Origin of the sequence: Cypionkella sp. (assembly GCF_034376685.1) — a bacterium.
In the GTDB taxonomy this organism is placed as follows: Bacteria; Pseudomonadota; Alphaproteobacteria; order Rhodobacterales; family Rhodobacteraceae; genus Cypionkella.
In genome coordinates this window covers 1-41,752 of sequence record NZ_JAXMJJ010000062.1, presented here as the reverse complement: position 1 = coordinate 41,752, position 41,752 = coordinate 1, and the positions used below count along the sequence as shown (strand labels likewise).

Below are 41,752 nucleotides of genomic sequence, written 5' to 3'. Positions count from 1 at the left end.
AAGCCTGCGGTCGAGACGCCTACGGAAGACCCGCAGGTGGCGCTGGATGCGCAGGCCGAGGCGGATGCCAAGGCCAAAGCTGATGCGCAAGCCAAGGCGGATGCGAAGGCGGCTCAGGAAGCCAAGGCGAAAGCCGACGCGCAAGCGGCCGCCGATCAGGCCGCGATTGACGCCGCATTGGCCGATGCAACCTCGGATGCGCCAGAGCAGGAGGGTGGTCAGGCTGATATTCCTGAAGGCCCGCCGATGACGGCGGGTGAGAAGGAAGGCTTGCGGGTTTCGATCAACCAATGCTGGAACATCGGCACGCTTTCGACCGCAGCTCAACGCATCAAGCTGACGCTGCGGGTCGAGATGAAGGAAGACGGCACGCCGAACGGCGATGGCATCACCATGACCACCTTCTCGGGCGGCGATGATGGTGCTGCAGCCCAAGCCTTTGAAGCCGCCCGTCGCGCGGTGATCCGGGGTGTCAAAGGCTGCGGTGGCAAGCCGGGCTATGACCTTGATCCCGCGAAATATGCGGAATGGAACGTGATGAACCTGAATTTCGACGCCAGCGGAATGAGGCTGAGATGATTTCCTTAACTTTCCCCTGCAAACTCCGCGCGAAACCCGCACAGTCACAAGGCCAGAGCAGGCCCGATAAATCGCCCGTGCCAAACGAGGACAAGATGAGCCCATTCAAATCTCTGACGGCCGCCCTGTTGATCGGGTTTTCCAGCCTGACCACAGCCGCGCATGCCGAAATCACCATCGACATCGACAGCCCGGTGATCGAACCGATGCCCTTCGCGGTGCCGGATTTCATCGACGAAGGCGGTGCGGGGGATCTGGCGACGGATATCGCGCGGGTTGTCGCGGCAGATCTGGCCGGGACCGGGCTTTTCGTGGAAACCCCGCGCGATGCCTATATCAGCCGCGTCACCTCGTTTGACGCGCCGATTTCCTACCCGGATTGGCAGGCGATCAACACCCAGGCGCTGATCACCGGGGCGGTGCAGGCGGCGGGCGACCGGATTGTGGTGAAGTTCCGCCTGTTCGACGTGGCCTCGGGCCAGCCGTTGGGCGAGGGGCTGCAATTCGCCGGCACGCCAGCCAGCTGGCGGCGGATGGCGCATAAGGTGGCGGATGCGGTCTATAGCCGGATCACCGGCGAAGGCCCGTATTTCGACAGCCGTGTGGTTTATGTCGCGGAAAGTGGCCCGAAAAATCAACGCCAGAAACGTCTGGGCGTGATGGATTATGACGGCGCGAATGTGAAATACCTGACCGATAGCAGCAGCATCGTGCTGGCGCCGCGGTTTTCGCCGAATGGCGACCGGATCCTGTTTACCTCTTACGCCTCGGGCTTTCCGGCGATTTATCTGATGGATGTGGGATCGTTGAAAACCCGCAATCTAGGCGAAGTGCCCGGCACGATGACCTTCGCGCCGCGCTTCAGCCCGAATGGCACCACGGTGGTGTTCAGCCTTGAGAAGGGCGGCAACAGCGATATTTACTCGATGGATATCAACTCGGGCCAGATGAGCCAGCTGACCGACGCGCCGTCGATTGAAACTTCGCCCAGCTTCAGCCCGGATGGCAGCCAGATCGTGTTTGAAAGCGACCGCTCGGGCACCCAGCAGATCTATATGATGAGCGCGGGCGGTGGTGAAGCGGTGCGGATTTCGGCGGGCAAGGGCCGCTATTCCACCCCGGTCTGGAGCCCACGCGGCGATATGATCGCCTTCACCAAGCAGAACGAGGGCCGTTTCCACATTGGCGCGATGCTGACCGATGGCACCGAAGAGCGTCTGCTGACCGCGTCGTTCCTGGATGAAGGCCCGACCTGGGCCCCGAATGGCCGGGTGATCATGTTCACCCGCGAAGGCGCGGGCGCGGGCGGTCAGGCGGGGCTGATGTCGGTGGATGTCTCGGGGCGGAACCTGAAGGCGATCCCGACCGAAGGCCCGGCCTCGGACCCGTCGTGGTCGCCGATGCTGCCGTAAGGGGTGGGCGTAATTCTTGAAGCGCTGCGGTTGGGGCAGATTCCCTTGGCGGCGCAAAGCTGATATAACGGGCCAAATCGAGCCCATAAGAAAAGGATAGAACCCTGATGACCCTGCTTCCGAAAGCCCTTTTGCTGGTCGCCGCCCTTGGTCTGGCTGCCTGTAACAACCCCGACCGTTACAAAGGTGCCGATGGTGCCGGTGGCATGAACAACGGCGCAGGCACCGGGGGTATCAACACCAACGGTTTGGGCGACCCGAGCAACCCGCGCTCGATCGCCTATTTCAACCAATCGGTCGGTGACCGCGTGTTGTTCCCGGTGGACCAATCGACGCTGACGCCGGAAGCGCGCGGCGTGCTGGCGGGGCAGGCCTCTTGGCTGGCGACCAACGGGGATTACGCGATCATTATCGAAGGTCATGCCGATGAAAAGGGCACCCGCGAGTATAACCTTGCGCTTGGGGCGCGTCGTGCCGCTTCGGTGCAGGATTTCCTGATCAGCCAAGGCGTGGCCCCCAGCCGGATGCGGACGATCTCTTACGGCAAAGAGCGCCCGATTGAGGTCTGCTCGGACGAGGGCTGCTATTCCAAGAACCGTCGCGCTGTGACGGTCTTGTCGATGGGCGCTGGTGCTTGATGTAAAGCGGGGCCTGCGGTGATGCAGGCCCCGATCTGAAACGGAGACTGATCTGATGCGTTGGCTGGTTCTGTGTCTTGCTCTGCTGCCCCTGCCTGCCTTGGCGCAGGACAAGGCGCAGACCCTTGCCGATCTTCAGGGCGAACTGGCCCGGTTGTCGGCCGATTTCAACAGTTTGAAAGCCGAGTTGGTGCAAACGGGCGCGGCCTCCAGCGGGGCTGCGGGCGGGGATGCCTTGCAGCGGATGGATGCGATCGAGGCGGCTTTGTCGCGGATCACCGCCAAGACCGAGGAAATCGAGCTGAAGGTGAACCGGGTGGTCAGCGATGGCACCAACCGGATCGGCGATATCGAGTTCCGGCTGTGCGAGCAGACCACGGGCTGCGATCCGTCGAATATCCCCGAGACACCGCTGTTGGGCGGCGATACGGCAGCGGCCCCGGTGGCTGACCCGGCGCCGGTGGCAGGCACGGATACTACAGCAGCTGCGGATGCGCCGGAATTGGCGATGGGTGAAAAGAACGATTTTGACCGGGCCAAGGGGGTGCTCGGTCAAGGTGACTTTCGTGCCGCCGCGGACCTCTTTGCGACCTTTACGCAATCCTATCCTGGCAGCCCGCTGAGCGAGGAAGCCAACTTCAACCGCGGTGAGGCTTTGTCGCAGTTGAACGATACCGCCAACGCCGCGCGGGCCTATCTGGAAGCGTTTTCGGGCAAACCCGACGGGCCGTTCGCCGCCGAGTCGCTGTTGAAACTGGGGCAGGCTTTGGGCACGCTGGGCCAGATCCCGGATGCTTGCGTGACCTTGGCCGAAGTGGGCAACCGCTTTCCGGGCAGCATTCACGCGACGAACGCGCAGGTCTCGATGCAGGGGCTGGGGTGTCCGTAGGCGTTTCCTCGCCCGATCCTGACGCGCATCTGCTGAACATCGTTGCGCGCTGTTATGCCGAGGGTGCTGCCCTCGGCGTTATGGTTTCTGGCGGTGGCGATTCGATGGCGCTGCTGCACCTGCTGCATCGGCTGGCGGCGCCGCAGGGCCTGCGGATTGAGGCGACCACCATTGACCACGGTTTGCGCGCGGGGGCGCGCGCCGAAGCCGAGATGGTGGCGGCGTTTTGCAGCACACGGGGCATTCCGCACCAGATCAGCCTGTGGCAGCACGGCAAGATTGCGGGCAATCTGATGGATGAGGCGCGCCGCGCGCGGTATCAGATGGCGGAGGCTTGGGCGGTTGCGCGCGGGCTTACCCAGATCGCGGTCGGCCATACTGCCGATGATCAGGCCGAGACCTTTCTGATCGGTCTGTCCCGGCAGGCGGGGATTGATGGGTTGTCGGGGATGCGCAAGGTCTGGGGGCAGGGCGGCCTCACCTTCACCCGCCCGTTGTTGAGCATCCCGCGCGAAGATCTGCGCGATTACCTGCGCCGCCACGGCATCCAATGGGCGGATGATCCAAGCAATGCCGACTCGCAATACACCCGCGTCAAAGCCCGCAACGCGTTGGCGACATTGGCTCCTTTGGGCATCACGGCGACGGTTCTGGCGGCGGTCAGCGACAATTTGGAAACCGCGCGCCAAGCCCTTGTGCAGCAGGTTCAGACGGCAGCGCAAAGCGTCAGCCAGACCGGGGCCGGAACGCTGCGCATCCCGCGCGCGGGGTTTCTGCACCAGCCGCAGGAAATCCAACGCCGCCTGCTGATCACGGCCCTGCGGTGGATCAGCGGGGCGGGCTATCCACCGCGTGAGTCTGGTCTGATGGCGGTTCAAACGGCGATTGCGGCGCAGAAAGACGCAACCCTTGGCGGCGTGCGCTTCAAAACCAAAGCCGATACGATCTATATTCTGCGTGAGGCGAAGGCGGTGCAAAGCCTTGCCTGCCCGACCACGCAATTGTGGGACAATCGCTGGCAAATGAGCGGGCCGCACGCCGCCAATCTGACCATCCGGGCGCTGGGAGCCGATGGCCTGAGCCTGTGCGGCGACTGGCGCAGCCTTGGAATCCCCCGCGATGCGCTGCTGGTCACCCCGGCGGTGTGGCAGGATCAGACGCTTATTGCCGCACCCATCGCCGGATTTTCCAATGGATGGCAGGCATTTCCCGCCGTAAGCTTCGGTTCCTTTGTCTTATCGCATTGAACCCGGCAGACTTATCTCTATCTTAAGAACAACCGCCGAAACTGGCCCCATTCGGGCCTCCCGGCCAATCATACGGAGAAGTTCGTGGGTAACGCACGAAATATTGCATTCTGGGTCGTCCTCTTTCTGCTGATCCTTGCCCTTTTTCAGATGTTCAACACGGGGGCGGGCACCTCGGCGTCTTCCACCGTGGCTTATTCTGAATTTATTCAGCGGGTTGACGCGGGCGAGGTCACCTCGGCAACGCTGGATGGCGAAAGCGTGATCGTCAAGGGCAAGGATGGCAGCACCTATTCCACCATCGCGCCGAACGATCCGATGCTGACCGAGCGGTTGTTGGCCAAAGGCGTTGAAGTCAAAGCAAAAAGCCAGCAGCAATCCGGTATCCTGTCGCTGATGTCGGTGTGGTTGCCGTTCATCGTGCTGATCGGCGTGTGGATTTTCTTCATGAACCGGATGCAGGGCGGCGGTAAGGGCGGGGCGATGGGCTTTGGCAAATCGCGCGCCAAACTGCTGACCGAAAAGCAGGGCCGGGTGACGTTTGACGACGTGGCGGGCATTGACGAGGCGAAGGAAGAGCTGGAAGAAATCGTTGAATTCCTGCGCAACCCGCAGAAATTCTCGCGCCTTGGCGGCAAAATCCCGAAAGGCGCTTTGCTTGTTGGCCCTCCGGGTACTGGTAAAACCCTGCTGGCGCGGGCGATTGCAGGCGAAGCGGGCGTGCCGTTCTTCAGCATCTCTGGTTCGGATTTCGTTGAGATGTTCGTTGGCGTGGGTGCCTCCCGTGTCCGCGACATGTTTGAACAAGCCAAGAAAAACGCACCTTGCATCGTGTTCATCGACGAGATCGACGCCGTGGGCCGTGCCCGTGGTGTCGGCGTCGGCGGTGGCAATGATGAACGTGAGCAGACCTTGAACCAGTTGCTGGTTGAGATGGACGGTTTTGACGCCAATGAAGGTGTGATCATCGTCGCGGCCACCAACCGCAAAGACGTGCTGGACCCGGCTTTGCTGCGCCCCGGCCGGTTTGACCGCACCATCCATGTGCCGAACCCGGATATCAAAGGCCGTGAGAAGATCCTGTCGGTGCATGCGCGTAAAGTGCCCTCGGGCCCAGACGTTGACCTGCGGGTGATCGCGCGCGGCACGCCCGGTTTCTCGGGTGCCGACCTTGCGAACCTTGTGAACGAGGCCGCACTTTTGGCCGCCCGCGTAGGCCGCCGTTTTGTCACCATGTCGGATTTCGAATCTGCCAAAGACAAGGTGATGATGGGGGCAGAGCGCCGCTCGATGGTGCTGACGGATGAGCAGAAAGAGCATACCGCTTACCATGAGGCAGGCCATGCGATTGTTGGTATGGCCTTGCCGAAATGCGATCCGGTCTACAAAGCCACGATCATCCCGCGCGGTGGCGCTTTGGGGATGGTGGTATCTCTGCCCGAGATTGATCGGCTGAACTGGCACAAGGATGAGTGCAAGCAGAAGATCGCGATGACGATGGCTGGCAAGGCCGCCGAGATCATGAAATGGGGCGAAGATACCGTGTCGAACGGACCGTCGGGCGACATTCAGCAAGCCTCGGCTTTGGCGCGCGCGATGGTGCTGCGCTGGGGCATGTCGGATGCGGTGGGCAATATCGACTATGCCGAAGCGCATGAAGGCTATCAGGGCAAAACCGCGGGGCTTTCTGTTTCGGCTGAGACGAAAATGTTGATCGAGCATGAAGTGAAGTATCTAATCGACGAAGGCTACGAAACCGCGCGCCGCATCCTGACCGAACAGGCCGAAGGATTTGAGCGGCTGGCCAAGGGCTTGCTGGAATATGAAACGCTGACCGGCGAAGAGATCCGCAAGGTGGTCGCGGGTGATGTACCAAGCGCGGTGGATGACGGCATGGGCGATGGGCCAAGCGGCGGGTCGGGGGTGATTGCGATCCCGAAAACCCGAGCGCGCAAACCCAAGGTTGTGCCGCCGGTAGCCCCGGAGCCCTCTGCGTGAGCGCAAGCGAAAAAGACTGGAACCCCGATACCTACGCAAGGTTTCGGGGTTTGCGTTTGCGCCCTGCACTGGACCTGCTGGCACAGGTGGGCGATTTGCCGGAAGGTGAGGTGGTTGACCTTGGCTGCGGCGAGGGCGGGGTGGCAAAGGCACTGGCGGCGCGATTTTCGGAGCGGCGCTTGCTGGGTGTGGACAGCTCGCAAACCATGCTGGCGCAGGCGCGCAGCTTGGGGATTTATGCCCGCCTTGACGCCGTGGATATTGCGGTCTGGCGGCCTGAGACGCCGCCTGCGCTGATCTTCTCAAACGCAGCGTTGCAGTGGGTCGCCGACCATCCCAAACTGTTGCCCCGGCTGGCGGGTTATCTTGCGCCCGGTGGCGTGCTGGCGGTGCAGATGCCCCGGCAGTTCAAGGCCGCCTCGCACCGCTTTCTGCGCGACATTGCGGGGTCGATGTTTCCCGACCGCTTTGATTTCTCACGCGAAACCTCGCCCTGCGCCAAGGCCGGGGAATATCACGCGCTGCTGTCGCCGTTGGGTGCGGTAGAGGCTTGGGAAACCGAATATATCCAACGGTTGGAACCCGTCGCTGCGATGCATCCGGTGCGCGCGTTCACTCAGGCGACCGCGATGCGGCCGATTGCGGAAAAGCTGTCGGCGGCGGAATTTGCCATCTTTTGCGCCGCCTATGAAGCCAGCCTTTCTGCCGCCTATCCCTTGCTGCCAGATGGCGCGGCGCTGTTCCCGTTCAAGCGGGTGTTTTTCACGTTAAAGGTCTGAGATGCCCGCACTGATCCCTACCGAATTTTACGGCATCATCACTTGGCTGGGCCGCGTGGCGGACCGCGAGGCGGCGCTGGAAAGTGCCGCGCTGACCGAGATTTTCGCAGGCTTCGATGGCCCGGAAGGAGAGGCGCATGGCGGCATTAACCGCCCCGCCTGCAGCCGGGTGGCAGCCCTCTACAAGCGCAACCATCCCATCCGCAACACCCGGCAATTCGCGGTGATGGCGGCGGAGGATCTGGCGCAGATCGCGGCGAAGATGGGGCTCGACCGCCTTGACCCTGCGCTGCTGGGCACCTCGCTGGTGATCGAAGGCATCCCGGATTTCAGCCATTTGCCGCCCTCCAGCCGCTTGCAGGCCGAAGGTGGCGCGACGCTGGTGGTTGATATGGAAAACCGGCCCTGCACCTTGCCCGCCCGTCCGATTGAGAACAATCACCCCGGCTTCGGCAAACATTTCAAACCCGCCGCCCAAGGTCTGCGCGGCCTCACCGCTTGGGTCGAGGCGGAAGGCATACTGCGGCTGGGCGCCAAGGTGCGTCTGTTCGTCCCCGATCAGCCGGTTTGGGCGCAGCTGGAGGCAGCCCGAGGCATAAGCGGCTAAAGCAGGAAGTCGCTCGCGACCATAGTGTTGATGCCCTGCACCAGAATCGAGAAATCGGCCACTTTATCGCCATCCAGATCTGCCTGCACCAGCGTGTTCGCGCCGTAGTTGACCACCCGCAACGCGCCATGCACGCCGTTGAACGCCAGCGCGCCGCGCCAGACAAAGCTTTGATCCAGCGCCACCGAGGCATCTGCGTCAATGGCTGTCAGGTTGATCTTGTCGCCCTCGGCCCGACTGAAATCCTGGATAATATCGCGCCCGGCTATCCCCGCGGTGCTTTCGGCGACCGAGGTGTAAATGAACTGATCCGCCCCGGCATCGCCGTTCAAACGGTCCAGACCCAAACCACCGGTCAGCAGATCTGCACCGTCATTGCCGTCCAGCGTGTCATTGCCGATCCCACCATACAGCGTATCATTGCCAGTGCCGCCCAGACCGCGATCCGCGCCGCCACCGAGGTTCAGCACATCATTGCCCGCGCCACCATTGAAGATATTGGCGTTATAGCCAAAGCCAACGGTGCCGCTGTTGGTATCGGTCAGAATGTCGTTGAACCGAGAGCCGACCACATCGGCAAAGCCGCGAATGGTGTCACCCTGCGCATGACCGCCAATGCCGGTGGTGGCAGAGCCATAGGTGATGTTCACCGTAACAGCGGCATTCGATGCGGCGTAATTCACCTGATCGCGGGCCTGCGAGCCACCCGTCAGAACATCTGCACCCGCGCCGCCGCTGATCGTGTCATTGCCATCGCCGCCGCTGATGTCGTCATTGCCGTTGTCGCCGTAAAGCACATCATTGCCGCTGGCCCCCTCGATGATGTCGTGACCCGCGCCGCCATAGATCTTATCATGGCCGCCGTAGCCATAGAGAGAATCCGCGCCGCCCGGCCCACTGGCGGCATTGTCGCCGTAGAGGATGTTGTTCTGCTCGTTGCCTTGGATGTAGTCGAGGCCATTGCTGCCGCGCACATTCTCGATCAGACCGTTGACCACCAGACGATGCCCTATTCCGGTCGGGTTGTAGTAGAACCCCATCGCGTCGGTCGACGCACCTGCGCCCGAGGTCCATGTCAACCGGATGTCAGTGGGGCTGCCGTAAACGCCGGAAAAAACCAGCCAATCCATGCCTGTGCCATCATCAGTGACGGTCACCGTCGCGGTGCCGGTTGCCAGCACGTCAATCACATAAATATCGTTTGCCATCTTTCATTCCTTGGTAAATTCGGCCAGAGCCATGAAAATCTGCTGTAGAACGGGCTAAATATCGCGAGCTTAGGAGCGCAGCGCGCTTTGCTCAAGCCTGCAAAGCCGCGCGCAGATGACAACTGCGGTCATTCGCTGATATGGAATATGCGTTCCATCAGTGGAATTTTTCCTCCACCCGCCCCACACTTTCCGATCGGAAACCTCGGCTGGCGATTTTGCATGGGAAGAAGTCGGAAAAGCGCGTTTGAATCGCCATTTTCTCCGGTATCACGTCGCCAACGGGACAGTCCGTGCCCCTTGGGAGATAGAAATGGCCTTCAAAACCGACATTGAGATTGCACGCGAAGCCAAGAAAAAGCCGATCATGGAGATCGGTGCAAAGCTTGGCATCCCGTCCGAGCATCTGCTGCCTTACGGCCATGACAAGGCCAAGGTGAGCCAGGAGTTCATCAAATCCCTGGCAGATCGCCCGGATGGCAAGCTGATCCTTGTCACCGCGATCAACCCGACGCCGGCTGGCGAAGGCAAGACCACCACCACCGTTGGCTTGGGCGATGGCCTGAACCGCATCGGCAAAAAGGCCGTGGTCTGTATCCGTGAAGCGTCCTTGGGCCCGAACTTTGGCATGAAGGGCGGCGCTGCGGGCGGCGGCTATTCCCAAGTCGTGCCGATGGAAGAGATGAACCTGCATTTCACCGGCGACTTCCACGCCATCACCTCCGCGCATAACCTGCTGTCGGCGATGATCGACAACCACATCTACTGGGGCAACAGCCTTGAGATCGACGCCCGCCGCATCGTCTGGCGTCGCGTCATGGACATGAACGACCGCGCCTTGCGTGACATCGTGGTGAACCTGGGCGGCGTGTCGAACGGCTTCCCGCGTCAGACCGGCTTTGACATCACCGTGGCGTCCGAAGTCATGGCGATCTTGTGCCTTTCCAATGACTTGGAAGATCTGCAAAAGCGTCTGGGTGGCATTGTTGTCGCCTACACCCGTGCGAAAACCCCGATCTACTGCCGCGACATCAAGGCCGACGGCGCGATGACCGTTCTGCTGAAGGACGCGATGCAGCCGAACATCGTGCAAACGCTGGAAAACAACCCGGCCTTCGTGCATGGCGGCCCGTTTGCCAACATCGCGCACGGCTGTAACTCGGTGATCGCCACCAAAACCGCGCTGAAACTCGGCGAGTATGTGGTGACCGAAGCTGGTTTCGGCGCTGACCTCGGCGCTGAGAAATTCTTCGACATCAAATGCCGCAAGGCTGGCCTGAAGCCTTCGGCGGCTGTGATCGTGGCCACCGTGCGCGCGATGAAGATGAACGGCGGCGTGGCGAAAGCTGACTTGGGTGCGGAAAACGTGGAAGCGGTGAAAAAAGGCTGCCCCAATTTGGGCCGGCACATCGGCAACGTCAAAGGCTTCGGCGTGCCGGTTGTGGTCGCGATCAACCACTTCTTCAGCGATACCGATGCCGAGATTGCAGCCGTGAAAGCCTATGTCGCCGAGCAAGGCGCAGAAGCGATCCTGTGCAAGCACTGGGCCTTGGGTTCGGAAGGCATTGAAGAGCTTGCGAAAAAGGTTGTTCAGATGGCAGAATCCGGTGCGGCCAACTTCGCCCCGCTCTACCCCGATGAGATGCCCTTGTTCCAAAAGCTGGAAACCATCGCCAAGCGGATTTATCACGCTGATGCGGTGATCGCTGACAAGTCGATCCGCGATCAGCTGAAAACCTGGGAAGCGGCGGGCTACGGCCATCTGCCGATCTGCGTGGCGAAGACGCAATACAGCTTCACCACCGATCCGACCGTGCGCGGCGCGCCGACCGGCCACACCGTTCCGGTGCGTGAAGTGCGCTTGTCGGCAGGTGCTGGTTTCATCGTCGCCATCTGCGGGGAGATCATGACCATGCCGGGTCTGCCGAAAGTGCCGTCCGCCGAAGTGATCCGCCTGAACGCGGATGGCAACGTCGAAGGGCTGTTCTAAGACGCTGGGGCCATTCGTCGCCTTGCCTTTGGGCGGTATCGGAATTAACTCCATGCCAGCCCAAAGGAGAGCGTGATGAAGGCCCCCGCTGATTGCCAGACGATGCAGGATCTGCGTGTGCAGATTGATCTTCTGGACGCCGAAATCGTGGCAAAACTGGCGGCGCGGGCGGGTTATATCGACCGCGCCATCCAGTTGAAGCAGATCGAACAGCTGCCAGCCCGGATCGAAGACCGGGTCGAGCAAGTGGTCGAACGGGTGCGGGCGCGGGCCTTGATCGAAGGGTTGGACCCCGCATTGACAGAAGACCTCTGGCGGCGGCTGATCGAATGGTCGATTGCCCGAGAGGAACAGGTTCTGGGGCAGGGGTAGGCCATTTGGGCACACATCACGGCAGGGCAGGCGGTAGGCCAGCAGAACTTGTCGTTATGCTTTGCCTTCTGGTGTTCTCAATCGGTCTGCTTGCCGCAGATTTCTACGTTTGGGCGTTCATTGTCGCTCCTTGGGTGCTGCAATTCGTCGGTGCGAGTGTGCTCGTCGCATGCAGCGGTGTCCTGTTTGCGGTGTCGATGTGGGTTTTGCGGCGGGTCTGGCTGTTTGTGCTGAACTACTACAAATATGAGGCGCACACGCTGCGTCCGGTTACGGGTAAGGAAAGCCGGTATGACGGCGACGCTGATTGACGGAAAAGCCATTGCGGCGCGGATGCGGGGCGAGACCTTGCTGGAAGCGCAGGCTTTGACGGAGGCGGGCTGGACGCCGAAGCTGGTGTCAATCTCGGTCGGGGATGTGGCGGCGGCGGAGTTGTATGTGCGCAACCAGCAGCGGCAGGCCAATGATGCCGGTGTTGGGTTTGAGGCGCGGAATTACCCGGAAAGCATTTCGCTGGAACAGCTTACCGGCGTGTTGGCGGGACTGAACGCGGATCCCCGCGTCAATGGCATCATCATCCAGCGGCCCTTGCCAGCGCATATCCCGGTGAAGGCGCTGCAAAAGGCGGTGCATCCGTTGAAGGATGTTGAGGGGATGCACCCGGCCTCGATTGGCAATATCGTCTACAATGATCTCGCGCTTGGCCCCTGCACGGCGGTCGCGGCGGTGGAGATTCTGAAAACCCTGCCGTTGAAGTTGGAGGGTTTGGACGTTTGCGTCATTGGCCATTCCGAAATCGTCGGCAAACCGATTGCCTTTCTGATGATGGGGCTGGGGGCGACCGTGACTGTTTGCCATCACATGACACGGCAAGTCGCGGTGCACAGCCGTGCCGCCGATGCGGTGTTCGTCGCGGTGGGCAAGCCGGGGCTGGTGACAGGCGCGATGCTGAAACCCGGCTCGGCCTTGATCGACATTGGCATCAACCGCGTCGATGGCAAAACGGTCGGCGATGCGGATTTTGAAAGCTGCTCAAAGGTTGCTGGCTGGATCACCCCGGTTCCCGGTGGGGTTGGCCCGGTGACCGTTGCCACATTGATGAAAAACGCCGTTCTGGCGACCCGGATGCAAATGGACCATTATCGCAGCGCCTTCGCGGCCGCGAGTTAAGGGAGACACAAGATGACCGCTACAGTGATCGACGGCAAAGTTTTCGCGGCCAAAGTGCGTGCGCAAGTGCAGGCGCATGTCGCCAAGCTGCGCGAAAGCCATGGCATCCAGCCGGGGTTGGCGGTGGTTCTGGTGGGGGAAGACCCGGCATCGCAGGTCTATGTCCGCAACAAACACGCCTCGACCATCGAAGTAGGTATGGCATCTTTCGAACATCGCCTGCCCGCGGACACGTCCGAGGCTGATCTGCTGGCCTTGGTCAACAGCCTGAACGCCGATCCGAAAGTCCACGCCATTCTCGTACAGTTGCCGCTGCCAGCTCATCTGAATTCTGAACTGATCATCAACACGATTGATCCGGCAAAGGATGTCGATGGCTTTCACATTTCCAACGTTGGCCTTCTGGGCACCGGGCAAAAGAGCATGGTGCCCTGCACCCCACTGGGCTGCCTGATGATGCTGCGCGACCATCACGGCAGCCTCGCCGGGCTGAACGCCGTGGTGGTGGGTCGTTCCAACATTGTCGGCAAACCGATGGCGCAACTGCTGCTGGGCGACAGCTGCACCGTCACCATCGCGCACAGCCGCACCAAGGATCTCGCGGCGGTTTGCCGAGGGGCTGATATCCTTGTCGCCGCCGTTGGTCGCCCTGAAATGATCACCGGAGATTTCGTTAAACCCGGTGCCACGGTGATCGACGTCGGCATCAACCGCATCGAACGCGACGGCAAGAACAAGCTGGTCGGCGATGTGCACTACGAATCAGCCGCGAAAGTCGCGGGCGCCATCACTCCGGTTCCGGGCGGCGTTGGCCCGATGACCATCGCTTGTCTGCTGGCCAATGCCCTTACGGCATGTTGCCGCGCCAATGGCCTGCCGGAACCCGAAGGTTTGACCGCCTGAAACCCGCAGAGCGTTGTTAAAACGCAGCAACTATCCATTTGAATAATTGAAGTGATTGCCACAACCATAACCAGTCGCTAAGCACCGCCGATGTAACCAGTAACGCGCCAGAGGCCCATGTCGGCGTTTGCCCATAGATTTAAGCAAGAAATAAGCTCACGCGTGTCCCTTAGTTTTTGGGCGGGCCTGATCCTTTTCGTTGCCATGACAGGGCCGTTCGGCACCTACGCCAGCTATAGTTTTGGACAGCGTTTGCTGGCGGTGGCACCATTGTTGCTGGCGATCATGCTGGTGGGGGTGTTGATCCGCGCTCTGGTGTTCAGCACCCTGCCGCCTTGGCGGTTTCGCTCGGCCAGTGTGCTGAACGCGGGCCTTGCCAGCCTGATCATCGCCCCGGTGCTGGATCAGTTTTTGCAACAGATCCCGCCGACTGACACCGTCAGCTATCCGAGTATGGGAGAGCTGCTGCTGCTGGTGTTCTCGCTGTCACTGGGGTTTTCTTCGCTGCGCAGCACGATTGCGCCAGAGCTTTACCGCCGGTCCGCAACCTCTGAAGCCGTACCAGAGCCCGAACCGCAGCCTGAACCCGAGGCCCCCCGGATGCCGCGGCTGTTGCAACGGCTGGATGTGGCCGCGCCCGGTGATCTTTGGTCGATCTCGGTGCGCGATCACTATGTCGATGTGCAGACCAGTTGCGGCGTCACCAGCCTGCTGATGCGGCTCAGCGATGCGATGGCCGAGACCGATCCGGTAGAGGGTGCGCAAATTCATCGGTCGCATTGGGTGGCTTGGGCCGCGCTGCACCGCGTCGAGCGCGAGGGCGCCAAGCTGTTCGTGGTGCTTGCAGGCGGCAACCGGCTGCCGGTCTCAAAGAACCATCGCGACAAGCTTGCAGCACGGGGGCTGCTGTAGGCTCAGCGCGGCATTGGCAGCGGCAGGGCGGTTTTGCCAATCGCCACCGCCCGCGCCTGCGGCTGCATCAAAGTGGTCAGCGCCGGATCATGGCTCCACAGCCCGCCGGTGTAGCTGCCATAAGCGGGCAGGATCACCCGCGCGGCGTCGATCAGAAAACAGCGCCGCACTTGGCCTGCCAGCCGCAGCTTTGGATGGTAATGTCCTGATATCTCCGGCGTTTCCGCAGTCCCAATATGGCGAAACGCCAGCGGGCCGACGTGAAGTTCGGCGCGATGACTGCCGCCCAAAGCAAACGGGCCCGCATCGTGGTTGCCCTCGATCCAGATCCAATCGCGCCCCGCCATCAGCCGGGTCAGCCACAACTGATCAGCAGGATCCATCGCTTCGGCAGCGTGCAGGTCATCGAAACTGTCGCCCAGACAGATCACCACCCGCGCGCCCGTCGCCTCCAGATCATCATCCAGCCGTTGCAGGGTGTCGCGGGTCTCAAACGGCGGCAGCAGCGTGCCTCCGCGCCGTGCGAGGCGTTCCGATTTGCCAAAATGCAGATCAGACACCACCAGAAGCCGTTCGGCAGGCCAGTGCAACGCGCCAGAGCGCAGGGCGATCAGATCAGCCGAGGCAAGGGAAAACCGATACATGGTCAGCAGCTTTGCCTTGCGCTGGCAAACTTGACAAGGCCTGCCCGCCTTCCGTGGCAACGCCAGCGCGCGGGCTCGATGCCCGCCAAGCTGGCAGCTGTTTCAGGTCAATCCGGCATCCCGCATCAGCTGCGCCGCCGCATCCTCGGCCAGACGCTCGCGGCCTTTGCCGTCGACGGGAACCTTGCCCATCTCCAGAAACAACGGTGCGGCCAGTGGCGAGGGCCGCTCCAGTCGGAGATGGTCAATCCGGTCGCCGATCCGCTCCAGCATCGCCTCCAGCCGCCCGAAATCGACTAAACCGCGCATAGCCTCGTCCTTGGTGATCGCCAGCATCAGGTGGCCCGCGTCATATTTGCGCAGCGTGTCGTAGAGGATATCGCTGGAGAACGTCGCCTGCCGCCCGGATTTGCGCCGGCCCTGATGGCTGCGCTCGATCAGCCCCGCAATGATCGCCACATTGCGGAAGGTGCGCTTCATCACCGCATTGCCGCCCAGCCAGCCCTCCAGATCCGCCCGCAAGGTTGCACGGTCCAGCAAAGTCGACGGATCACGCACCGCATCCAGCCCCCAGATCATCGTGGCGTAATCGGTGGCGACAAAGCCCAACGGATGCAGGCCCTGATCCTCCATGCGTTTGGTCAGCAAAAGCCCCAAGGTCTGCTGCGCATTGCGCCCGGCAAAGCCATACAGCACCAGATGGTGCCGGGCTTCATAGCCAAAGGTTTCCACCAACAGCCGCCCCGGTTCGGGCAGTTTCGAGACCTCGCGCTGCAATTCTAGCCAATGCGCGGTGTGGCTTGGCAGATCGGGCCATTCCCCCTGCTGGAAAATCTGCAAGATCCGCTCGGACAGTTGCGTCGAGGTGGCAAATTTCGTCCCCGAAAACACCGCCACTTTCGGGTCACGCCCTGGTTGTCGCGTCACCTCTACCGTCATCTCGCGCAGGCCATCATAGCGCACCACCTGACCGCCGATCAGAAAGGTATCGCCGGGGGTCAGCGTGCTGGCGAAGCTTTCCTCAATCTCACCCAAAGGTGTGCCGCCCATCCGCCCCTTCAGCCGCACTTTCAGGGTTTCGGTGTCGATGATCGTGCCCAAATTCTGCCGGATCACCACCGCCGCGCGCGGATCGCGCAGCGACCATTTGCCGTCGCGGATCATCAGCCGCTGCCATTTGTCATAGGCGCGCAGCGCGTAGCCGCCGGTGGCGACAAAGTCCAGACAGCCGTCGAAATCGGCCCGCGTCAGCCCGGCATAAGGCCCCGCCGTGATCACCTCGGCATATAAAGCATCCGCGTCGAACGGGGCCGCGCACGCGGTCGCCAAAATATGCTGGCACAACACATCCAGCGGCCCAGGCCCGCGCGGATCGCCATCCAACTGATGCGCCGCCACCGCCTGCAACGCCGCCTGACATTCCACCACCTCAAAGCGGTTGGCGGGCACCAGCAACGCCTTCGACGGCGCGTTATAGCGGTGATTGGCCCGCCCGATCCGCTGCACCAGACGTTTGACGTTTTTGGGTGCGCCAACCTGAATAACCAGATCAACATCGCCCCAGTCGATGCCCAGATCGAGGCTCCCGGTGCAGACAATCGCCCGCAACCGACCGTCGACCATCGCCTGTTCCACCCGGTCGCGCTGTTCCCGCGACAGACTGCCGTGATGGATGCCAATCGGCAAATCTTCGGTGTTCAGCAGCCACAGCCGATGGAAAAAGATCTCAGCCTGCGCGCGGGTGTTGTGAAAGATCAGCGTGGTTTTATGCAGCCTGACCTGCTCTAAAATCGCCGGAATCGCGTAATGCGCGCCATTGCCCGCCCAAGGCGGTGCCGCAGGGGTCAGAAGCATGGAAATATCCGGGTCTGGCCCCGGATCGGCCTGCAAGACCTGCGTCTCAGCCCCCAGAAACGCCGCCAGCGCTGGCGGGTCTTCCACCGTTGCCGACAGCCCGACCCGGCGCAATCCTGGCGCTAAACTCTCCAGACGCGCCAGTTGCAGCATCAACTGATCGCCGCGTTTGCTTTCGGCAAGCGCATGAATTTCATCGACAATCACCCGGGACAGCCCGGCGAAAATCCGCGGCGCATCCTCGTAACTCAACAGCAGCGCAAGGCTTTCCGGCGTGGTCAACAGGATATGCGGCGGATCGGCGCGCTGCCTGCGGCGCTGGGTGTAGGTGGTATCGCCAGTGCGGTCCTCGATCCGAATGGGCAGCCCCGCGCCCTCCACTGGCCTGCGCAAATTGCGCCGGATATCCGCCGTCAGGGCTTTCAGCGGTGAGATATACAGCGTGTGCAACCCCTTGTGCCGCCCATCCGCCAACTCACTCAGGCTCGGCAAAAAACCCGCGAGCGTCTTGCCACCGCCGGTGGGCGCGATCAGCAAGGTTGAGGCATCTCCCGCCCGCCCCAGCATCGCAAGCTGGTGCGGATGCAGCGCCCAACCTTGGGCGGCAAACCAATCGGCAAGGGCTGCGGGCAATTCCATCTCCGCAAGCTAGGGCGCGCAGGCGTGAAGGAAAACCCCCGTGCAATTTCATCTTGGTCTAAATATCCCCGCCGGAGGCTTCCACCGCCGTCACGTATGTCGCGGATGGGCTTGCTGCCGCCGCGATCACAGCCTAAGCAAATCTGCATGAAAATACTGTTTTTAGGCGATGTGATGGGGCGGGCAGGGCGGGCGGCGATTGTAGATCGCCTGCCAAGCCTGCGCCGCGATTGGGGCCTCGATTTTGTCGTGGTCAATGGCGAGAATGCAAGCCAAGGCGCGGGCCTTACGGCGGAACATGCGCGGGTGCTGCTGGGTGCGGGGGCGGATTGCCTGACTTTGGGCGATCATGCTTTCGACCAAAAAGACATGCTGCAATATATCGAACAAGAACCCCGCATCATCCGGCCCTTGAACTTCTCCAAGGTAGCGCCGGGGCGGGGCGTGAAGATTTTTGACGCCACGCAGGGCCGCAAGGTTCTGGTGACGCAGGTGCTGGGGCAGGTGTTCATGAAACGCCCGTTCGATGATCCGTTCAGCGCCGTGGAAACCATCCTGAAAACCCACCGCATTGGCGGATCGGTGCAGGCGGCGGTGGTCGATGTCCATGCCGAGGCGACGTCTGAGAAGATGGCGATGGGGCATTGGTGCGACGGGCAGGCCAGCCTTGTCGTCGGCACCCATACCCATGTGCCGACCGGCGATGCGCAAATCCTGCCGGGCGGCACCGGCTATATGACCGATGCGGGGATGTGCGGCGACTATAACTCGGTGATCGGGATGGAAAAGCTGGAGCCTTTGCGCCGTTTCATCACCGGCATGGCCAGTGCGCGGTTTACCCCCGCCGAAGGCCCGGCCACCCTGTCGGGCGCTTATGTCGAAACCGATGACCGCACCGGCAAGGCGTTGAAAATCAAGATGATCCGCAATGGCGGCACGTTAGAGCACTCCAGCCCATGACCGCCGCACCCCTGCACCACATCCCGACGCAGACCAGCCCGAAACGCTGGCATCTGCTGCTGATCCTGCTGTGCCTCGGGCTTGGCTGGGGTTTGACGCAGCCTTTGGGCAAGATCGCAGCCTCCAGCGGGCACAAGCCGTTTGGGCTGATCTTCTGGCAGTTGGTGGTCTGCACGCTGGTGCTGGGCGCGCTGACCTTCCTGCGCGGCAAAACCCTGTCGCGCAAACCCGAGGCGCTGCGGTTCTACCTCGTCGTCGCTGTGCTCGGCACGCTGGTGCCGAATGCCACGTTCTACATCTCGGTGGCGCGTCTGCCGTCGGGGATCATGTCGATCCTGATTTCGATGGTGCCGCTGTTGGCTTTTCCGATGGCGATGGCCTTGGGGATGGATCACTTCTCGCGCCGCCGTCTGGCGGGCCTCGGCCTTGGTCTGGCGGGCGTGCTGCTGATCGCTTTGCCCAACGCCAGCCTGCCCGATCCCGCAATGGCCGCCTTCCTGCCGATCGCGATGATTGGCCCGCTGTTCTATGCGATGGAAAGCACCTATGTCGCCAAAACCGGCACCGCCGGGATGGATGCGCTGCAAGCGATGTTCGGGGCCTCGCTGGTGGGTTTGATCCTGTGCACGCCGATCATGCTGGTACTGGGTCACGGCTTTGCGATGCCCTTGCCGCCCGGAAAAGCCGAATGGGCGCTGATCGCCTCATCAGCGCTGCACGCGCTGCTTTATTCCGCCTTCGTCTGGCTGGCCGCCAAGGCGGGCGCGGTGTTCGCGTCGCAAGCCAGCTATATCGTCACCGCTTCCGGGGTGATCTGGGCGATGCTGCTGCTGGGCGAGCGTTTCAGTCCGTGGGTCTGGGCGGCAGCTGTGGTGATGCTGTTGGGCCTGAGCCTTGTGCAGCCGAAACTGAAGCACCAAACCCTGCAACCGTTGAACGAATAGCGGCCAAATCCAAGCCGGGGTTGCAGCCGCACCCTTGGCTGGTGTAAGGCAACCCAACACCGGAATTAGGCATCGGAGACGGGTCATGGCAGGCCATTCAAAATGGGCGAACATCCAGCACCGCAAGGGCAAGCAGGATAAAGCCCGTTCAAAAGTGTTCTCAAAGCTGGCGAAGGAAATCACCGTCGCCGCCAAAATGGGCATGCCCGATGTGGACATGAACCCGCGTCTGCGTCTGGCCGTGAAGGCCGCCAAAGCGGTGTCGATGCCTAAGGATGTGATCGACCGCGCCATCAAGAAATCGCAGATGGGCGATGGCGCCGATTACACCGAAATCCGCTACGAAGGTTATGGCGTAAACGGTATCGCGATCATGGTTGAGGCGATGACCGACAACCTGAACCGCACCGCCAGCAACGTGCGCAGCTATTTCAGCAAATGCGGCGGCAATCTGGGGCAGACTGGTTCCGTCAGCCACGGCTTTGACCGGATGGGCGAAATTTCCTACCCCGCCTCGGCTGGCTCGGCCGATGACGTGATGATGGCAGCCCTTGATGCGGGCGCGGATGATGTGGAATCCGATGAAGACGGCCACTGGATCTATTGCTCGGTTGAAGCCTTGAATGAGGTTTCCGACGCGCTGGAGAAAGCCTTGGGCGAGTCGCTGGAATCCAAACTGATCTGGAAGGCGCAAGTGCTGACCGATGTGGATCTCGACACCGCCACCAAACTGATGCGCCTGATCGACATGCTGGAAGAGGATGACGATGTGCAAACCGTCACCCATAACTTCGATATGTCCGAGGAAGTGGCTGCCCAGTTGGAGTGATCCTGCCCGCAAATCCCACCAAAAAGCCGCGCCACCAGCGCGGCTTTTTGCATTTCCAGACCACACAGGGCGGCTGAGGCCGGGCCGGGGAGCATTCTGCGCAGCGCATCAGATCACGGCTTGCAGCCCCCGCAGTAGCTTGATACGTTATATTATAACATAACGGAATCAACCCATGCCCCAGCTTCCCGTCACCGTCCTGTCCGGCTTTCTCGGCGCGGGCAAAACCACCTTGCTGAACCATATCCTGAACAACCGCGAGGGCCGCCGCGTCGCCGTCATCGTCAACGATATGTCCGAGGTCAACATTGATGCCGACCTGATCCGCGACGGCGCTACCCTGTCGCGATCCGAGGAAAAACTGGTCGAGATGACCAACGGCTGCATCTGCTGCACCCTGCGCGATGATTTGTTGATCGAGGTGCGCAAACTGGCGTCCGAGGGCCGCTTTGATTATCTGCTGATCGAATCCACCGGCATTGCCGAGCCGCTGCCCGTCGCCGCCACCTTCGATTTCCGCGATGAGAACGGCGATAGCCTGTCGGATGTGGCGCGGCTGGATACCATGGTGACGGTGGTCGATGCGCTCAATCTGCTGCGCGATTTCTCCAGCCATGATTTCCTGTCCGACCGCGGCGAAAGTCTGGGCGAAGGCGATCAACGCAGCCTCGTCAACCTGCTGACCGAGCAGATCGAATTCGCCAATGTGATCATCCTGAACAAGATCAGCGATGCCGGACCCGCCCGCGCCGATGCCGCCCGCAAGATCATCCGCGCGCTGAACCCCGATGCGCGGCTGATCGAAACCGACCACAGCATGGTCAGTGCCGATGCGATCTTTGACACCAATCTGTTCGATTTCGACCGCGCGCAAGAGCATCCGCTCTGGGCGAAAGAGCTTTACGGCTTTGCGCATCATGTGCCCGAGACCGAGGAATATGGCATCACCTCTTTCGTCTACCGCGCCCGCGCGCCGTTTGATCCCGCCCGCATCCATGCGGTGCTGAACGGCGAGTTGCCCGGCGTGATCCGCGCCAAGGGGCATTTCTGGGTCGCCAGCCGTCCGAAGATGGCGCTGGAGTTCAGCCTTGCCGGGGCCCTGTCCAGCGTCACCCCGTTGGGCGGCTGGTGGGCCAGCGTGCCGCAGACGCGCTGGCCCACCCACCCCGAGGCACTGGCCGAAATGGCTGCGAAATGGGCCGAACCTTGGGGCGACCGGCGGCAAGAGCTGGTGTTCATTGGCGCAGATCTGGACCAGCCTGCCATCACCGCTGCCTTGGATGCCGCCCTGTTGCCGGTGCAAAGCTTCACGCCGGATGCCTGGGCCAAGCTGCCCGATCCGTTCCCGGAATGGCGTCGGGTGGCTGCCGCATGAGGCACGGCAACCTAGCAACCTCGCTGCGCCGCAGCCCGCGCCCCGACACCATGCAAGCCTACGACGCGCTGCCCGCCGAGGCCCGGCACTGGCTGGCAACTGCAAAACTGCCGTGGAGCGCGCGCTCCGTCGCCCGGCTCTGGGCGCGGGCATGGCATGACGCGGGCGGCGATCTGGCGGCGGTGCGCGCGCGGATGGATGCCGCCCAAGCCCGCAAACTCGCCCGCGATGCGGCGGGGGTTTGGGGGGCGTGCTACCCCGTGCCGCCCTGCGCACCCGCCAAACTGCCGCCCCGAAAAGCCGCAGCAGTGCCGTTCTGGCAGGTGTTGAACCGCAAGGCCGGGGTGCTGCGGGCATTCTGACTATGGTTTTGCTATAGTGAGATGCGTCTAGGCCTCCCACACAGGGCAACGCCTGACCGCCGGGTGGGCGAGCCACGCCAGTTCTAGGCACTTTATGCCTCAGCCCATCCCCCAGAAGTTCTAAGCGAGACAGCACAAAAGCGTCCGCCCGAGGGGGCGGTCAGGCGCTGCCCGGTGGCGCTAAAGCGCCTTGATTCCGGGCGGGTTGTTTGCTTGAGAGGGCACCGCATTTTTGCGGGTCTTTCATTTTGCGACACAATTGTCGCTCATAAGAGCCTGTCTGGAAATAGCCACGCTGATGCCCCATCTTTAGCGCCTTTGCGGGCTTTGATCACCTGAAACTACGTCACAACAAAGATCCACATGATCAATCATATCCGTCGGATTTTCTATCTTGCCCTGGTTCTGGGAGTGGGCTTCTGCGCTGTGATGGAATATCGCGCCACTGCCGACGATGCGGCGTTGATGTTCGTGCCTACCGAAACCAAACTGACATCCGCACAGTTTCTGGAACGGGTCGCGCGGCAGTTTCGGGTTTCTGCTTCAGCCAATCATAGCTTTGCACCGTCGACGGAGATAACGGCGCTTGCCCACAAACATTTCATGCTTCACGGAGCCACGCCGCGCGTTTGGTATGACATTACGCCCGACGTGCAAGGCTCAATGCCATTGGTGATCTTGCTGCATGGTGCAGGCCGCGATGGCTTGTCACTGCTCGAAATGTGGCAAGCCACATCTCAGAAATACGGCATTGCGCTGGCAGCACCAAACTCCTTCGGTCAAACTTGGGACTTGGCCGATCCTGAACCGGCTTTCATCGTGCAGATTGTTGATGCGATGGCCGATGCTCACAACATCGACAGAGATCGCATTTTCTTGTTTGGCCATTCCGATGGGGCAGCCTATGCGCAAGTTTTGTTGGCCGGTACGCGTGGACCGTGGCGGGCAGCAGTTTTGCACGCAGGGTATGCGCCGGACGTGCTCAAAACATCAGGACAGGTTAAGCCGTATCGGCTGTATATCGGCGAACAAGAACAGATTTTCTCTATATCTCAGGCGCGTCACATTGGCCAAGTGCGCGCTGAGCAGGGTCAGCCAAATGAATTGATCACGATCCCCAATCACGATCACTGGTTCTATGCCATTGGCCCGCAAATCGCAGAGGATGCATGGGCTTGGTTTGCCTCCTTGCGGAGTTAGCTACGGCAGAACGTTAAAATTCCCTTAACACGCCCACCCCATCCAACTGATATAAAACAACAAAAAAGGTCCCGAGTTGGGACCACCCCTAGCCCACAATCAAAACCCGTCCCGCAGCCGCCCGAATTTCTCGGGTCAGGGGCGCCAAAGCCGGGGCGGTCAGGCGGCTGAATTGCCAGTGCAGGGCCACATCCAACGGCGTGTCCGCCACCATCTCGATCAACTGCCCCGAGGCAAGGTGGGGGGCTGCCAGAACCTCCGGGTTCAACGCCCATCCCAAGCCCGCCAAGCAGGCGTCCACGAAGCCCTGACTGCTGGCCAAACGGTGGCTTGGAAACGCCGCCCGCTTGGGCTGCCGCCCGATCTGGCGATCCACCCAGATCTCTTGCAGCCGATCCTTGTCCGAGAAATTCAACGCAGGGGCTGCGGCAAGGCTGGCCGCCGTCACCCCCTCTGGCATCCACTTCGCCATGTAGGCAGGCGACGCCGTGGCCCGGTAGCGCAGGCTGCCGAGCGGGATCGTATCGCAGCCCTGCAACGGGCCGGGATGGGCGGTGATCGCGGCGGCCACCTCGCCGCGTTTCAGCCAGTCTTGGCTGACCTCCTGATCGTCGATCACCAGATCAAACAGAAACCCTTCCGTCGCAGCCAGTGCCGGGATCACCCATGTTGCCAGACTGTCGGCATTGACTGCGATCCGCAGGGTGGCGGGGCGGGGCGATAGCCACGGCAGGTCAGTGGCAAGGGTGCGCTCCAACAGAGTCACCTCATCATGATGCCGGATCATCCGCAGGCCTGCAGGCGTGGCGGTGCAGGGCTGACCACGGCGGATCAACAAGGTGCCTGCGACCTCTTCCAGCACTTTCAGGCGTTGGGATATTGCCGAAGGGGTGACGTGGAGTTCGGCTGCGGCAAGATCAAACGAACCACGACGATGCACGGCGGCAAGGGCGGCGAGCTGGGCGGGATCGAACATTAGCTGCGCTTATCTGATGCGAGAAAGATTAAGTTGAGTGAAGCGACAGCGGGCTGCTAGGTCAAGCCGAAAGGAGAGAACGTGATGATTGAGGCGGCGGTGCAGGGCTATCTGGTGGCGGTAAGTCTGATCCTGGCGATCGGGGCGCAGAACGCGTTTGTGTTACGGCAGGGGCTGCGCCGCGAGCATGTTGGCGCGGTAGTGCTGGCCTGTGCCACCTCGGATGCGATTTTGATCGCATTGGGAGTGACGGGGTTTGGCGTGGTCTCGGCCAAGCTGCCGTGGATCGGTGAGGCGATGCGCTGGGGTGGGGTGGTCTTCCTGCTGGTGTATGGCGCGCTGCGGTTCAGGGCGGCTTTGGCGGGGGGCGAGGCTTTGAAACCCGGTGAGGGGGCTGCGACCAGCTTGTCGAAGGTGTTGACGACGGTGCTGGTGCTGACTTGGGCCAACCCGCATGTCTATCTGGATACGGTGGTGCTGCTGGGGTCGATCTCGGCGCAGTATCCGGAGCATCGGTTGGCGTTTGGGGTGGCGGCGGCCTGTGGCAGCTTCAGCTTTTTCACCGCCTTGGGCTATGGCGCGCGGCTGTTGGCCCCGGTGTTTGCCAATCCCAAGGCCTGGGTGGTGCTGGAGATTGTTGTCGGGGCGACGATGTGGGCCATCGCGGCGGGGCTTGCCTTTGGCGGGTAGGCTTGCTTGATGTGCCGCCATGAACATGACTGATCTGGGACGACCCCGTGAGGGGGTGATGTGGATGGTGCTGTCGGGGCTTTCCTTCGTGGGGGTCAATGGCATCGTGCGCTATCTGGGCACCGATCTGCCTGCCGCGCAGTCGGCGTTCTTGCGCTTTGCTTTTGGCGTGGTGCTGTTGGCTCCGGTGCTGCCCGCGATGGTGCGGGGGATGAGCGGGCAGGTGCTGAAGCTGTTCGCGTGGCGCGGGCTGATGCATACGATTGCTGTGCTGTTCTGGTTCTACGCGATGGCGCGGATACCCGTCGCCCATGCCACGGCGATTGGATACCTCAACCCGGTTTTGATGCTGATCGCCGGGGCGGTGATTTTGCATGAGGCGTTCTCGGCACGGCGGATCATTGCGGTAGCGGTGGCTTTGGTGGGCGCGCTGATCGTGCTGCGGCCGGGGGTGCAGGCGCTGAATCTGGGGCATCTGAGCCAGATCGGCGCGTCGGTATTTTTCTGCGCAAGTTACTTGTTTGCCAAGCGCTTGACCGGGTTGGCGAGTGCATCTGTGATCGTGGCGATGATGTCGGTGACGGTGACGATCGGGTTGGCCCCCTTGGCGTGGTGGGTTTGGGTTCCGGTCAGCTGGGCGCAATTGGGCTGGCTGGCGATTGTGGCGGGCTGTGCGACCTCGGGGCATTATTGCATGACGCGTGCGTTCCGGGCGGCTCCGTTGACCGTCACGCAACCAGTGACCTTTCTGACGCTGGTCTGGGCGACGGCTTTGGGCGCGATCTTGTTCAACGAGGCGGTGGATGTGTTCGTGCTGCTGGGTGGCGCGATGATCATTGGGGCGATCACGTTTGTCACATGGTTAGAAGCATCGGGGCGCGACGCGGTGGACGCTGCGGCGTTGCGGCAGGACTGACCACCGCGCGCTCTGGTGCGGCGATGTTAACGGGCTTTTCATAGCTTCTGCCTCCATGAGCGTTCTGCGGAGGTTTATATGCCCGACACATCGACAATCCTGTCGCTGCCCCTGATCCAACCCGCGCAAGCGCAAAAACACGTCACCCACAACGAGGCGCTGCGCCTGTTGGATCTGATGGTGCAGCTGTCGGTTCAGGCGCGGGACGTAACCGTGCCTCCGGTCGGCGCGGTGCCCGGCGACCGCTATATCGTGCCTGTGGGCGCGAGCGGGGCTTGGAACGGGCAGGCAGGCAAGATTGCATTGTTTGAAACGGGAGTTTGGCAGTTTTTCACGCCTTTGGCGGGTTGGCAGGCCTATGTCGTCGCTGAAGCTGCGATGGCGGTTTTTGATGGCGCGGCGTGGTTGGCGCTGAGCGACGGGCCTTTCAGCGTGAGCCAGCTTGGGGTTTCGACCTTGACGGATGCCACCAACCGACTGGCGGTGTCTTCGTCCGCCTCGCTGTTTGATCATGCCGGGGCCGGGCATCTGATGAAGTTGAACAAAGCCACGGCGGCGGACAGCGCCAGTCTGGCGTTTCAGACGGGCTATTCCAGTCGGGCGATGCTGGGCACGGAGGGCTCGGATGATCTTGAGCTGAAGGTGTCAGAGGATGGCGTGAGCTTTCTTTCTGCCGTGACGGTGGCTGCGGCGACCGGACATGTGACGCTGCCGCAAGGGGTGTTGGCGAGTGGCTTCAGTTTGCGCGATGGGGCGGACCCGAGCAAACGGGCGGTGTTCTCGGTGGCGTCGGTGTCGTCTGGGACGACGCGCAGCTATACGCTGCCGAATGCCAATACAGAGCTTGCAGGGCTGACCGGGCCGCAAACCTTCAACGGGCAGAAGACATTTTCCGGCACATTTACCGTCAGTGCGGCGACGGCGAATATTGGCACCTCGACGGCGAACAGCAGCTATAGCGTTGGCGGTGGGGCGACGGCTTCGGGCAATACCTCGACGATCAATTTGGGCACGGGGGGGGTAAGCGGCTCGGTCACCGAGGTCAATATCGGTTCGACAGAGGCCGGTGCCTTGGGGTCGGTCGTGATCAACAGCCCCAGCGTGACCTTTGCCGCCAGCGTGACAAGTGTTGCCGCGCCAAATGCGGCGGTGACGACGGATCAGTTGGGCTTGGGCGGAGCAAGCCCGGATGCGACCAACCGTTTGTCGGTGAACGCGCCTGCGACCCTGTTAAACCATGATGGTGCGGGGCATCAGTTGAAGCTGAACAAGGCGGCGGCGGCGCAAACCGCCAGCCTGACGTTTCAGACCGGATTTTCGGGCCGCGCCGAGATGGGCACCACTGGCTCGGATGATTTCGCGATCAAGGTCAGCCCGGATGGCAGCACGTTTTACACTGCGATGACGGTGGCGCGGGCGACGGGGCAGGCCACGCTGCCACAAGTGTTGCATTTGGGCGGGCAGGCGGCGGACCCTGCAAGCCCGGTGGATGGCATGGTCTGGCTGAACACCAGCTCGGGGCAGGTCAAGATCCGCAGCGCGGGCGTGAGCGAGGTGATCGGCGGCGGTCTGACCGACGGTGCGAAGGGCGATGTCTTCGTCTCGGGCGGTGGCACGGTCTGGACGCTGGCGGCACCTGCGAAATACGGCGTGCAGGTCGCGCTGAACCAACAAGCATTCATCAACTAGGAGAGCGGCAATGCCCGGCAATACGTCCCCGATTTTCTCAAAAGTGGCCCATGTGGAATGGGTCAATGCCATCACGGCGGCCAATACCGCCAAAGATGGCACCGGCACGGTGGAAACGGTGTTCACGGCGGATGCGAGCAATGGCTCGTATCTGCAAAAGCTGATCGTGCGGCCGCGCGGCGCCAATGTGGCCTCGGTGCTGCGGGTGTTTCTGAACAATGGCGCCAGCAACACCACCGCAGACAACAATGTGCTGATTGCCGAGGTGTCGCTGCCCGCGACCGCGCTGTCAGAGGTGGCGGCGCTGTCTGGCAATGAGTTGCCACTGAACATCCCGGTGCCGCCGGGTTATCGGGTGAATGTGACCCTGGGCACGGCGGTGGCGGGTGGCTATGCGGTGACGGGTTTCGGGGGGGATTACTGATGAGTTTTCCGCATTTCCTGCCGCGTGAGGCGGGACAGACGCGGCGGTTTGATCCGGTTGGTGCCGCAGGCCAGTGGCAAAGCTACGCGGTGCCACAGGGCGCGCTGCTGCTGGAGATCCTGCTTGTGGGTGGTGGCGGCGGCGGTGGCGCGGGCTTTGCGGCGGCTGCGGGTGCTGCGCGGGGCGGTGGCGGTGGTGGCGGGGCAGGCGCGCTGTCGCGTCTTGTGGTGCCGGCAGCTTTGCTTCCGGGGACGCTGTTTGTCTCAGCCGGGGCGGGGGGCGCGGCTGGGGCGGCGGGCGTTGCCTCGGTCATCGGTCTGCTGCCGGTGGCTGCGGTGGCAAATACGCTGGGCAGTGCCAATGGCGGCGGTTCGGGGGGCACGGGGACGGGTTCGGCGGTGGGAGCTGCGGGGGCTGCCGGGACCATCACAGCCGGAGGGGCCTATTCGGCGCTGGGCAGTTTTGTCAGCATCGCAGGACAAGCCGGCGGCGCGGGGGGCGCAGTGGCGGGTGGCGCTGGCACGGCGGTGGCGTTCGGCGGTGTCAACATCTTCACCAGCGGTGGTGCAGGGGGAGGCGGCGCGACCTCGGGCGATTTTGCCGGAGGCGCGGTGAATGGTGCAGGGCTATGCCCCGTGATCGCGGGGGGGGCTGCGGGCGGCAATATAGGCGCGGCGGGATATGAGCTGTGGCTGCCGCCGACCTTCTCGGGCGGCAGCGGCGGTGGTTCGTCGAACACGGGCGCGGGCGGGACGGGTGGCGGTGGCGCGCGGGGTTCGGGCGGCGGCGGCGGTGGCGCTGGGGTGAGCGCGGGGCAGGGTGGTCGCGGGGGCGATGGCTTTGTGTTGATCACCTGCATTTGCTAGGTTGCAGCAAGGGCATGGGGCCGGGGGTGCAAACCTTCCGGCCTTTTGCATGGGTCGGGGCTTTCCGCTTGATTTTCCACGCTTTGATTGTTCGCGGATTTGACACAGTGCCGCTCTCTGCCTAAGACAAGACTGGAACAGCCAGGAGCGTTTGGCATGAAGATTGCGATGATCGGAACCGGCTATGTCGGCTTGGTTTCGGGCGTGTGTTTCTCGGATTTCGGGCATGAGGTGATTTGCGTCGACAAAGACCCCAGCAAGATCGAGCGTTTGCGCGCCGGTGAGGTGCCAATCTTTGAGCCGGGACTTGAGGCGTTGATGGCCAAGAACGTTGCGGCGGGGCGGCTGTCGTTCACGCTGGATCTGGCCGAGGCTGTGGAAGGTGCCGATGCCGTGTTCATCGCAGTGGGCACGCCGACGCGGCGCGGCGATGGCCATGCGGATCTGACCTATGTGATGACGGCGGCGGAAGAAATCGGCAGGGCGCTTACGGGCTATGCGGTGATTGTCACCAAATCGACGGTGCCTGTGGGCACCAATCGCAAGGTGGCCGAAGCAGCGGCGGCGGCGAACCCGGATGCCAAGTTCGATGTGGCCTCAAACCCGGAATTCCTGCGCGAAGGCGCTGCGATTGACGATTTCATGCGACCTGACCGGGTCGTGGTGGGGGTCGAATCTCAGCGTGCGCGCAAGGTGATGGCGGATATTTACCGCCCGTTGTTCTTGCGCGAATTTCCGGTGGTGTACACGGGGCTCGAATCTGCCGAGATGATCAAATACGCGGCCAACGCGTTTTTGGCGACAAAGATCACCTTCATCAACGAAATCGCGGCTTTGTGCGAGAAGGTCGGCGCGGATATCAAGGATGTGTCGAAAGGCATGGGGATGGATGGCCGGATCGGCAACAAGTTCCTGCACGCAGGGCCCGGCTATGGTGGGTCGTGTTTCCCGAAAGATACCAAGGCTTTGGCCCGTATCGGTCAGGATTATGCCGTTCCAATGCAGATCACCGAAGCGGTGATCAAGGTCAATGACGAGATCAAGCGCCGGATGATCGACAAGATCGTTGATCTGTGTGACGGCAGCCTGAACGGCAAGACGATCGCCGTGCTGGGGGTGACCTTCAAGCCCAACACAGATGATATGCGCGATGCCCCCAGCCTGACCATCGTGCCCGCCTTGGTGGGCGGTGGTGCGAAAGTGCGGGTGGTTGATCCGCAGGGCCAGCGCGAGGGTGAGGCGCTGCTGCCGGGGGTGAAATGGGTCGAAAGCCCGTATCAGGCGGCGCATGGTGCCGATCTGGTGGTGCTGCTGACCGAGTGGAACGAGTTCCGGGCCTTGGATCTTGCGAAGCTGGCGAAGAAGATGGAGACGCCGCGGATGGCCGATCTGCGCAACATCTATTCGCTGGAAGAAGCCACCGAGGCCGGGTTTGAAACCTATGTTGCGGTGGGGCGTTAAAGTTATCGGTTTGGCTTTGCCGGAGCGGTAAGCTCTGGCAAAGTTTTTGCTAAGTGGGGTGGTTCGGATGGCTGAGGCGAAAGACTCGATCATTTTCGTGGTGGACGGACCGGGGCTTGAGGCGCAGTCATTGTTGCTGGCCGCGTCTTTGGCGAAGCACCACCCGGATCGCAGCCAAGTCGCGCTGATCGCCTATGTCTCGCCACGTTCGATTGACAGTTTGTCAGAGGTGACACGGGCGCTTTACGCGCATTGCGGTGTGCAGATGCGGCCGTTGCCTTCGGCGGAAGGCATCTGGGCCAAGCCCTATCCGCATGGCAACAAGATCCTTGCTTGTGCGGCCCCGCGCGCATCACAGCGCAGCCTGTTCATTGACACCGATACGGTCTGCCTTGGCCCGCTGACCGGGCTTGATCTGGCCGACCCCCATGCGATAGCGGCAGTGCCCGAAGGGCTTCCGACCTGGGGCAAAGAACCTGACAAATGGCCGCGCGCCTATGAATTCTTTGGCCTGCCTTTGCCGACTGACCGGGTGACGCTGACGCGGGGGCGTCAGCTTGAATATCTGCCGTATTTTAACGCCGGTTTCATCAGCTTCAGTGATGTGCCCCGCCCCGGTTCGACGACGAATTTCGCGCAAGACTGGTTGCAGACGGCTATCGCTTTTGACCAAAAATGCCCGATCAAGGGCAAGCGGCCTTGGCTGGATCAGATCACGCTGCCGCTGACGATGAAGCGGTTTGGCTATGGCTATGAAGCACTGCACGAGCTGTGGAACTTCTCGATCGCGGACCGTGTGAAGCTGAGCCGCGCGAAAAAGGCCCGGTTGATCCATTATCACCGCTTTGTCCATCTGAAGCGGCTCGACTTCCACACCATCTTCATCGCCGATGCCCTTGGCTGCGTGCCTGCGGTTCTGGCCGAGGCCCTGCTGGCGCAGATCAGCAGCCTTGTCGCCGATCCAGTAGAAACGGCGGCGGCGTGACGTCAAATTTGCGCGGTGTTGGGGCGATTGCGCTGGACCTTGGCGATAAAACTCTCATTTAGTCGGGGCGTTGGCTGCGGATGGGCGAAAACGGATGATGCAAAAGCATGTGTTGGTGACGGGCGGGGCGGGCTATATCGGCGCGCATGCCTGCAAGGTTCTGGCGCAGGCCGGTTTTGTCCCGGTGGCGTTTGACAACCTGTCTACTGGCTGGGCCGATGCAGTCAAATTCGGGCCTTTGGTGCAGGGTGATCTGTTGGATCGCGCCAGTATTGACGCCGCCTTTCGGCAGTATCGCCCCGTCGCGGTGATGCATTTTGCAGCCCTTTCGCTGGTTGGCGAGTCGATGACGGATCCGGGGCGCTACTGGCGCACCAATGTCAACGGCTCGCTCAATCTGGTGGAGGCGGCGGTGCATGCGGGCTGCATGAACTTCGTGTTCTCCTCGACCTGTGCCACCTATGGCGATCAGGATGGCGTGCTGCTGGATGAAGATACGCCGCAGCATCCGATCAATTCCTATGGCGCGTCGAAGAAGGCGATTGAAGAGATTCTGAAGAACTTTGGCGCGGCCTATGGGCTGAACCATGTGATCTTTCGCTATTTCAATGTCGCGGGTGCTGACCCCGAGGCAGAGGTTGGTGAACAACACCGCCCGGAAACCCATCTGATCCCCCTGATGCTGGATGCGATTGAGGGCCGTCGCCCGGCGCTTACGGTGTTCGGGCAGGATTATCCGACGCCGGATGGCACTTGTGTGCGCGATTATGTGCATGTGATGGATCTGGTGGATGCGCATGTGAAAGGGCTGAACTGGCTGCTTGACGGGCGCGGTAACCGGGCGTTCAATCTTGGCACCGGGCATGGCTTTTCGGTGCGGCAAGTGATTGACGCCAGCCGCGCCGTTACCAATCGCGACGTGCCGATCATTCAAGGCCCGCGGCGGGCAGGTGATGCGGCGGCGCTTGTGTCAGGGTCTGATCGGGCCCGCACGGAACTGGGGTGGGAGCCGACGCGATCAACCCTGCCCGAAATGATCCGCGATGCGCTGGGCTGGAGCCAGAAGCCGGGGTTTCTGCGTTAATCCCGTAATTTTGCTAAAACTTATCTAAAACTGTCATCCTCTGCGCTCAAGTATTCTCGAGCTTAGGGGCAGGCAGCCCCCAATATCCTCAGGGCCGCGCAATCGCCCGGTAATCCCGCGCCTGGCTCGACAGCCGCGCCGGATCAACGCGTGGCACATCTGCGATCAACAAGGCTGGCCCCATCCCCGCTTGCGCCAAAACCTCGCCATCCGCGCCGACGATCAGCGACCCGCCCGCATAGCTCAGATCGCCTTCCACCCCGCAGTAATTGGCATAGACGATGCTGATGCCATGATTGGCGGCCATCGCAGGCACCGTGGCGCGCATCACATGGGTATAGGGCAGCATGTTGGCGGTGGGCACCAGCAGCACCGTCACGCCTGCAGCCGCCAGAGCCGCGATATGGGGCGCGAATTCAACATCATAGCAGATCAGCAGCGCCGCCTTGTGACCGACCAGATTGAAGGTGACGTAAGCCTCGCCGGGGCGGTAAATCGACGCTTCACGCGGGCCGTAAAGCTGGATCTTGCGGTAATGCGCGAGTTCCGTGCCATCCGTCCCCAGGGCCAAAGCGGCGTTATAGACCACATCCCCGTCGCGCTCGGCATAGCCAAACACCAGACCGCATTCCGCCGCGCGACAGGCCAAAGCCAGCCGATCCTGCCAAGCCTCACCATGCAGCAGCGCCAATTCTGCAATCGCATCGCTGTTATAGCCCGGCGCAAAACTTTCCGGGACCACCAACACCGTAGCCCCGGCCGCGCCTGCCGCGCGCAAGCCACGCTCCACCGCCACAAAAGCCGCCTCGCTATCCCCGGCGGGCGAGGGCGCTTGCATCAGCGCAAGACGAAGATCGGGCATCGAAGGACTCCTGCTTTGGTTTGTTCGCATCATGGCGTGCGCCGGGGGCACTGTCACCCCAGCAGCATTGACTTTCCTCCAGTCCTTTCTTCATCTGTCACCAAACCAAGAGGTTCTGCTTGCCGCCCCGCCACACCCTGATTTCCAGCGTCAAAGACGAAGGCCCGTTTCTGCTGGAATGGGTGGCGCATCATCTGGTCTTGGGGTTTGACCGCATCCTGATCGCCTCAAACGATTGCAGCGACGGAACGGATCGTCTGCTGTCCGCGCTTGCTGCCGAGGGCTATATCACCCATGTCCCGAACAAACTGAAACCGGGGGAAATCCCGCAGCACGCGGGCTATGAGAAAATCCGCCGCCTGCATGATATTGACGCGAGCGCTTGGCTGATGATGCTGGATGCGGATGAGTTTCTGAACGTCCATGTCGGAGATCATCGTGTTGCCGATCTGACCGAGCGGGCCGAGGCGGATATCGACGTGATCGCGCTGAACGGGATGTTCTTTACCAGCCAACCCGTTGCGCGTTGGCAGCCGGGACGGGTCTGCCCGTTGTTTACCCAAAGACTGCCGATCCATCACAAAGCCAATGCCGCGTTGAAGACCCTGACCCGGAACCCAGCCCGCTTTCGCGGTATCCACAATCACAGCATGGTTGGCTTTAAAGAGAAAGCGCCGCTGCAGGTGTTGTGGGGCGACGGCACCCGCACGCAGACAGACCCCGCGCTGCCGCTGTGGCGGCAGTTGCGCAATGGCGACATCAAGGCGGTGTCGCATCGCCTCGCCCACTACAACCACTACGGCCTGAAAGCGCCCGACAGCTTTGCGTTGCGTCGCAGCCGGGGCCGGGGCGCGGTGGCGGAAACCAACGCCGAGACTGCGCGTCACACCGATGCCTATTTCTTCGAACGCGACCAGCCCGCAGGCGAAGACCTTTCCATCGCGCGCTATAACATCGAGGTGCAGACCCGTATGGCCGAGATGTTGCAGCACCAGAGAATCAAACGTCGCCAGCGGGTTTGCGAAGAAACCTACGACAGCCTCATCGCACCCTATCGGCGCTAATGCGTGAAATGTCGCGGTGGACGCGCCGAAGTTAGAATGTGTATGACGTCGCCGCAAAACCACACAGCTTGCCAGCAATTGGTGTAAAGCCTTTCAATCGCCCCCAAAAGAAGCCGTCTGCACCCCGCCGGCCGCGGCTTGCTTTGTAGAAGCTCTGGCCAGGTCTGTGCCAGATTGTCACAGTTCCGCTTTACATATATAGATATTCGAATTTAAGAATATAAAGAATATGAATATGCGAGGACTGAGTCATGCGTTTCCTTTCCGCCCTGATCTTTTGTGCAGCAGCCCTGCCGTTTGTGGGCTGCGCGGCCTATGCTGAAGCCCCAGCTTTGCACACCACACGGATAACCGAGTGGAAGGCGGTCTACGGCACTGTCGAGGCACGGGACCGGATCGCCGCGCGGGCGCGATTGGGCGGAACGCTGATCGAGCTGACCGTGATTGAGGGCGATCTGGTCAAAGCGGGCCAGCCGATTGGCCGCATTGAGGATGAAAAGCTGGCGTTTCAGCTGTCCGCGCTTAGCGCGCAGAAGGGCGCGGTTGTGGCACAACTTGCCAATGCAGAGGCAGAGCTGAAGCGTGGTGAAAGCCTGTTGAAACAGGGTGTCGCTACCATTCAGGGGTTGGAGAGCCGCCGCACGCAGGTCGATGTGCTTAAGGGCCAGATCGCGGCTATTGATGCGCAGGCCGGGGTGATCGATGCGCAGATCAAAGAGGGCAGCGTTCTTGCCCCGGCAGATGGCCGGGTTCTGGATGTGCCGATGGCCAAGGGCGGCGTGGTGATGGCGGGCGAGGCGGTGGCCACAATCGCGGCGGGCGGAACTTTCCTGCGCGTGTCGATCCCCGAGCGTCATGCTTCCAACCTGCACCAAGGTGATGTCATCGAACTTGCGGGGGCGGGTGCTACCAAGACGGGCAAGCTGTCACGGATTTATCCGCTGATCCAGAACGGCCGTGTGATCGCAGATGTAGAGATCGAAGGGTTGCCAGACAGCTTTGTCGATGCGCGGGTGTTGGTCCGTCTGCCGATGTCGTCTCGGGATGCGCTGATGGTGCCTGCCTCTGCGGTGATCACCCATGCTGGGTTGGATTTCGTGACGCTTGCCGATGGGGCCGAGGTGATCAGCCGTACTGTGGTGACAGGTGGGCAGCAACTGGTTGACGGCGCGGATATGGTCGAAATCCTGTCGGGCCTGGCGGTTGGTGATCATGTTCTGCTAGTGGCGAGCGAGGCAGGCCATGACTGATCTGCCCCCGTCCACGACGCCAACCGAGAAACCACTTGGCCTTGCAGGTCGGCTTACGGCGGCCTTTATACACTCGGCACTGACGCCGCTGTTTATTCTCGCAGCTCTAGCGGCGGGGATGCTGGCCTTGACTTCGCTCCCGCGCGAGGAAGAGCCGCAGATTTCGGTGCCGATGGTCGACATCCATGTTCAGGCGCAGGGGTTGCTGGCCGAAGATGCTGTCAAGCTGGTCACCGAACCGCTTGAGGTGATCGTCAAGGGCATCAACGGCGTCGAGCATGTCTATTCCTCAACCAGCGATGACGCGGCAATGGTCACAGCGCGCTTTGTGGTTGGCACCAATGCGGATGAAGCGATCCTGCGCGTGCATGACAAGGTGCGCGCGAATATGGATCGCATCCCGGTGGGCATCCCAGAGCCGTTGATTATCGGCCGGGGCATCGACGATGTCGCAATCCTGTCGTTGACGCTGTCTTCGGCAGAGGGGCAAGAGATTTCCGCCAATGATCTGACCCGCATCGCGCGTGCGCTTCAGACCGAGGTGACCAAAGCCGATAACGTCGGGCTGACCTATCTGGTTGGCGACGCGCAGGACGTGATCCGCATCCAGCCAGATCCTGACCGGCTGGCGCTGTACGGTGTGACCTTGCAGCAACTGGCGCAAAAGGTGGCGCAGGCGAACAGATCGCTGAACACCGGCAAGTTGCGCGACAAGGGCGAACAGATTGATCTGGTTGCGGGCCATACCATCACCGCCCCTGCCGCAGTGGCGCATCTGCTGCTGACCACCCGCGATGGCCGCCCTGTCTATGTCGCGGATGTGGCTGACGTGGTCTATGTGCCGGACACCGGTGAACATATCGTCGCCAATGTCACCCGCGCGGCAGATGGGTCGCTTGATCGCTCGCCAGCGGTGACGCTTGCGATTGCAAAGCGGGCGGGCGCCAATGCGGTCGTGGTCGCCGAAGAAGTTCTCACGCGTGTCGAGGCGCTGGAAGGCAAGCTTCTGCCGAACTCGGTCATGCTAACTGTAACGCGGGACTATGGCGAGACGGCCAACGAGAAGGCCAATGAGTTGCTGTTCCACCTTGGCCTTGCCACAGTGTCGATCATCCTGCTGGTCTGGCTGGCTATAGGCTGGCGCGAGGCGGTCGTGGTGGCCATCGTCATTCCGGTGACGATACTGCTGACACTGTTTGCAGCGTGGATCATGGGCTACACGCTGAACCGCGTCAGCCTGTTCGCACTGATTTTCTCCATCGGCATTCTGGTCGATGACGCCATCGTCGTGATCGAGAATATCGCCCGCCATTGGGGCATGCGCGATGGGCGATCCCGTCCTGCCGCAGCGATTGATGCAGTGGCCGAGGTGGGCAACCCGACCATCGTGGCCACATTGACGGTGGTGGCTGCGCTGTTGCCGATGCTGTTCGTCTCGGGGTTGATGGGGCCGTATATGAGCCCTATTCCGGCCAACGCCTCGGCGGCAATGATCTTTTCTTTTTTCGTCGCTGTGATCATTACGCCATGGCTGATGATCAAAATCGCTGGCCGGGCAGAATTGTCGGCGCATGGACATGATGCAGCCGACGGCGGCCATCATGGCGGCTGGTTAGAGCGGACTTATGCGCGTGTCGCCCGCCCAATCCTTGCCAGCAAGGCGCGTAGTCTCAGCTTTCTTCTGGTCGCAGCGGCGCTGTCCTTTGGGTCTTTGGCGTTGCTGTACACCCGTGATGTGACTGTCAAGCTGCTGCCCTTCGACAACAAATCCGAACTGTCGGTGATTATTGATCTGCCCGAAGGCAGCTCGGTAGAGGCAACCGACAACGTGGCGCAGGATGTGGCGCGGATTGTGATGCAGATGCCGGAAGTGACTTCGGTGCAGACCCATGCCGGAACCCCTGCGCCTTTCAATTTCAACGGCCTTGTGCGCCACTATTACCTGCGGCAACAGCCGCAACTGGGCGAGGTCTCGATCAATCTTCTGCCCAAGGCAGACCGTGATCGCGCCAGCCATGATATCGCGCTGGACATCCGCACCAAGCTTTCCGGCCTTGCGCTGCCTGCTGGCACCAGCCTCAAAACTGTAGAACCGCCCCCCGGCCCCCCAGTGATCGCGACCCTGCTGGCTGAGGTTTACGGCCCCGATGCGGCTACTCGTCGCGCGGCTGCTGCCCAAATCCGCAAGGCGTTTGAGGCCGTGCCGTTCATCGTCGATGTGGATGACAGCTTTGGAATTCAGGCGCGCCGGATACGGGCAACAATCTCGCCGGATGATCTCGAATTCTTCGGCGTGCAGGAGCAGGACGTTTTCGACACGCTGGCGCTGTTGAATGGCAGCACGACGGTAGGCTACTCCAACCGGGGCGAGGGGCGTTTGCCGATCCCCTTGCAACTGGGGCGCGCAAAGGCTGACCGGGTTCTTGACGAGCGATTTCTGACGACACCGGTTCCGGCCAACGTGTTGCCCGGTGCGCGCGGTGTGGTCGAATTGGGCGATGTGCTGCGGTTGGCAGAAGAGCCTGCCTCGTTTCCGATCTTCCGCCACAATGGCCGCGATGCCGAGATGGTGATGGCTGAAATGGCGGGCGATTTTGAAGCCCCGCTGTACGGAATGTTGGCGGTGGCCGAGCAGATCGCCGCGCAGGATTGGCCAACGGGCAAGCCCGAAATCAGCCTGCACGGCCAGCCGCAGGATGAAAGTACCGTGACGCTGTTGTGGGAGGGGGAGTGGGAGGTCACCTTCGTTACCTTCCGCGATATGGGGGCTGCCTTCGGCGTCGCATTGCTGGGCATCTATATTCTTGTGGTGGCGCAGTTCGGCTCTTTCCGTTTGCCGCTGGTGATCCTGACGCCGATCCCTTTGACCTTTCTTGGCATCATGGCGGGGCACTGGCTGTTCTCAGCGCCGTTTTCGGCAACGTCGATGATCGGATTTATCGCGCTCGCGGGCATCATTGTGCGCAACTCGATCCTGTTGGTGGATTTCATCCGCAACACCCAATCAAGCGCGGTCACCGTCGATGTGTTGATCGAAGCGGGGGCTATTCGCTTCAAGCCGATCTTGCTGACTGCCATTGCCGCGATGATCGGGGCGGTGGTGATCCTGACCGATCCGATCTTTCAGGGTCTGGCGATATCGCTGCTGTTCGGGCTGCTGTCGTCCACCTTGCTGACCGTTCTGGTCATTCCGGCGATCTACCGCGTGTTCAAAACCTGAAATCGAGATGTTCGGCAGAGGAGGCCGGGCGGATCACAGCCAATGGATTGAGGAGAAGAAAATGGCACATGTCGTTGTATTGGGCGCCGGTTTGGGCGGGGCCATCATGGCTTACGAGCTAAAGGATCAATTGCGAAACGAGGATACGGTTACGGTTGTCACTAAAGACCCGACCTATCATTTTGTCCCCTCAAATCCGTGGATTGCGGTGGGCTGGCGCAAGCGCGAGGATATCACCGTGGATTTGGCGCCGACGATGGCAAAGCGCGGCATAGATTTTATCCCCGTTGCGGCGCAGCAAGTGCATCCGAAGGAAAACCGTGTCGAGTTGATCGACGGCCGATCAATCAGCTACGATTATCTGGTGATCGCCACCGGGCCTGAACTGGCCTTCGATGAGATTGAGGGCCTTGGCCCGCATGGCGGTTTCACCCAGTCCGTTTGCCACATCGACCATGCAGAAAAGGCCGAGGAAGCGTTCCAACGGCTTTTGGCAAACCCCGGCCCGGTGATCATTGGTGCCGCACAAGGGGCAAGCTGCTTTGGCCCCGCCTATGAATTCCTGTTCATCCTTGAAACCGCGCTACGCCGGGCGAAAATCCGCGACAGGGTGCCGATGACGTTTGTGACACCTGAGCCCTATGTTGGCCATCTAGGGCTGGACGGAGTCGGTGACACCAAGGGGCTTTTGGAATCCGAAATGCGTGCCAAGCACATCAAATGGATGACCTCGACGAAGGTTAAAAAGGTCGCCGATGGCCAGATGACAGTGGAAGAGGTCAACGAGGACGGTACAACCAAGCCCGAGAAGATGCTGCCCTTTGCCTATTCGATGATGTTGCCTGCCTTTCGCGGGATAAAACCGGTGTCGGGCATCGAGGGTCTGTCCAATCCGCGCGGTTTTACCATCGTGGATCAACACCAGCAAAACCCAACCTTCCGCAACATTTTTGCGGTTGGTGTCTGCGTGGCTATCCCGCCGATGGGGCCGACGGCTGTGCCCTGCGGCGTTCCGAAAACCGGCTTCATGATCGAGTCCATGGTCACCGCAACCGCGCACAACATCGGCAATCTTGTGCGTGGCAAAGCGGCGGATGAGGTCGGCACATGGAACGCCGTGTGCCTTGCCGATTTCGGAGACGGCGGCATCGCCTTTGTGGCGCAACCGCAGATTCCGCCGCGCAATGTCAACTGGTCGTCGTCGGGCAAATGGGTTCACCTCGCCAAGGTGGGGTTTGAGAAGTACTTCATGCGCAAACTGCGGCAGGGCAAATCAGAACCGTTTTACGAAAGCCTCGCCCTCAAGGTGCTTGGCATCAACAAGCTGAAAGACACCACCAAGGGATAACCCTTTCGCCTTCGCGAAAAACTCTGTCTCAACATAAGGAAATGCAAATGTCTCTTGATCGCTCTGTTCTGTTGTTCGCAGGTGTTATGGTCTTGGTCAGCGTTCTGCTGACCAGCTTCGTTTCGGGCTATTTTGTCTGGTTCACCGTGTTTATCGGGGTAAATCTGATGCAATCCGCGTTCACCGGCTTTTGCCCCGCCGCGATGGTGTTCAAAGCGATGGGCATTAGGAAGGGCTGCGCGTTCGAGTGAAACTGTGATCCGATGATCGGCAAGGTTTCCAGCATCGACGGCTTAGGCGGCAGCGACAATGCTGCCGCCGAAGCCGTGTCCTTCCTGAAGATACTGTCGCATGAAGCGCGACTTCAGATCCTTTGCCTCTTGCTGGATCGGGATATGTCGGTGGGTGAGCTTGCCGCCACCCTCGGCCTGTCTCAGCCCACCGCATCGCAACAGCTGATGAGATTGCGGGCCGAGGGGTATCTTGGCACTCGCAGGACTGGGAAGGCGGTCGTTTATCATCTGCTGCGCCCGGATGTGAAACCCGTCATTGCGGTATTGAGGACGACATTCTGTCCGACCGAAAATGGCAAGTGACTTTGCTAAGCCACCGCATCCTTGAACGCATCCCTTGCCCCAACCCGCCTTGATTGCGGTCTGGCATAGAAACAAATGTCGCCCTTACGATACATGTTTATCGCAAAACCGTTACGCGCGCTTTCTAGGTTCCGGCCAAATCTCCCGAAAGGAACCATGATGAAAAAATCCCTCTCCGCCGTCGCAGCGCTTGCGCTGACCACCAATGCCGCCTTTGCCGCTCCGGTCCAGATCAGCTGGTGGCACGGCATGGGTGGCGCGAACGAGCAGGTGATCAATCAGGTCGCTGAAAAGTTCAACGCGGCGCAAGCCAACTGCGCGATCACTCCGGTTTCCAAAGGCACCTATGAAGAAGCTTTGGCGTCGGGCATCGCGGCATTCCGTTCCGGCGAGCAGCCGAATATCCTGCAAGTGTTTGATGCCGGTGCCGCCACCATCATCAGCGCCAAAGGGGCGACTATTCCCGCCGAAGACCTGTTGGCCCAGAACGGCCACAGCCTTGACCGTGACGCTTTCATCGACGGCATCCGCAATTTCTACGCCGATGCCGATGGCAAATTCATCGGCATGCCGTTCAACTCGTCGGCGCCGATCATGTATATCAACACCGATGCGTTTGCGAAGGCCGGTGTGACGCCGCCGAAAACCTGGGAAGAGTTTGAGGCTATTGCCCCCAAGCTGAAAGAAGCCGGATATGTGCCGCTGGTGGCCAGCCAGCTGACCTGGATGTTGTTTGAGAACTTTTTCTCGCGCAATAACATCCAGATGGCGTCGAACAACAACGGCTATGACAGCATTGAAGGCACCACG

The 41,752-nt window shown here is 61.3% G+C and carries 39 protein-coding genes and 1 pseudogene; 35 read left to right on the top strand and 5 right to left on the bottom strand.

Annotation, left to right across the window (positions count from 1 at the left end; genetic code table 11):
- The 8 genes and pseudogenes from U1A24_RS12330 to U1A24_RS12295 all read left to right on the top strand — a co-directional run.
- Positions 1-579, top strand: a pseudogene (locus U1A24_RS12330) (hypothetical protein); the annotation flags it as partial.
- Positions 580-674: 95 nt separating this feature from the next.
- Entirely contained in the window at positions 675-1,991 is a 1,317-nt protein-coding gene (tolB, locus tag U1A24_RS12325) for a Tol-Pal system beta propeller repeat protein TolB (RefSeq protein ID WP_322322266.1), read from the top strand.
- A 107-nt stretch (positions 1,992-2,098) separates the two neighbouring features.
- Complete coding sequence (gene pal / locus U1A24_RS12320) at positions 2,099-2,629, top strand: peptidoglycan-associated lipoprotein Pal (RefSeq protein WP_322322265.1); 531 nt, start codon at positions 2,099-2,101, stop codon at positions 2,627-2,629.
- 55 nt (positions 2,630-2,684) lie between these two features.
- Complete coding sequence (gene ybgF / locus U1A24_RS12315; RefSeq protein WP_322322264.1) at positions 2,685-3,518, top strand: tol-pal system protein YbgF; 834 nt, start codon at positions 2,685-2,687, stop codon at positions 3,516-3,518.
- Positions 3,509-4,765 carry a tRNA lysidine(34) synthetase TilS gene (tilS, locus tag U1A24_RS12310; RefSeq protein ID WP_322322263.1) on the top strand — a complete coding sequence of 419 codons (1,257 nt, stop codon included), beginning with the start codon at positions 3,509-3,511 and terminating at the stop codon, positions 4,763-4,765. Before ybgF ends, tilS begins: the two co-directional genes overlap by 10 nt.
- An 84-nt stretch (positions 4,766-4,849) precedes the next feature.
- Positions 4,850-6,763, top strand: coding sequence for an ATP-dependent zinc metalloprotease FtsH (ftsH, locus tag U1A24_RS12305; protein WP_322322262.1), 1,914 nt, complete (start codon positions 4,850-4,852; stop codon positions 6,761-6,763).
- Positions 6,760-7,542 carry a methyltransferase domain-containing protein gene (locus tag U1A24_RS12300; RefSeq protein ID WP_322322261.1) on the top strand — a complete coding sequence of 261 codons (783 nt, stop codon included), beginning with the start codon at positions 6,760-6,762 and terminating at the stop codon, positions 7,540-7,542. Before ftsH ends, U1A24_RS12300 begins: the two co-directional genes overlap by 4 nt.
- A gap of 1 nt (position 7,543) precedes the next feature.
- The gene (locus U1A24_RS12295) at positions 7,544-8,149 is read left to right on the top strand and encodes an MOSC domain-containing protein (protein ID WP_322322260.1); all 606 of its coding nucleotides are present in this window, start codon (positions 7,544-7,546) and stop codon (positions 8,147-8,149) included.
- Here the strand turns inward: U1A24_RS12295 and U1A24_RS12290 are convergent.
- The gene (locus tag U1A24_RS12290) at positions 8,146-9,357 is read right to left on the bottom strand and encodes a calcium-binding protein (RefSeq protein WP_322322259.1); all 1,212 of its coding nucleotides are present in this window, start codon (positions 9,355-9,357) and stop codon (positions 8,146-8,148) included. The two genes, U1A24_RS12295 and U1A24_RS12290, sit on opposite strands and share 4 nt — an antisense overlap.
- Positions 9,358-9,670: 313 nt before the next feature.
- Between U1A24_RS12290 and U1A24_RS12285 the strand changes: the two genes are divergently transcribed.
- The 6 genes from U1A24_RS12285 (at position 9,671) to U1A24_RS12260 (ending at position 14,704) form a co-directional block, all read left to right on the top strand.
- Positions 9,671-11,347, top strand: coding sequence for a formate--tetrahydrofolate ligase (locus U1A24_RS12285; RefSeq protein WP_322322258.1), 1,677 nt, complete (start codon positions 9,671-9,673; stop codon positions 11,345-11,347).
- A 75-nt stretch (positions 11,348-11,422) separates the two neighbouring features.
- The gene (locus U1A24_RS12280) at positions 11,423-11,719 is read left to right on the top strand and encodes a chorismate mutase (protein WP_322322257.1); all 297 of its coding nucleotides are present in this window, start codon (positions 11,423-11,425) and stop codon (positions 11,717-11,719) included.
- A gap of 56 nt (positions 11,720-11,775) precedes the next feature.
- Positions 11,776-12,030, top strand: coding sequence for a hypothetical protein (locus U1A24_RS12275; protein WP_322322256.1), 255 nt, complete (start codon positions 11,776-11,778; stop codon positions 12,028-12,030).
- Positions 12,011-12,889, top strand: a complete 879-nt coding sequence (locus tag U1A24_RS12270; RefSeq protein WP_322322255.1) for a bifunctional 5,10-methylenetetrahydrofolate dehydrogenase/5,10-methenyltetrahydrofolate cyclohydrolase — start codon at positions 12,011-12,013, stop codon at positions 12,887-12,889. Before U1A24_RS12275 ends, U1A24_RS12270 begins: the two co-directional genes overlap by 20 nt.
- 12 nt (positions 12,890-12,901) lie before the next feature.
- Positions 12,902-13,792 carry a bifunctional methylenetetrahydrofolate dehydrogenase/methenyltetrahydrofolate cyclohydrolase FolD gene (gene folD, locus U1A24_RS12265; RefSeq protein ID WP_322322254.1) on the top strand — a complete coding sequence of 297 codons (891 nt, stop codon included), beginning with the start codon at positions 12,902-12,904 and terminating at the stop codon, positions 13,790-13,792.
- A 162-nt stretch (positions 13,793-13,954) separates the two neighbouring features.
- Positions 13,955-14,704 (top strand): LytTR family DNA-binding domain-containing protein, encoded by a 750-nt coding sequence (locus tag U1A24_RS12260; RefSeq protein WP_322322253.1) that lies wholly within the window; start codon positions 13,955-13,957, stop codon positions 14,702-14,704.
- A gap of 2 nt (positions 14,705-14,706) precedes the next feature.
- On the opposite strand, the gene pdeM is transcribed toward U1A24_RS12260, so the two are convergent.
- Complete coding sequence (pdeM, locus tag U1A24_RS12255) at positions 14,707-15,348, bottom strand: ligase-associated DNA damage response endonuclease PdeM (protein ID WP_322322252.1); 642 nt, start codon at positions 15,346-15,348, stop codon at positions 14,707-14,709.
- 102 nt (positions 15,349-15,450) lie between these two features.
- A complete protein-coding gene (locus tag U1A24_RS12250; RefSeq protein WP_322322251.1) occupies positions 15,451-17,841 on the bottom strand; it encodes a ligase-associated DNA damage response DEXH box helicase in 2,391 nt (796 codons plus the stop codon).
- Positions 17,842-17,988: 147 nt separating this feature from the next.
- Between U1A24_RS12250 and U1A24_RS12245 the strand changes: the two genes are divergently transcribed.
- The 6 genes from U1A24_RS12245 (at position 17,989) to U1A24_RS12220 (ending at position 23,511) form a co-directional block, all read left to right on the top strand.
- The gene (locus tag U1A24_RS12245) at positions 17,989-18,801 is read left to right on the top strand and encodes a TIGR00282 family metallophosphoesterase (protein WP_322322250.1); all 813 of its coding nucleotides are present in this window, start codon (positions 17,989-17,991) and stop codon (positions 18,799-18,801) included.
- Positions 18,798-19,745, top strand: a complete 948-nt coding sequence (locus tag U1A24_RS12240) for a DMT family transporter (RefSeq protein ID WP_322322249.1) — start codon at positions 18,798-18,800, stop codon at positions 19,743-19,745. The genes U1A24_RS12245 and U1A24_RS12240 overlap by 4 nt, the downstream gene beginning before the upstream one ends.
- Positions 19,746-19,830: 85 nt before the next feature.
- A complete protein-coding gene (locus tag U1A24_RS12235) occupies positions 19,831-20,574 on the top strand; it encodes a YebC/PmpR family DNA-binding transcriptional regulator (RefSeq protein WP_322322248.1) in 744 nt (247 codons plus the stop codon).
- Between the two features lie 175 nt (positions 20,575-20,749).
- Positions 20,750-21,949 (top strand): GTP-binding protein, encoded by a 1,200-nt coding sequence (locus U1A24_RS12230; protein WP_322322247.1) that lies wholly within the window; start codon positions 20,750-20,752, stop codon positions 21,947-21,949.
- Positions 21,946-22,311: a DUF6525 family protein gene (locus tag U1A24_RS12225; protein ID WP_322322246.1), complete on the top strand. Its 366-nt coding sequence runs from the start codon at positions 21,946-21,948 to the stop codon at positions 22,309-22,311. The genes U1A24_RS12230 and U1A24_RS12225 overlap by 4 nt, the downstream gene beginning before the upstream one ends.
- A gap of 363 nt (positions 22,312-22,674) precedes the next feature.
- Positions 22,675-23,511 (top strand): PHB depolymerase family esterase, encoded by an 837-nt coding sequence (locus U1A24_RS12220; protein ID WP_322322245.1) that lies wholly within the window; start codon positions 22,675-22,677, stop codon positions 23,509-23,511.
- A gap of 88 nt (positions 23,512-23,599) precedes the next feature.
- On the opposite strand, the gene U1A24_RS12215 is transcribed toward U1A24_RS12220, so the two are convergent.
- On the bottom strand, positions 23,600-24,487 hold the full coding sequence (locus tag U1A24_RS12215; protein ID WP_322322244.1) for a LysR family transcriptional regulator ArgP: 888 nt from the start codon (positions 24,485-24,487) through the stop codon (positions 23,600-23,602).
- An 84-nt stretch (positions 24,488-24,571) separates the two neighbouring features.
- On the opposite strand from U1A24_RS12215, the gene U1A24_RS12210 reads away from it, so the two are divergent.
- The 8 genes from U1A24_RS12210 to galE all read left to right on the top strand — a co-directional run bounded on the left by U1A24_RS12210 (position 24,572) and on the right by galE (position 32,602).
- Positions 24,572-25,177, top strand: a complete 606-nt coding sequence (locus U1A24_RS12210; RefSeq protein WP_322322243.1) for a LysE/ArgO family amino acid transporter — start codon at positions 24,572-24,574, stop codon at positions 25,175-25,177.
- 19 nt (positions 25,178-25,196) lie between these two features.
- Positions 25,197-26,093: a DMT family transporter gene (locus U1A24_RS12205; RefSeq protein ID WP_322322242.1), complete on the top strand. Its 897-nt coding sequence runs from the start codon at positions 25,197-25,199 to the stop codon at positions 26,091-26,093.
- A 78-nt stretch (positions 26,094-26,171) separates the two neighbouring features.
- Positions 26,172-27,782, top strand: a complete 1,611-nt coding sequence (locus U1A24_RS12200; protein WP_322322241.1) for a DUF2793 domain-containing protein — start codon at positions 26,172-26,174, stop codon at positions 27,780-27,782.
- A 10-nt stretch (positions 27,783-27,792) separates the two neighbouring features.
- Positions 27,793-28,206 (top strand): hypothetical protein, encoded by a 414-nt coding sequence (locus U1A24_RS12195; protein WP_322322240.1) that lies wholly within the window; start codon positions 27,793-27,795, stop codon positions 28,204-28,206.
- On the top strand, positions 28,206-29,072 hold the full coding sequence (locus U1A24_RS12190; protein ID WP_322322239.1) for a hypothetical protein: 867 nt from the start codon (positions 28,206-28,208) through the stop codon (positions 29,070-29,072). The genes U1A24_RS12195 and U1A24_RS12190 overlap by 1 nt, the downstream gene beginning before the upstream one ends.
- Positions 29,073-29,228: 156 nt before the next feature.
- Positions 29,229-30,533, top strand: coding sequence for a UDP-glucose/GDP-mannose dehydrogenase family protein (locus U1A24_RS12185; protein ID WP_322322238.1), 1,305 nt, complete (start codon positions 29,229-29,231; stop codon positions 30,531-30,533).
- 67 nt (positions 30,534-30,600) lie between these two features.
- Positions 30,601-31,518 carry a hypothetical protein gene (locus U1A24_RS12180; protein ID WP_322322237.1) on the top strand — a complete coding sequence of 306 codons (918 nt, stop codon included), beginning with the start codon at positions 30,601-30,603 and terminating at the stop codon, positions 31,516-31,518.
- Between the two features lie 97 nt (positions 31,519-31,615).
- Positions 31,616-32,602, top strand: a complete 987-nt coding sequence (galE, locus tag U1A24_RS12175; protein ID WP_322322267.1) for a UDP-glucose 4-epimerase GalE — start codon at positions 31,616-31,618, stop codon at positions 32,600-32,602.
- A gap of 88 nt (positions 32,603-32,690) precedes the next feature.
- Here galE and U1A24_RS12170 read toward each other — a convergent pair whose 3' ends face one another.
- Entirely contained in the window at positions 32,691-33,464 is a 774-nt protein-coding gene (locus U1A24_RS12170) for a nitrilase-related carbon-nitrogen hydrolase (protein ID WP_322322236.1), read from the bottom strand.
- A 119-nt stretch (positions 33,465-33,583) separates the two neighbouring features.
- On the opposite strand from U1A24_RS12170, the gene U1A24_RS12165 reads away from it, so the two are divergent.
- From U1A24_RS12165 to U1A24_RS12135, 7 genes are all read left to right on the top strand, one after another.
- Positions 33,584-34,528, top strand: a complete 945-nt coding sequence (locus U1A24_RS12165) for a glycosyltransferase family 2 protein (protein ID WP_322322235.1) — start codon at positions 33,584-33,586, stop codon at positions 34,526-34,528.
- Positions 34,529-34,779: 251 nt separating this feature from the next.
- The gene (locus tag U1A24_RS12160) at positions 34,780-35,778 is read left to right on the top strand and encodes an efflux RND transporter periplasmic adaptor subunit (protein ID WP_322322234.1); all 999 of its coding nucleotides are present in this window, start codon (positions 34,780-34,782) and stop codon (positions 35,776-35,778) included.
- The gene (locus U1A24_RS12155) at positions 35,771-38,998 is read left to right on the top strand and encodes an efflux RND transporter permease subunit (protein WP_322322233.1); all 3,228 of its coding nucleotides are present in this window, start codon (positions 35,771-35,773) and stop codon (positions 38,996-38,998) included. The genes U1A24_RS12160 and U1A24_RS12155 overlap by 8 nt, the downstream gene beginning before the upstream one ends.
- 61 nt (positions 38,999-39,059) lie before the next feature.
- The gene (locus U1A24_RS12150) at positions 39,060-40,346 is read left to right on the top strand and encodes an NAD(P)/FAD-dependent oxidoreductase (protein WP_322322232.1); all 1,287 of its coding nucleotides are present in this window, start codon (positions 39,060-39,062) and stop codon (positions 40,344-40,346) included.
- A 47-nt stretch (positions 40,347-40,393) separates the two neighbouring features.
- Positions 40,394-40,597, top strand: a complete 204-nt coding sequence (locus U1A24_RS12145; RefSeq protein WP_322322231.1) for a DUF2892 domain-containing protein — start codon at positions 40,394-40,396, stop codon at positions 40,595-40,597.
- Between the two features lie 12 nt (positions 40,598-40,609).
- On the top strand, positions 40,610-40,942 hold the full coding sequence (locus U1A24_RS12140; RefSeq protein WP_322322230.1) for a metalloregulator ArsR/SmtB family transcription factor: 333 nt from the start codon (positions 40,610-40,612) through the stop codon (positions 40,940-40,942).
- Positions 40,943-41,098: 156 nt separating this feature from the next.
- Positions 41,099-41,752 (top strand): extracellular solute-binding protein (locus tag U1A24_RS12135; RefSeq protein ID WP_322322229.1); only part of this gene is annotated, 654 nt, incomplete at its 3' end.

What these genes read in the sequence shown, in the direction of transcription:
- tolB (WP_322322266.1), top strand. Translation starts at nt 675, where the DNA reads ATGAGCCCATTCAAATCTCTGACGGCCGCCCTGTTGATCGGGTTTTCC.
- pal (WP_322322265.1), top strand. Translation starts at nt 2,099, where the DNA reads ATGACCCTGCTTCCGAAAGCCCTTTTGCTGGTCGCCGCCCTTGGTCTG.
- ybgF (WP_322322264.1), top strand. Translation starts at nt 2,685, where the DNA reads ATGCGTTGGCTGGTTCTGTGTCTTGCTCTGCTGCCCCTGCCTGCCTTG.
- U1A24_RS12295 (WP_322322260.1), top strand. Translation starts at nt 7,544, where the DNA reads ATGCCCGCACTGATCCCTACCGAATTTTACGGCATCATCACTTGGCTG.
- U1A24_RS12290 (WP_322322259.1), bottom strand. Translation starts at nt 9,357, where the DNA reads ATGGCAAACGATATTTATGTGATTGACGTGCTGGCAACCGGCACCGCG.
- U1A24_RS12285 (WP_322322258.1), top strand. Translation starts at nt 9,671, where the DNA reads ATGGCCTTCAAAACCGACATTGAGATTGCACGCGAAGCCAAGAAAAAG.
- U1A24_RS12280 (WP_322322257.1), top strand. Translation starts at nt 11,423, where the DNA reads ATGAAGGCCCCCGCTGATTGCCAGACGATGCAGGATCTGCGTGTGCAG.
- U1A24_RS12275 (WP_322322256.1), top strand. Translation starts at nt 11,776, where the DNA reads ATGCTTTGCCTTCTGGTGTTCTCAATCGGTCTGCTTGCCGCAGATTTC.
- U1A24_RS12270 (WP_322322255.1), top strand. Translation starts at nt 12,011, where the DNA reads ATGACGGCGACGCTGATTGACGGAAAAGCCATTGCGGCGCGGATGCGG.
- folD (WP_322322254.1), top strand. Translation starts at nt 12,902, where the DNA reads ATGACCGCTACAGTGATCGACGGCAAAGTTTTCGCGGCCAAAGTGCGT.
- pdeM (WP_322322252.1), bottom strand. Translation starts at nt 15,348, where the DNA reads ATGTATCGGTTTTCCCTTGCCTCGGCTGATCTGATCGCCCTGCGCTCT.
- U1A24_RS12250 (WP_322322251.1), bottom strand. Translation starts at nt 17,841, where the DNA reads ATGGAATTGCCCGCAGCCCTTGCCGATTGGTTTGCCGCCCAAGGTTGG.
- U1A24_RS12245 (WP_322322250.1), top strand. Translation starts at nt 17,989, where the DNA reads ATGAAAATACTGTTTTTAGGCGATGTGATGGGGCGGGCAGGGCGGGCG.
- U1A24_RS12240 (WP_322322249.1), top strand. Translation starts at nt 18,798, where the DNA reads ATGACCGCCGCACCCCTGCACCACATCCCGACGCAGACCAGCCCGAAA.
- U1A24_RS12235 (WP_322322248.1), top strand. Translation starts at nt 19,831, where the DNA reads ATGGCAGGCCATTCAAAATGGGCGAACATCCAGCACCGCAAGGGCAAG.
- U1A24_RS12230 (WP_322322247.1), top strand. Translation starts at nt 20,750, where the DNA reads ATGCCCCAGCTTCCCGTCACCGTCCTGTCCGGCTTTCTCGGCGCGGGC.
- U1A24_RS12225 (WP_322322246.1), top strand. Translation starts at nt 21,946, where the DNA reads ATGAGGCACGGCAACCTAGCAACCTCGCTGCGCCGCAGCCCGCGCCCC.
- U1A24_RS12220 (WP_322322245.1), top strand. Translation starts at nt 22,675, where the DNA reads ATGATCAATCATATCCGTCGGATTTTCTATCTTGCCCTGGTTCTGGGA.
- U1A24_RS12215 (WP_322322244.1), bottom strand. Translation starts at nt 24,487, where the DNA reads ATGTTCGATCCCGCCCAGCTCGCCGCCCTTGCCGCCGTGCATCGTCGT.
- U1A24_RS12210 (WP_322322243.1), top strand. Translation starts at nt 24,572, where the DNA reads ATGATTGAGGCGGCGGTGCAGGGCTATCTGGTGGCGGTAAGTCTGATC.
- U1A24_RS12205 (WP_322322242.1), top strand. Translation starts at nt 25,197, where the DNA reads ATGAACATGACTGATCTGGGACGACCCCGTGAGGGGGTGATGTGGATG.
- U1A24_RS12200 (WP_322322241.1), top strand. Translation starts at nt 26,172, where the DNA reads ATGCCCGACACATCGACAATCCTGTCGCTGCCCCTGATCCAACCCGCG.
- U1A24_RS12195 (WP_322322240.1), top strand. Translation starts at nt 27,793, where the DNA reads ATGCCCGGCAATACGTCCCCGATTTTCTCAAAAGTGGCCCATGTGGAA.
- U1A24_RS12190 (WP_322322239.1), top strand. Translation starts at nt 28,206, where the DNA reads ATGAGTTTTCCGCATTTCCTGCCGCGTGAGGCGGGACAGACGCGGCGG.
- U1A24_RS12185 (WP_322322238.1), top strand. Translation starts at nt 29,229, where the DNA reads ATGAAGATTGCGATGATCGGAACCGGCTATGTCGGCTTGGTTTCGGGC.
- U1A24_RS12180 (WP_322322237.1), top strand. Translation starts at nt 30,601, where the DNA reads ATGGCTGAGGCGAAAGACTCGATCATTTTCGTGGTGGACGGACCGGGG.
- galE (WP_322322267.1), top strand. Translation starts at nt 31,616, where the DNA reads ATGCAAAAGCATGTGTTGGTGACGGGCGGGGCGGGCTATATCGGCGCG.
- U1A24_RS12170 (WP_322322236.1), bottom strand. Translation starts at nt 33,464, where the DNA reads ATGCCCGATCTTCGTCTTGCGCTGATGCAAGCGCCCTCGCCCGCCGGG.
- U1A24_RS12160 (WP_322322234.1), top strand. Translation starts at nt 34,780, where the DNA reads ATGCGTTTCCTTTCCGCCCTGATCTTTTGTGCAGCAGCCCTGCCGTTT.
- U1A24_RS12155 (WP_322322233.1), top strand. Translation starts at nt 35,771, where the DNA reads ATGACTGATCTGCCCCCGTCCACGACGCCAACCGAGAAACCACTTGGC.
- U1A24_RS12150 (WP_322322232.1), top strand. Translation starts at nt 39,060, where the DNA reads ATGGCACATGTCGTTGTATTGGGCGCCGGTTTGGGCGGGGCCATCATG.
- U1A24_RS12145 (WP_322322231.1), top strand. Translation starts at nt 40,394, where the DNA reads ATGTCTCTTGATCGCTCTGTTCTGTTGTTCGCAGGTGTTATGGTCTTG.
- U1A24_RS12140 (WP_322322230.1), top strand. Translation starts at nt 40,610, where the DNA reads ATGATCGGCAAGGTTTCCAGCATCGACGGCTTAGGCGGCAGCGACAAT.